This window comes from Glaciimonas sp. GG7 (assembly GCF_052976905.1).
In genome coordinates, this window is record NZ_JBRIIQ010000020.1 from 1 (window position 1) to 55,838 (window position 55,838).

General features: G+C 49.3%; 48 protein-coding genes. 14 read left to right on the forward strand and 34 right to left on the reverse strand.

The window, feature by feature from the left end; genetic code table 11:
- Positions 1–351: 351 nt before the first annotated feature.
- From ACVBEF_RS07140 to ACVBEF_RS07170, 7 genes are all read right to left on the reverse strand, one after another.
- Positions 352–915: a class I SAM-dependent methyltransferase gene (locus ACVBEF_RS07140; RefSeq protein WP_447123247.1), complete on the reverse strand. Its 564-nt coding sequence runs from the start codon at positions 913–915 to the stop codon at positions 352–354.
- A 30-nt stretch (positions 916–945) separates the two neighbouring features.
- Positions 946–2,148, reverse strand: coding sequence for a tryptophan--tRNA ligase (locus tag ACVBEF_RS07145; RefSeq protein WP_447123248.1), 1,203 nt, complete (start codon positions 2,146–2,148; stop codon positions 946–948).
- 36 nt (positions 2,149–2,184) lie between these two features.
- Entirely contained in the window at positions 2,185–2,874 is a 690-nt protein-coding gene (locus tag ACVBEF_RS07150; protein ID WP_447123249.1) for a site-2 protease family protein, read from the reverse strand.
- Positions 2,875–3,087: 213 nt separating this feature from the next.
- The gene (locus ACVBEF_RS07155) at positions 3,088–3,711 is read right to left on the reverse strand and encodes an L-threonylcarbamoyladenylate synthase (RefSeq protein WP_447123250.1); all 624 of its coding nucleotides are present in this window, start codon (positions 3,709–3,711) and stop codon (positions 3,088–3,090) included.
- 105 nt (positions 3,712–3,816) lie between these two features.
- Positions 3,817–4,701: a protease HtpX gene (gene htpX, locus ACVBEF_RS07160; protein ID WP_447123251.1), complete on the reverse strand. Its 885-nt coding sequence runs from the start codon at positions 4,699–4,701 to the stop codon at positions 3,817–3,819.
- A gap of 241 nt (positions 4,702–4,942) precedes the next feature.
- Positions 4,943–5,779, reverse strand: coding sequence for a 3',5'-nucleoside bisphosphate phosphatase (locus ACVBEF_RS07165; RefSeq protein WP_447123252.1), 837 nt, complete (start codon positions 5,777–5,779; stop codon positions 4,943–4,945).
- A 112-nt stretch (positions 5,780–5,891) separates the two neighbouring features.
- Positions 5,892–6,770, reverse strand: coding sequence for an alpha/beta fold hydrolase (locus tag ACVBEF_RS07170; protein WP_447123253.1), 879 nt, complete (start codon positions 6,768–6,770; stop codon positions 5,892–5,894).
- A 281-nt stretch (positions 6,771–7,051) separates the two neighbouring features.
- Here ACVBEF_RS07170 and ACVBEF_RS07175 point away from each other — a divergent pair, with 281 nt between their 5' ends.
- Both ACVBEF_RS07175 and ACVBEF_RS07180 read left to right on the forward strand, forming a co-directional pair.
- On the forward strand, positions 7,052–7,735 hold the full coding sequence (locus ACVBEF_RS07175; RefSeq protein ID WP_447123254.1) for a TetR/AcrR family transcriptional regulator: 684 nt from the start codon (positions 7,052–7,054) through the stop codon (positions 7,733–7,735).
- Between the two features lie 19 nt (positions 7,736–7,754).
- Entirely contained in the window at positions 7,755–8,336 is a 582-nt protein-coding gene (locus ACVBEF_RS07180) for an LOG family protein (RefSeq protein ID WP_447123292.1), read from the forward strand.
- 73 nt (positions 8,337–8,409) lie between these two features.
- Here the strand turns inward: ACVBEF_RS07180 and ACVBEF_RS07185 are convergent, their stop codons facing one another.
- The 16 genes from ACVBEF_RS07185 to leuC form a co-directional block, all read right to left on the reverse strand.
- Entirely contained in the window at positions 8,410–9,660 is a 1,251-nt protein-coding gene (locus tag ACVBEF_RS07185; RefSeq protein WP_447123255.1) for a cystathionine gamma-synthase family protein, read from the reverse strand.
- 95 nt (positions 9,661–9,755) lie between these two features.
- Positions 9,756–11,267 carry an amidophosphoribosyltransferase gene (purF, locus tag ACVBEF_RS07190; protein ID WP_447123256.1) on the reverse strand — a complete coding sequence of 504 codons (1,512 nt, stop codon included), beginning with the start codon at positions 11,265–11,267 and terminating at the stop codon, positions 9,756–9,758.
- Between the two features lie 111 nt (positions 11,268–11,378).
- Positions 11,379–11,867, reverse strand: coding sequence for a CvpA family protein (locus ACVBEF_RS07195; protein WP_447123257.1), 489 nt, complete (start codon positions 11,865–11,867; stop codon positions 11,379–11,381).
- Between the two features lie 107 nt (positions 11,868–11,974).
- The gene (locus tag ACVBEF_RS07200) at positions 11,975–12,955 is read right to left on the reverse strand and encodes an SPOR domain-containing protein (protein ID WP_447123258.1); all 981 of its coding nucleotides are present in this window, start codon (positions 12,953–12,955) and stop codon (positions 11,975–11,977) included.
- A gap of 71 nt (positions 12,956–13,026) precedes the next feature.
- Positions 13,027–14,355 carry a bifunctional tetrahydrofolate synthase/dihydrofolate synthase gene (folC, locus tag ACVBEF_RS07205; RefSeq protein WP_447123259.1) on the reverse strand — a complete coding sequence of 443 codons (1,329 nt, stop codon included), beginning with the start codon at positions 14,353–14,355 and terminating at the stop codon, positions 13,027–13,029.
- 90 nt (positions 14,356–14,445) lie between these two features.
- The gene (accD, locus tag ACVBEF_RS07210; RefSeq protein ID WP_447123260.1) at positions 14,446–15,318 is read right to left on the reverse strand and encodes an acetyl-CoA carboxylase, carboxyltransferase subunit beta; all 873 of its coding nucleotides are present in this window, start codon (positions 15,316–15,318) and stop codon (positions 14,446–14,448) included.
- A gap of 130 nt (positions 15,319–15,448) precedes the next feature.
- A complete protein-coding gene (gene trpA / locus ACVBEF_RS07215; RefSeq protein WP_447123261.1) occupies positions 15,449–16,246 on the reverse strand; it encodes a tryptophan synthase subunit alpha in 798 nt (265 codons plus the stop codon).
- Positions 16,247–16,394: 148 nt separating this feature from the next.
- The gene (trpB, locus tag ACVBEF_RS07220; RefSeq protein ID WP_447123262.1) at positions 16,395–17,645 is read right to left on the reverse strand and encodes a tryptophan synthase subunit beta; all 1,251 of its coding nucleotides are present in this window, start codon (positions 17,643–17,645) and stop codon (positions 16,395–16,397) included.
- A 68-nt stretch (positions 17,646–17,713) separates the two neighbouring features.
- On the reverse strand, positions 17,714–18,382 hold the full coding sequence (locus ACVBEF_RS07225; protein ID WP_447123293.1) for a phosphoribosylanthranilate isomerase: 669 nt from the start codon (positions 18,380–18,382) through the stop codon (positions 17,714–17,716).
- A gap of 109 nt (positions 18,383–18,491) precedes the next feature.
- Positions 18,492–19,310 carry a tRNA pseudouridine(38-40) synthase TruA gene (gene truA, locus ACVBEF_RS07230; RefSeq protein WP_447123263.1) on the reverse strand — a complete coding sequence of 273 codons (819 nt, stop codon included), beginning with the start codon at positions 19,308–19,310 and terminating at the stop codon, positions 18,492–18,494.
- 142 nt (positions 19,311–19,452) lie between these two features.
- Positions 19,453–22,035 (reverse strand): FimV/HubP family polar landmark protein, encoded by a 2,583-nt coding sequence (locus ACVBEF_RS07235; protein WP_447123264.1) that lies wholly within the window; start codon positions 22,033–22,035, stop codon positions 19,453–19,455.
- A 308-nt stretch (positions 22,036–22,343) separates the two neighbouring features.
- Positions 22,344–23,477, reverse strand: coding sequence for an aspartate-semialdehyde dehydrogenase (gene asd, locus ACVBEF_RS07240; protein WP_447123265.1), 1,134 nt, complete (start codon positions 23,475–23,477; stop codon positions 22,344–22,346).
- 52 nt (positions 23,478–23,529) lie between these two features.
- Positions 23,530–24,600, reverse strand: coding sequence for a 3-isopropylmalate dehydrogenase (leuB, locus tag ACVBEF_RS07245; protein ID WP_447123266.1), 1,071 nt, complete (start codon positions 24,598–24,600; stop codon positions 23,530–23,532).
- Between the two features lie 127 nt (positions 24,601–24,727).
- Positions 24,728–25,375, reverse strand: coding sequence for a 3-isopropylmalate dehydratase small subunit (gene leuD, locus ACVBEF_RS07250; RefSeq protein ID WP_447123267.1), 648 nt, complete (start codon positions 25,373–25,375; stop codon positions 24,728–24,730).
- A gap of 92 nt (positions 25,376–25,467) precedes the next feature.
- Positions 25,468–25,590 carry an entericidin A/B family lipoprotein gene (locus ACVBEF_RS07255; protein WP_447123268.1) on the reverse strand — a complete coding sequence of 41 codons (123 nt, stop codon included), beginning with the start codon at positions 25,588–25,590 and terminating at the stop codon, positions 25,468–25,470.
- Positions 25,591–25,608: 18 nt separating this feature from the next.
- Positions 25,609–27,009, reverse strand: coding sequence for a 3-isopropylmalate dehydratase large subunit (gene leuC / locus ACVBEF_RS07260; RefSeq protein WP_447123269.1), 1,401 nt, complete (start codon positions 27,007–27,009; stop codon positions 25,609–25,611).
- Positions 27,010–27,301: 292 nt separating this feature from the next.
- On the opposite strand from leuC, the gene ACVBEF_RS07265 reads away from it, so the two are divergent.
- Entirely contained in the window at positions 27,302–29,380 is a 2,079-nt protein-coding gene (locus tag ACVBEF_RS07265; RefSeq protein ID WP_447123270.1) for a reprolysin-like metallopeptidase, read from the forward strand.
- A gap of 92 nt (positions 29,381–29,472) precedes the next feature.
- Here ACVBEF_RS07265 and ACVBEF_RS07270 read toward each other — a convergent pair whose 3' ends face one another.
- Entirely contained in the window at positions 29,473–30,465 is a 993-nt protein-coding gene (locus ACVBEF_RS07270; protein ID WP_447123271.1) for a tyrosine-type recombinase/integrase, read from the reverse strand.
- Positions 30,466–30,693: 228 nt separating this feature from the next.
- On the opposite strand from ACVBEF_RS07270, the gene ACVBEF_RS07275 reads away from it, so the two are divergent.
- The 3 genes from ACVBEF_RS07275 to ACVBEF_RS07285 all read left to right on the forward strand — a co-directional run bounded on the left by ACVBEF_RS07275 (position 30,694) and on the right by ACVBEF_RS07285 (position 33,109).
- Complete coding sequence (locus tag ACVBEF_RS07275; RefSeq protein ID WP_447123272.1) at positions 30,694–31,767, forward strand: DNA-binding protein; 1,074 nt, start codon at positions 30,694–30,696, stop codon at positions 31,765–31,767.
- A gap of 188 nt (positions 31,768–31,955) precedes the next feature.
- Positions 31,956–32,189 (forward strand): hypothetical protein, encoded by a 234-nt coding sequence (locus ACVBEF_RS07280; protein WP_447123273.1) that lies wholly within the window; start codon positions 31,956–31,958, stop codon positions 32,187–32,189.
- Positions 32,190–32,467: 278 nt separating this feature from the next.
- A complete protein-coding gene (locus ACVBEF_RS07285; RefSeq protein ID WP_447123274.1) occupies positions 32,468–33,109 on the forward strand; it encodes a glutathione S-transferase family protein in 642 nt (213 codons plus the stop codon).
- Positions 33,110–33,128: 19 nt separating this feature from the next.
- Here the strand turns inward: ACVBEF_RS07285 and ACVBEF_RS07290 are convergent, their stop codons facing one another.
- Positions 33,129–33,830 carry an SDR family NAD(P)-dependent oxidoreductase gene (locus ACVBEF_RS07290; protein ID WP_447123275.1) on the reverse strand — a complete coding sequence of 234 codons (702 nt, stop codon included), beginning with the start codon at positions 33,828–33,830 and terminating at the stop codon, positions 33,129–33,131.
- A 290-nt stretch (positions 33,831–34,120) separates the two neighbouring features.
- On the opposite strand from ACVBEF_RS07290, the gene ACVBEF_RS07295 reads away from it, so the two are divergent.
- From ACVBEF_RS07295 to ACVBEF_RS07315, 5 genes are all read left to right on the forward strand, one after another.
- Positions 34,121–37,972: a beta-ketoacyl synthase N-terminal-like domain-containing protein gene (locus ACVBEF_RS07295; RefSeq protein WP_447123276.1), complete on the forward strand. Its 3,852-nt coding sequence runs from the start codon at positions 34,121–34,123 to the stop codon at positions 37,970–37,972.
- Positions 37,858–40,557 (forward strand): SAM-dependent methyltransferase, encoded by a 2,700-nt coding sequence (locus ACVBEF_RS07300; protein WP_447123277.1) that lies wholly within the window; start codon positions 37,858–37,860, stop codon positions 40,555–40,557. The genes ACVBEF_RS07295 and ACVBEF_RS07300 overlap by 115 nt, the downstream gene beginning before the upstream one ends.
- Positions 40,558–40,592: 35 nt before the next feature.
- Entirely contained in the window at positions 40,593–41,342 is a 750-nt protein-coding gene (locus ACVBEF_RS07305; protein ID WP_447123278.1) for a thioesterase II family protein, read from the forward strand.
- A 48-nt stretch (positions 41,343–41,390) separates the two neighbouring features.
- Positions 41,391–42,008, forward strand: a complete 618-nt coding sequence (locus ACVBEF_RS07310) for a hypothetical protein (protein WP_447123279.1) — start codon at positions 41,391–41,393, stop codon at positions 42,006–42,008.
- Between the two features lie 123 nt (positions 42,009–42,131).
- On the forward strand, positions 42,132–42,929 hold the full coding sequence (locus ACVBEF_RS07315) for a 4'-phosphopantetheinyl transferase family protein (RefSeq protein ID WP_447123280.1): 798 nt from the start codon (positions 42,132–42,134) through the stop codon (positions 42,927–42,929).
- Positions 42,930–43,001: 72 nt separating this feature from the next.
- On the opposite strand, the gene ACVBEF_RS07320 is transcribed toward ACVBEF_RS07315, so the two are convergent.
- Positions 43,002–43,388 carry an RcnB family protein gene (locus tag ACVBEF_RS07320; RefSeq protein WP_447123281.1) on the reverse strand — a complete coding sequence of 129 codons (387 nt, stop codon included), beginning with the start codon at positions 43,386–43,388 and terminating at the stop codon, positions 43,002–43,004.
- A 326-nt stretch (positions 43,389–43,714) separates the two neighbouring features.
- Between ACVBEF_RS07320 and ACVBEF_RS07325 the strand changes: the two genes are divergently transcribed.
- Positions 43,715–44,296 (forward strand): hypothetical protein, encoded by a 582-nt coding sequence (locus ACVBEF_RS07325; protein WP_447123282.1) that lies wholly within the window; start codon positions 43,715–43,717, stop codon positions 44,294–44,296.
- A 287-nt stretch (positions 44,297–44,583) separates the two neighbouring features.
- On the opposite strand, the gene ACVBEF_RS07330 is transcribed toward ACVBEF_RS07325, so the two are convergent.
- The 3 genes from ACVBEF_RS07330 to ACVBEF_RS07340 are packed head-to-tail and all read right to left on the reverse strand — an operon-like array spanning position 44,584 to position 47,832.
- The gene (locus ACVBEF_RS07330) at positions 44,584–45,609 is read right to left on the reverse strand and encodes a class I fructose-bisphosphate aldolase (protein WP_447123283.1); all 1,026 of its coding nucleotides are present in this window, start codon (positions 45,607–45,609) and stop codon (positions 44,584–44,586) included.
- A 52-nt stretch (positions 45,610–45,661) separates the two neighbouring features.
- Entirely contained in the window at positions 45,662–46,429 is a 768-nt protein-coding gene (locus ACVBEF_RS07335; protein WP_447123294.1) for a slipin family protein, read from the reverse strand.
- A 5-nt stretch (positions 46,430–46,434) separates the two neighbouring features.
- On the reverse strand, positions 46,435–47,832 hold the full coding sequence (locus tag ACVBEF_RS07340; protein WP_447123284.1) for an NfeD family protein: 1,398 nt from the start codon (positions 47,830–47,832) through the stop codon (positions 46,435–46,437).
- 208 nt (positions 47,833–48,040) lie between these two features.
- Between ACVBEF_RS07340 and ACVBEF_RS07345 the strand changes: the two genes are divergently transcribed.
- Positions 48,041–48,298: a type II toxin-antitoxin system Phd/YefM family antitoxin gene (locus ACVBEF_RS07345; RefSeq protein WP_447123285.1), complete on the forward strand. Its 258-nt coding sequence runs from the start codon at positions 48,041–48,043 to the stop codon at positions 48,296–48,298.
- A gap of 200 nt (positions 48,299–48,498) precedes the next feature.
- Here ACVBEF_RS07345 and lipA read toward each other — a convergent pair whose 3' ends face one another.
- From lipA to ACVBEF_RS07370, 5 genes are all read right to left on the reverse strand, one after another.
- Positions 48,499–49,470, reverse strand: a complete 972-nt coding sequence (lipA, locus tag ACVBEF_RS07350; protein WP_447123286.1) for a lipoyl synthase — start codon at positions 49,468–49,470, stop codon at positions 48,499–48,501.
- 18 nt (positions 49,471–49,488) lie between these two features.
- The gene (gene gcvT / locus ACVBEF_RS07355; protein WP_447123287.1) at positions 49,489–50,607 is read right to left on the reverse strand and encodes a glycine cleavage system aminomethyltransferase GcvT; all 1,119 of its coding nucleotides are present in this window, start codon (positions 50,605–50,607) and stop codon (positions 49,489–49,491) included.
- A 25-nt stretch (positions 50,608–50,632) separates the two neighbouring features.
- Positions 50,633–53,554, reverse strand: coding sequence for an aminomethyl-transferring glycine dehydrogenase (gcvP, locus tag ACVBEF_RS07360; RefSeq protein ID WP_447123288.1), 2,922 nt, complete (start codon positions 53,552–53,554; stop codon positions 50,633–50,635).
- Between the two features lie 71 nt (positions 53,555–53,625).
- Positions 53,626–54,006: a glycine cleavage system protein GcvH gene (gcvH, locus tag ACVBEF_RS07365; protein ID WP_447123289.1), complete on the reverse strand. Its 381-nt coding sequence runs from the start codon at positions 54,004–54,006 to the stop codon at positions 53,626–53,628.
- A 322-nt stretch (positions 54,007–54,328) separates the two neighbouring features.
- Complete coding sequence (locus tag ACVBEF_RS07370) at positions 54,329–55,117, reverse strand: hypothetical protein (protein WP_447123290.1); 789 nt, start codon at positions 55,115–55,117, stop codon at positions 54,329–54,331.
- Between the two features lie 312 nt (positions 55,118–55,429).
- On the opposite strand from ACVBEF_RS07370, the gene ACVBEF_RS07375 reads away from it, so the two are divergent.
- On the forward strand, positions 55,430–55,838 hold a 409-nt coding region (locus ACVBEF_RS07375), incomplete at its 3' end, for a hypothetical protein (RefSeq protein ID WP_447123291.1).

Here is a 55,838-nt window from a genome sequence, read left to right on the forward strand (position 1 = left end):
TCTCCGACTCAGTAGTTCTATGCCGAGTACCACGGACAAGCACGAATCGATCAGTGTGCGTAGACTCGGCAAATCAAGGCTGCCGTCTGAATGCATGGGAGTAATGATTGCAACGATGCTACCTTGGATCATGATAGTAAGTACGAAAGTGGGAAAAGTCTGATTGTAGCGGATCGCCGTGACTATGGGGAAATTCCACCCGCATTTCAACTTAAATTACAAAGAAACTATTGACGATAATACTGACCGGAGACTCCAGCATTGGAGACGTAACCTTAGCAGGCTATTCGGATGTTGCCTAAGTAATCAGATGCCCGGTTCTCATCTAAATCTGATTAACAAAAATGACATTTAGTCGAGCCGTAAATGTGCTGACGAAGGAGTATTGCCTTTTATCGCACACAGCCGCTGCACCATTGCCGGTTTAGGTAACTCGACATAGCCATCTTCAAATGCCAGGACGTGCCAGGTATTTTGGCGATCAGTTGCCAACCACTGTAATAACTCCCCCTGCATTAGCAGGAAATGAGGATTTGTGGGCTTGCCAAACTGTTGATTACCGGCAGAAAAAGTCTCGTACAGTAGCACTCCTTGACCTGCAATGCTATTGAGTATCCATGGGACTAATGGACGATGTAAGTAATTCGTGACCACGATTCCAGCAAAACGCTGCGGCGGGAATAGTTCAGCCAAGGCAGCCTTATTACCTACTTCTAAATCAATTTGAAGCGTCGCAATGCCTTTTGCTGCAATGCCGCTAAGTGCATCGGCATTGCGATCTACCGCCAGTACTTGCTTGCCTGCGGATGCCAGTAATGCACTATGCCGTCCATCACCACAAGCGAGATCGAGTACTTGCCCCTCGGGAATAACGGGCAAAAAACGACTAACCCAGTTTGAAGCAGGCGAATCCATAGTCATAGCTTTGCAATCACGGTAAATAACCTAGTTGTAACCTAAACCCATAGCCTCACGTACGTCGCGCATGGTGTCCTGCGCCAATTTGCGCGCATGATCTGCACCATCGGCAACAATTGCACGCACCAGTGATGGATCGTCAAGATACTGTTGCGCGCGCTCATGCATAGGCTCTTGCTCTTTGATAATGGCATCAATGATGGGTTGTTTGCATTCCAGGCAGCCAATACCGGCAGAGCGGCAGCCTTTTGCAGCCCATTCCTGCGTCTCTGGATCGGAGTACACCAAATGAAATTGCCAGACAGGGCATTTAGTCGGTTCGCCCGGATCGGTGCGACGCACGCGTGCCGGATCTGTTGGCATAGTGCGCACTTTTTTAGTAACGACATCTTTATCGTCACGCAAGGCAATCGCATTACCGTAACTCTTGGACATTTTTTGACCGTCAAGACCGGGCAAACGTGATGCATCCGTCAATAGCGCCTGTGGCTCCGAGAGAATGAGTTTGCGACTTCCTTCGAGAAATCCAAATAGACGCTCACGATCGATCATGGATAGATTCTGTGCGTCGTCAAGCATCGCTTTCGCTTGCTCAAGCGCTTCTTCACTACCCTTCTGTTGAAAATCGATGCGCAGTTCGTGATAGAGCTTAGCGCGCTTACTGCCCAATTTTTTAACGGCATCCTGTGCTTTTTCTTCAAAGCCCTTTTCTTTGCCGTAAAGATGATTAAAGCGTCGTGCAATCTCCCGCATCATTTCAATGTGTGGAACTTGATCGTCACCAACCGGCACTTGGGTAGCGCGGTAAATCAACACATCAGCAGCTTGCAGCAATGGATAGCCAAGAAAACCATAGGTTGACAAGTCTCTGTCAGTCAGTTTTTCTTGTTGGTCTTTGTATGTCGGGACCCGCTCCAGCCAACCCAGCGGCGTAGCCATCGAGAGCAGCAAATGTAACTCTGCGTGCTCAGGCACCTTCGATTGAATAAATAATGTCGATTGCGATGGATCAACACCGGCGGCAAGCCAATCGACCAACATATCCCAGGTGCTACTTTCGATCTGACTAGGATCATCGTAATGCGTAGTCAGTGCATGCCAGTCAGCGACAAAGAACAGGCAAGGCAATTCGGATTGCAAGCGAACCCAGTTTTTCAAAGCGCCGTGATAGTGGCCAAGATGCAAAGCGCCCGTGGGACGCATGCCAGATACAACGCGATCAGGATACATAGTGAGATGTCAGAGTAGCAATTTAAAGGGTGCGCGTCAGTGTAAAAGCATCAGGAGGGGTGTGACGATCCATTGCAAAACAGTTGATGCGATGTTGATCAATGGCGTAATCCAGACTGCATACAGAGTAGGCTGATCACCGAACTGGGGCAACTTAATCAAGAGCAACGCCAGCACAATAAAAAAACCATAGGGTTCAATTTTGGCAAGTTTGTAGGCATATTTATGCGGCAGAAGGCTAAACAAAATGCGGCCTCCGTCTAATGGAGGCAGTGGAAATAAATTTAGTGCAAACAACACCAGATTGATGCGTATCCCTGCTTGCGCCATCATGATGAAGAAATTTCCCCGGTCTGCGCCAGAGCTGGCCAATCCTATAAATAACAACATCCAGCCTAATGCCATGACCAAATTAGCAGCCGGTCCGGCCAGCGCCACCCATGCCATATCGCGCTTGGGCTTGCGTAACTGGCCAAAATTGACTGGTACTGGTTTTGCATAACCAAACAGGAATGCACCGCCGGTGGAGAAGAACATCAACAACGGAATCAGAATGGTGCCGAATGGGTCAATATGCTTAACTGGATTAAGGCTCATGCGGCCAAGCATATAGGCAGTAGGATCGCCAAAGTATTTCGCCGCATAAGCGTGGGCGGCTTCGTGCAAGGTAATGGCAAAAAGGAGAGGCAATGCTAATACTGCAATAGTTTGAATTAGATCGTTCATTCGCGGAATTCTAACAGAGAGGAGCGCGCATGCCCGGGCAGATTCGGAGCAATTGACAAAAAATCATATATTGAAAAAAAATAGCCTTCAATGTTCACTGAAATAGGACTTACGCAAAATTGCCCTAGCAAGACAGACTGACAAAGACAGTACCCCTTGTACGGCCAGGCGGGCGTAACGCCGCTGGGGCGATTTTGCGTAAGTCCTATGAAATTACAAACCAAATAACCTGATATCACCGCGTCCTTGTCGGATCAATATTGGCTCATCTGCGGTCAGGTCTATCACGGTCGTCGGCTCAAGACTGCACGCACCACTATCAATCACCAACTCCACCTGCTTCTGTAGTTGATCGCGTATTTCGTCAGCCTCGGTAAGCGGCAAGCCATTGCCTGGCAGAATTAATGTCGTACCGATCAACGGCTGCCCTAACTCCTCCAACAAAGCTTGTACTACAACGCTCTCCGGCACCCTCAGACCGATTGTTTTACGGGAGGGATGACTGAGGCGGCGAGGCACTTCTTTGGATGCGCCAAGAATAAATGTATAAGGCCCCGGCGTCCCACTTTTTAATAGCCGAAATTGACGGTTATCAATCTTGGCATATTCTGAAATTTCACTCAGATCGCTACACAGTAGCGTCAGATGGTGCTTATCATCCACGCCGCGAATCCTACGCAGGCGTTCGACAGCGTCTTTATTATCCAGTTGGCATACCAACGCATAACAGCAATCCGTTGGCAAAGCGACGATACCGCCTGCTTGAATAATCTGTGCCGCCTGCTTGATTAACCGCAGTTGCGGATTATCAGGGTGAATATGAAAAAACTGGCTCATGACTCGCTAACTCTTTGAATATAAAAAATAAAAAACGGCGATAGCCATCAGACTACCGCCGCCCTGCCAAACTATTTGACAGTGCTCGCCACTGTTTTCAAATGGTTACAACGCTGTAACGTGTGGATTACGTAACGCCGCAATCCGTTGTTCAATTGGCGGATGGCTTGAGAACAAAGCCATAAATCCGGGCTTGTCGTTAATACCCATGGCTGCCATAGACTCTGGCAAAGAGGCCGCTTCACCACCACCTAAACGCGCTAATGCACGCTGCATGGGTAAGCTACTGCCCATCAGTTTCGCAGAACCGGCATCGGCGCGAAATTCACGATGACGCGAGAACCAAGCCACGATGAGTGAGGCTCCAATACCTAATACGATCTGAGAAACAATCACCGTGGCCATATAACCAATACCAGGCCCATCATTATTACCACGCGACAGGGCACGATCAACGGCATAACCGATTACCCGTGACAAAAATACAACAAAAGTATTCACAACACCCTGAATCAGGGTCATGGTAACCATGTCACCATTGGCGATGTGAGCAATTTCATGGCCCAGCACTGCCTCAACCTCTTCTTTAGTCATACTTTCGAGCAGACCAGTTGATACGGCAACCAAAGCAGAATTCTTAAAAGCGCCAGTCGCAAATGCATTTGGCTCACCTTGAAATACAGCGACTTCAGGCATGCCAATACCTGCACGCTGGGCAAGCTTTCCAACTGTGTCGATCAGCCACAATTCAGTCGAATTCGAAGGCGACTCAATGACGCGCGCGCCAGTGGAGCGTTTCGCCATCCATTTACTAATTAAAAGCGAAAAAATCGATCCAGCGAAGCCAACTATGAGCGAAAACACCATCAATTTTGGGATGTCGAGTCCGCTACGCGTCAGAAAACGATCCACGCCCAACAGCGATAGGACGATGCTCAACACCAACATGACTGCGATATTTGTGGCGAGGAACAGGAAAATACGTTTCATGCGCAAAACTCCTTAACGAAATGGGAAGCTTTACAGATAAGTCCGGTATTTAAAATTTCAAGGGGGCAACAATTGCGGTTGATAGACGATTCTATTTTACCGATCCTACCTAAGATGATGAGGACTTGTAGCGTTAGTTGGGATAACTTGTCTAATTTACGGGGAAATGTGCGCACCACTTGTAAAAACCAACTGACATAAATCACCCTGATTGTAATTGCACAAGAGTCCTAAAAGTGTCTTACAAAGCCCAGTTGTGCCAAACAGGCACTACGCCATTATGTAAAGGCGGCAACGCACCAAGATCAACCCTGGACTCACCTGGACTATGAAAGTCGGAACCTCGCGATCCCATAAAGCCATATTCAATCGCGATTTTGGCATATTGATCATACTGATCAGGCGTGTGGCTACCGGTATTGACCTCAATAGCGCTACCGCCTAATTGTTTGAACTCATCAAAAAATGCACTAAAGGCAACATCGCTCAAATTGTAGCGTCCAGGATGTGCGACCACTGCAATCCCGCCCGCGCCCAGTATCCATTTCACCGCCTGCGCAAGGCTCGCCCAACGATGCGGGACATAACCAGGCTTACCCTCCGTTAAAAAGCGGCGAAATACTTCGTGGGTATCGACACAACGGCCAATCTCGACCAAATAGCGTGCAAAGTGCGTACGGGAAATCAAATCGGGATTGCCTACATGCCTGAGTGCACCTTCGAATGCATCGGGGATCCCTGCAATGGCCAATTGCGCTGCCATATCGCGGGCGCGCCGTTCACGGCCTCCCCTTGTTGCTGCCAATCCCTGTACCAATTCTTGATTGGTTTCATCAATTTTCAAACCGACAATGTGAATGGTGTGACCAGCCCATGTTATCGAGATTTCTACTCCAGTCACAAAATGCAAATTGAGCGCATGTGCGGCAGCCCGCGCTTCATCAATACCACTAATCTCGTCATGATCAGTTAATGCCCATACATCAACACCGTTTGCTTTAGCACGTGCAGCAACCTGCGCCGGTGTCAGGATACCGTCGGAAATATTCGAATGACAATGGAGGTCAACATTTAACATCAAGGAGCATATTAAGAAATGAGAGTGAAGAGAAGATTGTACGCCCCTTGCCATCGTTTTGTTGCGAGTGCACATCTGGGTGTCGATAGCACTTTTCAAACATGGAGCAACATTACTCGGCTAAAAATTGCTCAATCGTCAAAGCTAACAATTCCGGCTGATCGTGATGCAACATATGCCCTGCATCAGCGATCGTTACCAGCCGTGCGTCAGCCAGGCATGCGACGCGTCGATCTATTTCCGTGCGCATGGCATCCTTCCCTCCCATCCATCGCGACATGTCAGTGTCGGCGGCTTCAACGCATAACACTGGAGCACTAATCTGCCGCCAGCAGGCAAGCATCTCCTCAACTCTAGGCAAAACAGGGTTGATCAACTTATGCGCAGGATCACCTAAAATTTCCCACTTCCCCGGACTACTCTCATTTGCCCAATGTTGGGCCAGGAAATCAGCGCGTTCATTTGAGAGTCTGGGATTATTCTTTTTCAAACGATGAGCAACTGCCGCCTTGCTTGAGTAAACATACATCATCGGTACTGTCCGTAATTCATTGAGCCACTTGGCGTAACGCTCAGGAGCTTGATCAGGAGCTGTCATTGCTGGACCGAACCCTTCGAGGTTAATGAATTTTTTTACGCGTTGCGGTTGTACGCCTGCATACAAGCTCCCGACGTATCCACCCATGCTATGGCCAAGTAAATTGACGGATTCTTCACCCGCGTAGTGTCGCAAAATGACGTCCAGGTCTGCCAGATAATCGGGAAACCAATACACATCTGCCAAGCTATTCTGAGTTAAGCCAAAGCCACGCCAATCTGGCGCGATGACATGCCAATTTTGTGCAAGGTTATTAATCAAAAATTGAAATGATGCTGACACATCCATCCAGCCGTGCAGCATAAATAGCAGCGGCGCCTCAGAATGCCCCCAGCATCGAATGTGATAACGCAGTCCGCGCACTTGAATAAAGTCCGATTGAGATCGTTTCATATTTAATAGAATGTATTAATAAATAATGGGAGTGACAGTGAATATAAACAAAGGTGAATAAATCGTTTCAGATAATCCTACACAAGAAACATAAAAATGTATTTATTAATCATACTTTCCATACAGTAAGTTTATGCCGGGCATCATACATAAAAGCAACATACGATTTGTTTTGCATGATTTTCATTATTTGTTATAGAAGCAATATACAATCTTCAGCAAATTAATTTCTTGAACTAATATAACTACCGCAATATAAAGATTTTCGGAAAGAAAAAATCATGGAACAAAAGGTGCCACGCCGTACGCGAGAAAAAATTCTGGAATTATCATTGCGACTTTTCAATGAATTCGGCGAACCCAATATCACCACTACCATCATTGCTGACGAAATGAAAATTTCACCGGGAAATTTGTATTATCACTTTCGCAATAAAGATGACATCGTCAATTCGATTTTTGTAACGTTTGAAGAATCGATGAGTCGCATGCTAAGCATTCAACAGAGTGCACGACCAACAATGCAAGACCTATGGAGCTACTTGCGTTTGATGTTTGAACTGATCTGGCGCTATCGTTTCTTTTACCGAGATTTGAGCGACTTACTATCGCGTAACCGTACTTTAGAGTTGCATTTCAAAGAGATTTTCGGCCATAAAATTAAGGTAGTAAAACAATTATGCCAAGCCCTTCAGTCAGACAATGCACTCGCAGTCAACTCAATTCAAATCGATGCCCTCGCAACAAATATGGTTGTTACTGCAAGTTACTGGCTGTCTTATCAATATGTATTGAACCCACGGCAATATACTGAGCATAAAGCGGTAGAAAATGCGCTCGCCAGCGGCTGTTATCAAGTATTGTCGCTGATGCATCCTTATTTGCGCGGCGCAAGTCTCGAACATTTTGAAGAGCAAACGGCCAAATATTGGGGTGAAAATGGCCGGGCCGTTCCTACAAATTAATACACCTCTTATTAAAAAAATGAAATCACTTTGCATTTATTGCGGCTCCTCTGCTGGGTCATCTCCACTTTATGCCGAGGCAGCGCGTTCGCTTGCGCAACATATGGTGTCCGAAAATATTGCACTTGTTTACGGTGGCGGGAATGTCGGACTGATGGGAATTATCGCAGATGAAGTCATCCGACTTGGCGGTATTGCCACTGGTGTTATCCCGACTGCGCTACTAGAAAAAGAGCTCGGACATAAAGGTTTGAGCAAACTCCATATCGTTAAAGATATGCATGAACGTAAAGCGATGATGGCGGAGCTATCAGACGGCTTTATAGCTATGCCCGGCGGCATAGGAACTCTGGAGGAGTTATTTGAAGTATTTACTTGGGCGCAATTAGGTTTTCATCAAAAACCGATTGGGCTATTAAATGTTGCTCATTTTTATGATGGATTGATTCAATTTATTCAACATATGGTAACGCAACGGTTTCTTAAGGCTGAACAAGCTGAGTTACTCATTCATGCGCCAGATAGTACTATCTTACTAAAACGCTTCAAGACATTTATTCCAAAAAATGTTACGAAATGGTTGGATCGCACTACGATTTAATATCGTTGCACTGATATATTAAAAAAGCCATGCACTTTTACTGTGCATGAATTTTTTAATATATAAAATATGATTATTTATCCAATGCTTGTTTAAAGTCTGTCACTAAATCGACAGTATCTTCAATACCAATGGATACCCTGATCAGGGAATCAGAAATCCCCATACCTGCACGCGCATCAGGACCCATTTCATAAAAAATGGTATGAGCAACCGGCAATACCAAAGTACGATTATCACCCAGGTGGGTCGCTGAAATACCCAATTTCATATGGTTAAGATAATCGAAACAATCAATCTCAGGCTGCAGCTCAAAGCTCAGTAAATAGCCGAATGACCGAAACAATTCACTCGCCAGGGCATGCTGCGGATGGGATTTTAAGCCGGGATAATGGACTGCGGCGACACGAGGATCAGCTTCCAGCATTTCCGCCACGGCGAGAGCATTAGCGCTGCTACGATCGATACGTAGCGCCATTGTTTCGGCACCTACAGCAATATGATGCGCAGCTTCGGGGCCAAGCGCAGCACCAAAGTCACGCAGGCTTTTTGCGCGAATCTGCGCCATGCCCCATTGCACAGGCTGGAGTTTTTTATAGGCAGGCAATATATGTGGATATTGGCTCCAGTTAAACAAGCCAGTATCAGTCAATGCCCCGCCAAGCGCATTCCCATGACCACCTATCGACTTGGTCAACGAATTGATGACCAGACTCGCCCCAACGACCTTCGGTTGAAATAAATAGGGCGACGTCATCGTGTTATCGACAACAAACAAAATCCCACGGGCACGACACAAAGCCCCTATGCGCTTCAAATCTGCAATCTGGGTGCGAGGATTGGCAATCGTTTCAACGAAAACCACGCGCGTGGTAGGTGTCAACGCAGATTCGACTTGGGCGACATCTGTTACATCTACCATCGACACAGCGATGCCCTGCCCTTGGATGGTCTGCCAAACACTGGCGGTATTGCCAAATAAGAACGCTGACGATACAAGGTGGTCACCAGCCCGTAACAGCCCCTGCACTACTGCACCAATCGCTGCCATGCCAGTCGCAAAACACATCGTGGCGTAACCAGCCTCCATCAGATTGACTTTATCTTCCAATGCAGACACTGTTGGATTGCCCTGACGGCCATAACGATACCCTTGCGCACGCCCCTGAAAAACCTCAGCCAACTGCCGCGCATCCTGATAGCCATACGTCACCGAGGTATGTACCGGCTTATGCAAAGAACCGTGCTCTATGGTTTTTTGACGGTCCCCATGGACTACCGTAGTAGTGAATCCGTAGCGTTGTTTATGTTCTGTATTGTTCATGCTCCACACCATTTCTAGTTTGTTCTATGCGAATAGAAATTGAATATGCCCGTATTAACGGGCATATTTTTAATCTCAATACAATCTCATCACAATTACTCGAAATTCGCCAGATTCAACTGGGAACGTACGCCATCTTCGACTTCCGCTTTTGGATTGTTACGAACGTATTCGATACGATCCAAATAGTCACGCGAGATGTCGCCAGTGATGTAGTTGCCGTCAAAACAAGAAGCTTCGAAGTTTTTCAAGGCTGGATTGACATCCGAAATTGAACGTTTCAGTGCATCAATATCCTGATACACCAAGGCGTCAGCCGTAATCTCACGGCAGACCTCTTCGTCAGTACGACCGTAAGCGATCAGTTCGCCACGCGTCGGCATATCAATTCCGTAGACGTTAGGAAATTTCACTGGTGGCGCAGCAGAGGCAAAAATCACGCGTTTTGCGCCAGAGTCGCGCGCCATCTGCACGATTTCACGACTAGTCGTACCGCGCACGATCGAATCATCCACCAGTAGTACCGTCTTGCCCTTAAACTCAGAACCGATAGCATTGAGTTTTTGACGTACCGACTTTTTACGTATCGCTTGTCCTGGCATCAAAAAGGTACGGCCGATGTAACGATTCTTGATGAAGCCTTCGCGGTATTCAATATTGAGTTTGAGTGCCAACTGAATTGCTGCAGGACGCGACGAGTCAGGAATCGGCATGACCACATCGATGTCACCACTTGAGAATTCACGTTTGATCTTGTCGGCCAAATACTCGCCCATTTTCAGGCGTGTGGCGTACACCGACGCACCATCAATGATCGAGTCGGGACGGGCCAGATAGACGAACTCAAAAGCACAAGGATTTAAGGTTGGATTATCGGCACATTGCTGGTTGTACAGATTGCCTTCGATATCGATAAAAATCGCTTCGCCAGGGACCACATCGCGCAAGAAGCGGAACCCCAAACCTTCGAGGGCGACAGATTCGCTAGCAATCACATATTCCGTACCTTTGTCGGTTTCATTGACGCCGATACACAGCGGACGAATACCGTATGGATCGCGGAATGCCAACAGGCCATGACCGGCGATCTGCGCAACTACCGCATAGGAACCACGCACCCGCTGATGTACTACGGCTACGGCTTTGAACAACGCATCAGGGTCAAGCGAATACCCAATAGTGGCTTGCTGGATTTCATGCGCTAGTACGTTGAGCAAGACTTCCGTATCGGAGTCGGTATTGATATGTCGACGATCGTTTTTGAACATCTCAATCTTGAGTTGTTCAGCGTTGGTCAGATTACCGTTGTGCGCCAAAATAATACCAAACGGGGCGTTGACGTAAAACGGTTGCGCTTCTTCCGCACTAGCACTGCCGGCGGTTGGGTAGCGCACTTGACCGATGCCGAAATTACCCGGCAAAGAGCGCATGTTGCGGGTCCGAAAAACGTCGCGCACTAAGCCATTGGCTTTGTGCATAAAGAATCCGTTACCCTGGTTGGTTGCAATTCCCGCAGCATCCTGGCCGCGATGTTGCAAAAGCAACAGTGCGTCGTAGATTAATTGATTGGCGGGGTTGTGAGAAGCGATGCCGACTATGCCACACATGGTGGACTCCTAAATAAAACAAATCCGAAACAAATTCAAGGAAGTAATACAAACGATACAAGTAGTACAAACAAGATCAAATACTGCAAATTCGAGAGGTAAACATGCACATTAAAACTTCACGTGTTGTGTAAATGCACCGGGGAGAAATAGCAAAGCCGTATTCGCTGCAGTGACCGCAAGCGGACTAAACACCGCGTCGCGCCAAAATTGCTGCTTCGGAATAGCGGTTGTACCGCAGACCAATACTGCCGCCAACACAATCACCAGTCCACGCGCCAATCCAAACAAACCACCTAAACCACGATCAGCAATGCTCAGACCGCTAGCCTTAATAAGTCCGTCTACCGCCATAGTTAGTAGCATCATTAATAATCTGATGCCGATAAACAGCGCTATAAAGGCGACAATCAACCGTGTTACAGCACCAGGAATAACTTCAGGAAGCAATGCTGCCAGACTTTCACCGTATGCGTTCGCAACGAAGAGCGCAACAATCCAACTTGCCAGAGACAAAATTTCCTTGACCAATCCGCGCATGGTGCTAATCAATATTGAGCAAATCAGCACAAACAATACTAGGTAATCAAAAATCGTCACGCTACTCTTCAACCTATTAAAAAAACATCTATCTTGATATTCGATGGGGATATTTAGTTGTATATCCAAACCAATCTGAATCTATATGAGACTGGTCTCTATTCATTTTAAGTGGGAATCAACGCACCGCTTAACCCCAGCGGGGCCAACTTGGTCCGCGCCTTTTCAGCCTCTTCTTTGCTAGCGAAGGGGCCAATCCGAATCCGGATGCGTTCGCCTGAAGACGTCTTTATTTTTTGGGTATAAGAATGAATTCCGGCGCTACTTAACTTTCCTTGCAATTCATCAACTTTTTCCTGCGAAGCCAAGGCCGCCACCTGAATGATAAATTTGGCTGACTTTTTTTCAGCCGATGACGGGCTTGGCACATTGTTGTGACCATTCAAAATGGCAGCAGCACGCGCCGAATCATCGGCTACCGGACTCACGTCATTGTCGTCAAGCTTATTGGCTCTGATATTGGCTTTCGGTGGAGGAATGGATTTTCGATCATCCTTCACTTTTGGCTTGCTTTCTGGTTTTACTATTGAATTGGGTTCTGTCTTGTTATCAGCCATTATTTGCGGAGCTGGGGCTGGTATTGCAGACGCTGCTGACCTGGAACCCGCAAGGTTAGTCACGCTTGGCTGTTGCTTTGTGGGAACCGCTGCCGTGCTTGCCGGATCAATAATCTCCTCCTGCTGATCAAGGCTATCGCCGGCGCTGGCAACACCCGATGCAGATGACACGGTAGCAGAGGCTGCAGCAGGGACAGCGGCCAAAGCAGCTTCAGAAGTGGAAGCAGGTTTGTCCCGTGAAGGAATCTGGATCGCAATGTCATTCGACAGAGGTTTAGGCTCCGAATCCAACACCATCGGCAATATGATCACCACTGCAAGGACTAACGCAATAGCCCCAACTAAACGACGGCGCGCACGTTTTTTTTCAGGAAGAACCGGATCGATGGCATCGTTTGATTTCTTGCCGGAATTTTTATCCTTCCGACTAGCGCGTATGCGGCTGGTGTCCTCTGTTGAGCGCGATTGATAGGCGCTCTGCTCAGCGTTAGGCTGAGGCTTTTTTTTACTGAAGAGAGAAAGCAAACCCATGCGATATCGATTTAATGTGAAAGTGGAATATAAAAATATTGACTGATTTGCACTATTTTCAGATCACATTGTCAGTGAAATCCGGCATTCCTGGCTTCCATCACGCCTGCAACTGTCAGGAAGGAGCCAAAGACCACAATTCTATCATTCTCACCCGCTCTACTCAGCGCATTTGCATAGGCTTCGGCAGGAGTGTTGAAACATTGCACAGTAGATTCCGCTGCAACGCCTTCTTGCGCCTTGACACCAGCCTCTTGCAAATGTTGTCTCAATTGTTCAGCCGTAGCAGCACGCGGCAATGGGAGGTCGGTCAGACACCAATGGTCAACTCGCCCCTTTAGCTGGGTCACGATACCGTCGATATCTTTATCCAACATGGCACCAAATATTCCGAAGGTATAAGGGTGGAAACCCATATTGTCCAGATTTTGCGCCAGCGTGGCAGATGCATGCGGATTGTGGGCAACATCCAACACAACCAATGGTTGTCCAGGCAATACTTGAAAGCGCGCCGGTAATTCAACCGTTACCAAACCAGTACGCACCTCTTGCGCACTCACCGGCAATTGCATGCGTAAAGCCTCCAAGGCCGCCAAAGCAGCAGAAGCATTCAGCAGTTGATTAGCACCGCGCAGACTAGGATAGCCCAGCGAATTGCGACGTTGTGTACGTCCCCCATAATTCCACTGCTGCTTGTCGCCCGTATAGTTAAAATCGCGGCCCAACAACCACAAATCCGCGCCGATTGTGTTGGCATGATCGATCAATGATTGGGGAGGCATAGGATCGCTGCAAATAGCGGTTTTTCCTGAGCGGAAAATACCAGCTTTCTCAAAGCCGATTTTTTCACGGGTATCGCCTAAATAGTCTGTGTGGTCAATATCGATGCTGGTCACGATAGCGATATCCGCATCGATGACGTTGACAGCATCCAGACGTCCGCCAAGCCCGACTTCGAGAATCACAACTTCCAGATTTTCAGACGCCAGTAAATGCATGATCGCAAGCGTAGTGAATTCAAAATATGTCAGGGAGACATCACCGCGATGCGCTTCAACCGCCTCAAAACTGGCAATCAACGCTTGATCCGAAGCCGACTCCCCGTTCAATTGCGCACGCTCATTAAAGTGTAAGAAATGCGGCTTGATATACAGGCCAACCTTATAACCGGCGCGCAGCAGCATCGACTCCAGCATCGCGCAGGTCGAGCCCTTCCCATTGGTGCCAGCGACCATGATGACCGGGCAAGCGAACTGTAGGTTTAGTCGTTCTTTGACTAGTTTGACCCGATCCAGTCCCATATCGATGGTTTTAAAATGGCGCGACTCAAGCAACGTTAGCCATTCATCAAGAGTGGTCGGTTTGTTTGGGATGGTTGGGGCGGTCAACGATGTGGACATTTAATACTCACTCAACAAAAAACAATAGCCCGGACAGCAAGCATTCGGGCTATTCAATATTACGCAATATTAATGAACGGTCACACAATATCAAGCAAGCGTTTCAGCCGGTTGATTTTGCAGCAAAGCTAACAAACGCGCGATTTCTTCACGCATTTTGCGACGGTCAACAATCATATCGACTGCACCTTTAGTAACCAGGAACTCTGAGCGCTGAAAACCTTCCGGTAGTTTCTCACGCACGGTATTTTCGATCACGCGAGGCCCTGCGAAGCCAATTAGCGCCTTCGGCTCTGCGATCACTACATCACCCATAAATGCAAACGAAGCAGATACACCGCCCATCGTTGGATCGGTTAGCACGCTGATATATGGCAATTTTTTTTCCGACAATTTAGTCAGCATCGAGGTAGTTTTCGCCATTTGCATTAACGACAGCAAACCTTCTTGCATACGAGCACCGCCAGTCGCCGTAATGCAGATAAACGGAACTTTTTGCTCCAAAGCGACTTGCGCACCACGAACAAAGCGTTCACCGACGACGGAACCCATGGAGCCCCCCATAAATTCGAATTCAAAACAGGCCACAACGACTGGCAAAGTCATAATGGCACCACCAAGCACAATCAAGGCATCCGTTTCGCCGGTAGCTTCCATTGCTGCTTTGAGGCGATCAGGATATTTTTTACTATCTTTGAATTTGAGCGTATCAATCGGCAATATTTCCTGGCCGATTTCGTAACGACCACCGGCATCCAGCAATGCATCGAGACGATCACGGGCGCGAATACGCAGATGATGACTGCATTTTGGACAAACATGAATATTCGATTCCAGGTCGGTCCGGTACAAAACCGCTTCGCAAGATGGACATTTAACCCAAAGCCCTTCAGGGATAGATTTGCGTGTCGCTGAATCGCTGCGCTGGATACGTGGGGGGAGTAGTTTTTCAAGCCAACTCATAGAGCGACCTCCTTGATATTTTTTTCTTGCCGAATTGTACCTTCAACCAAAAAACAGCGATAGTAAATCGCTGTTTGTCTGGTCAGGTCGCTCATAAGATTATCTATCAGATCATTTTTCAGCAGGCTAATTATTCGTCTAACGCTTTACGTATTCCACTAATAAATGTTTGCACAGCAACAACTGCATGTTCACGCGGTGTATTTTCCAGCTCTTGAATAATCCGGCTACCGATCACAACCGCATCGGCTACCTGAGCAACTGCTTTAGCCGTCGTAGCGTCACGAATTCCGAAGCCGACACCAATTGGTAATTTAACATGTTTTCGGATGGCAGCAATGCGCTCTGTCACATCACCAATATCGATATTGGCAGCGCCAGTGACACCTTTGAGAGAAACGTAATAAGCAAAGCCGCCGCCGACATTCGCGACCTGCTTGATGCGCTCTTCAGTGGAGGTCGGGGCCAGCAAGAAAATTGGATCCATGCCGTTGGCTCGCATTTTATGCGCAAACTCTTCGCATTCTTCCGGTGGATAATCAACAATGATAGTGCCATCCACGCCCGCCTCTTTCGCAGCACTGATAAAAACATCCACGCCCATGCGTTCGAGCGGATTGGCGTATCCCATCAACACTACCGGAGTATGCATATTGGTCTGGCGAAACGTGTGCACATAACCTAATACATCACGTAAGCTGACATTGAACTTAAGCGCCCGTTCACATGCACGCTGGATTACGGGACCTTCGGCCATCGGATCAGAAAATGGAATGCCCAACTCCAAAATGTCAGCACCACCTGCTACCAGTGCGTGCATTAAAGGGATAGTCATTTCGGGATCAGGATCACCTGCGGTGATAAAAGGAATGAGGCCTTTTTTATTATTTGCGGCCAGTGCAGCCAATGTTGTCTGAATTCGTGACATGGTTTGTCTTATTTAAATATTATATTCATGGCCAATTGCGTCATGCGCCAATTGCGCCCTCAATGAACAGCAACGATGAACGCTATAAGAAAAATGCGACACACCATAAGCTGGCGTGTCGCTCATTCTAACTAGCACAACGACCCGTTCAGACTTTCAAACGCTCAGCGACAGTATGCATATCTTTATCACCACGACCAGATAGATTGGCGAGGATAATTTTGTCTTTCGGCAAAGTCGCTGCAAACTTGGCTGCGTAAGCGAGTGCATGCGCCGATTCCAGCGCCGGTATAATGCCTTCGATCTGACAGCAGGTATGAAATGCCGCTAGCGCCTCATCGTCAGTGATGGTCTCATAGTTAGCGCGGCCAGAGTCTTTCAACCATGCGTGCTCAGGACCAACACCGGGATAATCCATACCAGCAGACACAGAATGGGTATCAATGACTTGACCATTCTCGTCTTGCAATAAATATGTCCGGTTACCATGCAAAACGCCAGGTGAACCTGCAGTCAACGAAGCCGAATGCTTCCCACTATCCATACCCTCTCCTGCAGCTTCGATACCAATTAAGCGCACATCGCGATGATTGATATAAGGATAAAAAATACCCATTGCGTTAGAACCGCCACCGACGCAGGCAACGACGTAATCCGGTTGACGACCTGTCATTTCCGGCATTTGAACGAGACATTCTTCCCCAATGACAGATTGAAAGTCACGCACCATCATCGGATATGGATGCGGCCCTGCAACCGTCCCGATAATGTAGAAAGTATCCTCCACGTTGGTGACCCAATCCCGCATCGCTTCATTGAGTGCATCTTTCAGGGTCTTCGAACCAGATTCAACCGGGATCACTTTCGCACCCAGTAACTCCATCCGGTAGACATTTTGCTTTTGACGCTTGACGTCTTCACTGCCCATGTAGACAACGCACTCTAAACCGAAACGTGCGCAAATCGTGGCTGTTGCAACGCCATGTTGGCCCGCGCCAGTTTCCGCAATCACTCGCGGTTTTCCCATACGCTTAGCCAGCAATGCCTGACCAATTACATTGTTAATTTTGTGTGCGCCAGTGTGATTCAGATCTTCGCGCTTGAAGTAAATTTGCGCGCCGCCCATTTGTTCGGACCAGCGTTTAGCATGGTAAATAGGACTAGGACGACCAACAAAATGTTTTAGTTCGCTTTCAAACTCAGCTAAAAAATCAGGATCATGCTGATAGTGCGCGTAAGTCTCTTTCAGCTCCTTGAGAGCGAGGGTAAGCGTTTCCGATACAAAACTGCCTCCGTAGATACCAAAGTGGCCTCTGGCGTCGGGCAAGTTGTAGTGTGTAGCTTGAGTAGCTGACGCTTGAAGTTCAGCGTAATGCTCAAGCGGATTAAGTTCTTTCATTTGTTTCTCTCTTCAATGACGTATGAGGGTAACTTCTACCTGATGCGCGCAGAAAATATAGCGCGCTATCAATCAATAATGGCATCCGCCTGACGCACCGCATCGATAAAGGCACGTATTTTAGCGGGATCTTTAATGCCCTTTTCCTGCTCAACACCACTACTGATGTCGACTGCATAAGGGCGAACGCGAACCACCGCGTCAATCGCGTTTTGTACGTTCAAGCCACCACTTAAAACGACCTGAGGCGCGAGTTCTTTTGGGATGAGAGACCAATTAAACACCTTTCCACTACCACCATAACCATCAACTAAGGTATCGAGCAGCAAACCGGTACAGAGCCGACTTCCTGATCGATAATTCATATTGCATTCTATCAAATCGGCAGCAACAGTTGCGCTCCCTATGCGCATCGCGCGTAAAAAAGGACGATTTACCCGACTAGCTGCAGCATGGCATTGGGCGGGGCTTTCATCACCATGAAATTGCAGTAGCGACAATGGTGCTATTGCAAGCGTAGTAGTAATCTCATCGGTTGTTGCGTTGACAAATAAACCAACCGCAGTAACGAATGGTGGCAACACACTAATAAGCTCCAGTGCACGTTGCGGCGTGACATAGCGCGGACTTTTTTTATAAAAAACAAAGCCAATCGCGTCGGCTCCTGCAGCAACTGCCGTCTCCACATCCTGTTCACGCGTCAAGCCACAAATTTTAATTCGCGTACGTTGGTTCATATATATTGATAGATTAATTTTGTTAAATTGCCATGCAAAATAATTGGCAAAGATTCCGCTCACAAACGGCTCACTTTTAAGACGGATTACTCATTAAGCTTGGATTCCCTTACAACCAAGGCAATATTTGGCTTTCTGTTTGTGGCAAGTTCCACTTCCGATCATATTCAACTTTAGCCAAATATAATCCATCTGGCATAAAAGTTGGTGCGGCAAGACTACGATCACGTTGCAGAAGAAGATCAGCTATCCATTGAGGTGGCTGTTTTCCATTCCCAACAAAAATCAAAGCGCCAATCATGTTACGCACCATATGGTGTAAAAATGCATTGGCACGTAAAGTGAACACAATCAGATCGCCGCTAGTTTTGATACTGACTTCATGCATAGTGCGCACAGGGGAACGCGCCTGACACTCAATGGCTCGAAACGCCGAAAAATCATGCGTACCGACAAAATACTCTGCGGCTTGCTGCATCATCTCCAGATTCAAAGGGCGAAATGTCCATCCAACCTTGTTCACCAACAACGGCGAGCGTACCGGATGGTTGTACAGAAGATAGTGATAAGTACGCGCAGTAGCGCTAAAGCGCGCATGAAATTCCTGGTCGCCATCGACATGCGCGGTCGCCTCTGCATGTGGCACCTCACAAGCCCAACGCACTGCAACCGATGGTGGCAAAAAAGCATTTAAGCCACGCACCCAAGACGATGTTTCACGCATTAATGCTGTGTCAAAGTGCACTACCTGCTCCAGCGCATGAACACCTGCATCAGTGCGTCCGGCACAAATAGTCGATACTTTTCTCTGTGTAAATTTTTGCAAGGCATGTTCTAACCTATCCTGAACGGTTTTGCCGCCAGGCTGGGTTTGCCACCCCTGCCAGGGAGTACCGTCATATTGGACTCCGAGAACGATTCGCTTCAAACCAACTCCACTTTAAAATATCAAAAAACAAATAGCAGAACTTTGTAATTAAGTACTAAGTATTGTGCCGAAAAGGCAAACGGGCGCAAACATATTGCTGCGCCCGTCAAATACCAACTATTACTTAAAAATTAATACATTATTACGCTAGGTTTGTGAGCAACGATTTAGCCGTATCTATCTGATCCAGGTCGCCGCCCTTCAGCACTTCCTCTAACAATTCACGCGCGCCTTCGATATCACCAATTTCCTGGTAAGCGACCGCAAGATCAAGCTTAGTCGCCATTTCTGCATTAACAACATGGATAACAATCTGCTGAGAAATATTTTCATGAGAGTGCGCATGGGTATCTTCTACGACATCAAGATTAAGATCCATCCCAGACAAATCAAACTCTAACGGCTTAGCCATCGCCACTTTTTCCGTAACAACGGATGCTGGCGACGTAATCTCATCAGAAAGTGTTTCAACATCCAAATCTATTGGCGAATATTTATACGGCTGCGCGACCTGAGACTTATCCAGCTCCAGATCAACTGTCTCCATTGCAAGCCAGGAAGACGCTGGTAGTGAAGGTGCAATAACCAGATCAGGCTTGCTATCATCAACATTCAACGGCGCGAATAATTCAGCGACTTCCTTAGCTGACTCCAATGGGGTGTCTACAGCGTGAATAAAAGGTTCGGTAACTGCATTCAAACCATCATAATTAAGGTCATCCAGTAGTGGATTCGGTTCAGTCATAGAAACCGCGTTTGTCACCACTTGCTCTGATTTCAGACCCTTTCCATAAAGCGGATTAGTCGGGTCTATTGTAAAACCTAAAGCAATAGCTTCCTGCCACTCCTCGCCGGCACCATTAGTCAGACTATATAGTTCATTAGCAAGAACCCCAAATGCTCGCACATCTTTTCGTGCTGCATAAATTTCCAATAATTTGACACGAATTGCATGACGATTCGGCTGGCTGCGCAATGCTTCTTTCAGAATTTCTTCTGCCTGCACATCGCGACCGTACGCAATGTAGACATCTGCTTCTGCGACAGGATCAACGTTTGTATCAAGATTACTCACCGACGGCACAAAGCTAGAGTTAAATATACTATTTTTTGTATCGACACTCCGACCTCCGGTAGACCCGAATAGCGAATTTGTCCTTAATCCGGAATTGGTCAATGTCGCTTCGCCACTATCCAGAAACACTTGTTGCTTGTTACGACGGAATCGATGAATACCCAGACCGGCAAGCAGTAGCGCCAATACTCCGGCTATCGATAATGACAATGGACTATCTGCCAAACTTCCCAAAAAACTCGGCTCTGGTGGTTTTGCCGCAGCTACCTTCGGTGTAGCAGGTTTAATTACCGGCTTGGCGCTTGTGGTCTCCACCGACGTAGTAGTTGCCTGTTTACCAGACGCTGTCTCGGTTGCAGGTGTTGCGGCATTCTCACCACTAGCGCTGGTCTGCTTTTGTAGTTCGTCTAAACTCTTATTTTTTACATCCAGAATTTTTTGTAAATCACTAATATTTTTCTCTAACTCCTTGACGCGTGAGCTCGTTTCAATGGCTGCTTTTTCGCGAGAAATTTGTTCTTCAGTGGCCGCAACTAACTTTGTATCAGACTTTAAGTCATCACCTGGACGCGATAATTTAAGCTTGTCTTTCGCATCATTCGCTGGATTAGCCTGTTCCTCTACTTTTGTGGTGATTTTTCCACCAGCACTTTGATTTGCATCAACAGCATTATGAGGAGTCGCTTTTGCCGTTTGGTTAGCCAAAATATCGCGGTAACCGTTAAAATCTTTTGATAGTGACAAAATGATATTTGACGCCTCTGAGCGCGTCACTGCCCGTGCATTATTGGCACTAGGAATCGACAATATCTGGCCGCTGCGCAAGCGGTTAATATTATTAGCGATAAATGCATTTTCATTACTACGATACATCGCCACCAGCATTTGATCGAGGGATACGCCAGTCGGTAAATTATCGATAGCTATGTGAGAGAGCGTGTCGCCTTTCTTAACGAGATAATCAGACTCTGTTTTTGCACTCGTTGCAGCAATAGCTTCAGGTATCTTTGTCGTTTGCCGTACAGCCCGATCAGTTTGTAATAATTTTTTTTCTGTGGAGCGCGGCGGCGGGCTGTACACTAACCGATCATTTCTTGCACCGGAAAGGAGGGCTGTCGTATTTGTTGCGGATGCTAGCGGAGTCGCTGTAGAGGCCGACGAAGATGATCCCACGCGCTCAGGTGTCGTAATCTGTGCAGCTTGCGGTATCCGCGAATCAGCCGGATCAAGCAATACGTTGTATTCCCGTATTACGCGTGTCTTGGTACCCCCCAACTCCATCAATACAGCAACAAAAGGTTCATTAATCGGCTGCGTGGAAGTTACACGTACAAATTTACGTAAGCCACGTTGATCAATCGAAAATTGCAATGAAAGTAAAGCAGGATTGAAGTCAATATTGGCTTGCTTGTAAGCATCAACGGACGCTAACTTTGCAACTAATTGCGACTCTTCGTCCTTAGATACTGAAGTGAGCTCAATTTCCGCCTTAAGTGGCTGTCCCAACGAAGACAATATTGTTATTTTACCTAAACTCGCTGCATGCGCTCCGGCCATTAATACTGTTGCAGAAATGACTGCCGAACTAAGCGTTTTCAGGCCAGCGGAAATAAGCTTGCTCGATGGGTTTAACCTCTTATTATGTGGCATGAAAGATATTCCGTTGGCGTAAGTTGAAAGACAAATCTCGCGTTTTTATCGATGCTATTCCATAAGTTATAAAATAACAACATTTGCTATATATACTCAAACAAAGGTGATCTTTTATACAGAAGAAGCCCGCTATATTCACAATGATGAAAATAGCGGGCTACGTCGGAAAACAGCGACGAGACAATATCATTAAAAATATGTCAGTTTGTGACTAGTTTATTGGTCTTGCCTGAAAACATCATTTTTTGGATAAATATTAGTCGCAATACATGACGCATGACGAATATTTTCACAATTAAGTTAATTTACTTATCCAGAATAATACGCAACATGCGGCGCAACGGCTCTGCAGCACCCCATAGTAATTGGTCACCGACAGTAAATCCAGATAGATAATCGCCACCCATCTCTAACTTACGTAAACGACCAACCGGGATCGTCAAACTACCGGTCACCGCTGCGGGTGTGAGCTCGCGCATGGATGCTTCACGGTTATTAGGAACCAACTTTACCCATTGGTTGTTACTTGAGATGATGTCATTGATCTCATCAAGCGGGACGTCTTTTTTAAGCTTGATCGTGAGTGCTTGTGAGTGGCAGCGCATAGCACCGACGCGGATACAAAGACCATCCACCGGAATAGGTTTTTTATCACTGCTAAATCCTTCGCCGCGCCCAAGAATTTTGTTGGTTTCTGCGCCAGCTTTCCATTCTTCTTTGGACTGACCATTACCCAAGTCCTTATCGATCCAAGGAATCAGATTGCCTGCAAGAGGTACGCCAAATTGCTTGGTTTCATCCGCGGAAAAACTATGCTGCTTTGCCAATACTTTTCGATCGATTTCAAGGATTGCAGCTGCTGGATTATCAAGTAGCGACTTGACTTCAGCATTGATGGCGCCGAACTGGGTTAGTAATTCGCGCATATGCTGCGCACCGCCACCGGATGCTGCCTGATAGGTCATCGAGGTCATCCACTCAATCAAATCATGCTGAAATAATCCGCCCAGCCCCATCATCATGCAAGAAACCGTACAGTTGCCGCCTACGTAGTTTTTTACTCCACGCGTCAGACCATTCTTAATAACATCCAAATTAACGGGATCGAGCACAATGATTGCATCGTCCTCCATGCGCAAGGTCGATGCTGCATCAATCCAATAACCAGTCCAGCCAGCAGCACGCAATTTCGGGAAAATCTCGCCAGTATAATCGCCGCCCTGACAGGTAATAATGATGTCGCATTTTTTCAACGCTTCAATATCGTTGGCATCTTTTAACGTTGTTTCATTTTTTGCCAATCCTGGCGCAGTTCCACCAGCATTTGAAGTTGAAAAAAATACCGGTTCTATGTGGGCGAAATCGCCCTCTTCCTGCATACGCTGCATCAGAACTGAACCCACCATGCCACGCCAACCGACTAAACCAACTAATTTCATCATCATTTCCTAAACATGTTCACAACAATTTATTGTCTTAATTTGCACAAAATTAAGCCAGCGCCCTGACCACTGCCTGCCCCATTTCACTGGTACTTACCTTTGTAGTGCCAGCCTCATAAATATCACTGGTGCGCAAGCCTTGAGCAAGGACTTTCTTGACCGCAACCTCTATTCGATCTGCCTGCTCGGCCTTATTCAGAGAGAACCGCAACATCATCGCAGCTGACAGAATGGTTGCTAAAGGATTGGCAATGCCTTTGCCTGCGATATCTGGCGCTGAGCCATGCGAAGGCTCATACAAACCTTTGTTGTTAGCATCTAACGATGCGGATGGCAACATCCCAATTGAACCGGTCAACATTGCTGCGGCATCCGACAAAATGTCACCAAACATATTGCCAGTGACGATCACATCGAATTTTTTCGGCGCACGCACCAATTGCATCGCCGCGTTGTCGACATACATATGCTCCAACGCGACATCTGGATATTCCTTGTGAACATCAGTGACAATGTCGCGCCAAAATTGAAAAGTTTCGAGCACATTTGCTTTATCAACACTGGTCAAACGCTTGTCGCGCTTTTGCGCAGTCTGGAACGCTACGTGGGCGATGCGACGAATTTCAGTTTCGGCGTAACGCATCGTATCAAAGCCTTCGCGCTCCCCCTTAAACGCGCCATCAGGGGCAGTACGCACACCGCGCGGCTGTCCAAAATAGATATCACCGGTCAATTCCCGAATAATCAGAATATCCAGGCCGGATACAACTTCCGGCTTCAGTGTCGACGCGCCAGCCAACTCCGGGTACAGAATCGCCGGGCGTAAGTTAGCAAACAGTCCCAAATTTTTACGCAAGCCAAGTATCGCCTGCTCAGGACGTAACGACCGTTCTAATGAATCGTATTGATAATCGCCGACTGCGCCGAATAAAATCGCATCCGCTTCTTTTGCCAGCTTAAGTGTCGCGTCTGGCAGGGGATGGCCATGCGCGGCATAACCAGCTCCGCCTACAGCGGCCGTTTCCAATGTAAATTGCTCGTCAAGCGCATTGAGTACGTTGACTGCTTGCGCAATAATTTCTGGACCGATGCCATCGCCTGGCAGAATTGCAATTTTCATGTTTTATATGAGGTAAGTTCAAAAAGTCGTTGAAATGCTTGCTCACCACGAAGGAGTGTGGATTTTACAACGCAATCAATGCTTTGCAGGACGGCGGTACCGCACCGGCTACAAAGCATTAAAAATATTAAATCGTATTTGCCAACCAAGGTTGTTCAAATAGATGGCGATCTTCGAATTCGCGAATTTTGTCAGCCTGACGCAGCGTCAAACCAATATCATCAAGGCCATTGAGCAAGCAATATTTACGGAATTCACCTACTTCAAACGGATAGCTCACACTGCCACTGCCAGTCGTTACAATTTGTTTTTCCAAATCGATAGTCAGACGAAAGCCGGGAAAAGCCTTCACTTCGTCAAACAAACTATCCATCTGCGCTTCTGGCAAGACGATCGGTAGCAAGCCGTTCTTATAGCAGTTATTAAAGAAGATATCGGCAAAACTAGGCGCAATAACCACCCGAAAACCGTATTGATCCAGCGCCCACGGTGCATGCTCGCGGGATGAGCCGCATCCAAAATTCTTACGCGTCAATAGAATTGAGGCACCTTGATAGCGCGCCTGATTCAACACAAAATCGGGGTTGAGCGGACGTTTGGCGTTATCCATGCCTGGCTCACCGTGATTCAGATAGCGCCACTCATCAAACAGATTCGGCCCGAATCCGGTACGTAGAATAGATTTTAGAAATTGCTTCGGGATAATGGCGTCGGTATCGACATTGGCGCGATCCAGCGGCGCGACCAAACCATCTAATACGGTAAATTTATTCATGACATTTATTCCAAAAATAAGGACATTTGCACACTAGCAACCCGTCGGACTCAGGAGGAATCGGCTGCTAGCGCAATTGCTAACGAATACGTCTACTTTCCCTGAATTTTTTCACCCACATGCTCCACATCCTTGCCGAAGCCATGCATCGTATTGCATCCGGCGATCAAAGTAGCGGCCACAGCAAGAATGCAGAAAGTAATGATTTTTTTCATATTTAAAAATGTAAAAGATTAAAAAGTGCGCACATCCACGAAATGACCAGCGATACCTGCTGCCGCTGCCATGGCTGGACTGACCAGGTGGGTACGACCACCTGCGCCCTGACGACCTTCAAAATTACGATTCGAGGTAGAGGCACAACGTTCGCCAGGATCAAGACGATCGGCATTCATCGCTAAGCACATTGAGCAACCCGGCTCACGCCATTCAAAACCGGCATCTTTAAAAATCTTATCCAGACCTTCACGCTCAGCCTGCTCCTTCACCAGCCCGGAACCTGGCACGACCATCGCCAACTTCACATTTGAGGCGCGGAATTTGCCGCGAACGACTACCGCTGCTGCGCGCAAATCTTCTATGCGTGAGTTTGTGCATGAGCCTATAAATACTTTGTCGATACGGATATCTGCCATCGGCGTGTTTGGTTTCAAAGCCATGTAAGCCAACGCTTTTTCCATGCCATCCCGCTTAGTAGGATCTTTTTCCTTGTCAGGGTCTGGCACACGACCATCAATCGCGACGACCATTTCGGGTGAGGTACCCCAAGTAACTTGCGGTTTAACGTCAGCAGCATTTAGAGTAACCACCAGATCAAACCTGGCACCAGCGTCTGTATGCAAAGTACGCCAGTAACTGACAGCGCGCTCCCAATGCGGTCCGACGGGCGATAATGGACGGCCCTTAACGTAGTTGATCGTGGTGTCATCCACCGCGATCATGCCAGCACGCGCACCGGCCTCAATGGCCATGTTGCACACTGTCATCCGACCTTCCATCGACAGCGAACGAATGGCTGAACCACCGAATTCAATCGCATACCCAGTACCGCCGGCGGTCCCGATTTGACCGATAACTGCCAATACAAGGTCCTTTGCAGTCACGCCATTGGGAATCTGGCCGTCAACCTGGACCAGCATGGATTTGGATTTTTTGGTTAATAACGTCTGGGTTGCAAGTACGTGCTCGACCTCAGAAGTACCAATGCCATGGGCCAGACAACCGAAGGCACCGTGCGTTGACGTATGCGAATCGCCGCAAACTACCGTCATGCCGGGTAATGTCGCGCCTTGTTCTGGTCCAATCACATGCACGATCCCTTGACGTAAATCGTTCATGCCGAAATAAGTCAGGCCATATTCCTTGGCGTTCGCATCCAATGTTTCAACCTGCAGGCGTGAAACCGGGTCAACAATGCCATGCGCGCGATTGGTGGTAGGAACGTTGTGATCGGCCACGACCAGATTGGCCGGAACGCGCCAAGGCATGCGCCCTGCCAGCTTCAGGCCATCGAAAGCCTGTGGGCTAGTTACTTCGTGTAATAGATGTCGATCGATATAAAGAATCGCCGTGCCATCTTGTTCAGTGTGGACAACGTGGGATTCCCATAATTTGTCATAGAGCGTTTTTAGCATGATCAATCGCGCACAAGGACGCGCTAAGCAGTGAAATCAGCCTTAGATTATGCCATAGTTGTCAGGATCAAATTTCGATTGCGCCATCCAAAACAATATAAAAAATCTCACACATTTAGCCCTATTTGATATCGACTTAAACAATCTCAAGCCGACTTGCAAATAGCGCTCATCGCAGGATCGGTTACGAACTATTCAAACTACCTATGATCACCTTCATCGCGCGTTGCCTACAGGCATTGCTTTACTTGCGCACAATTTGATGAATGCAGACCAACCATAGGATTTAACCATGATTGAAATTGTTACCCCCCGAACTCTCCGCTACTCAGGATTGTTGCTAACAAGTCTATTTGCCTCATCGGCGTTTGCTGCCAATTCAGAAGCGTTTTGGCAAGATCTACCGTATCCGCCTAAGCATTCCGAAAAAACAGCGCTAAAACAACCAAGCCAGTTACGTACATTAACGCTTGATTTTGCTGACCTGAAAACAGAATTAGACACTATTGGCGTTGCGCGCTCAGACGCCAATAGCAGAGGACAAAAGGTAAAGAATCCGACCGCAACGTTAGCAATGCCACTACCAGAAGGAGGCTTCACTGAATTTCTCATTACCGATTCAGGCACTATACCGCCTCAGTTAGCCCAGAAATATCCGGATATCCGTAGCTTTAAAGGAAGTGACGGACAAGGACGTAATCTGCGACTGGACATCTCTGCGCAAGGAATGAAAGCAATGGTGTTCGATCCAAAAGGCGCATGGTTGGTACAACCAGCGGAAACATTGGGTGGCGGTGTGAATTACGCCAAGGCGAGCGGCGATCAATACTGGAGCTTTCGTCGCAATGCATTACCCGCCACAAAAGAACCATTCAAGGAAAAAATCTTAAATTCGACCCAAGCACCGCAACACTCACATCCACATTCAGATGCTGAAAAAAACAACATCAAAGCAAGAGCCATTACCGGCAATGTACGTCGCGATTATCGTATTGCCATCGCGGCGACCAGCGACTATACAGCGAGATTTGGCGGTACCGTTGCAGGGGGCCTGGCGGCAGTCAGCCATATGCTCAATCGCATCAATGAGATTTACGAAAGAGATTTCGGCGTCCATCTGACCCTGATTGCCGATAATGACAAAATCATCTATACCGATCTCGCAACTGACCCCTATCAGGACGGCGACATACTGGAACAAAATGTCGCCAATTTAAACAAGGTAATAGGACAGGCCAATTTCGATGTCGGCCATGTCGTCAGCATTGGTGACGGTGGCATCGTAGGGCGACTCGGCAGCACCTGCGTCAATACCTTGGACCTCAACAATAAAGCGGCCGGCACGACGGGCCGGGATAATCCTGTCGGCGATCCGTTTTATGTCGATTTTGTAGCGCATGAACTGGGACATCAGTTCGGTGCCTGGCATACCCATAATAGCTGCGGGGGTGGAATTGGTACTTTTCCGTATATGAGCACTCTGCCGGCATCAGCAATTGAACCCGGCAGCGGCTCCACCATCATGGCCTATGCAGGCTTATGCGACGACACTGAAAATCTGCAAAACCATTCAGATCCCTATTTTCATGCGTCCAGCATAGATCAAGTACATGCATGGATTTCCGGCAAAGGCGGATCATGCGCCGTCAAACGTATCAACACCAACGATGCGCCATGGATAGACCCTGAATCGATGCCTGGCGGAGGCTTCAGGACACTCACGATTCCAGCCAACACACCGTTCGTCTTAAATGGAGAGGCGAGCGGGAACGTTGACGCAGTCTTAACCTATAGCTGGGAACAGTTTGACGCCCATCCCGGAAGAACAGTATTAAGAGACGACGGCAAAGGACCGATTTTCCGTTCGTATTTACCCAACACCAGCGGTGAGCGGGTATTCCCAAGAATGGCGGCCGTACTCGGTGACGAACCGTTGGGCAATGGAGAAGTTTATCCCGTCACCAATCGCACCCTCACATTTCGCCTGACGGCACGCGACAATCTCGACACGCAAGCAACGACAGCCAGTGCCGATACAACCATCAATGTCCTCAATACGGGCCGTCCTTTTGCCGTCACCAGGCCCAACAAAATTGTGGGGTTCAAGGGTGGCTCAAAACAAGTCATCAGATGGGATGTCGCAAAAACCGATAAGGCACCCATTTCTTGCAATAAAGTGCGAATTGATTTGTCTGTTGATGGGGGATATACCTATTTAACGCGACCATTGGCAGAAGCGGTGCCTAACAATGGTGCCGCCCGGATCAGCATGCCGCGACTAAATGAAAGTACATCGAAAGCACGCCTCAAAATAAAGTGCCTGGACAATGTATTTTTTGCGGTTTCGCCAACCAACTTCGTCATTCGCTAGCCACAATCAAGTAGTTGGCAGAGGGAGGTAACACTGAGTAGCGCCTCCCTCACCAACTTTAGCCGACTCAATACATCGCAAACAGTCGTACCCTACTTCAATTTACGCAATAAATGCCCCGCTGCATTCTCATCAAAACGCCCCGCCTCTTCGATATAGCCCTGTACCGTTCCATCATGCCGCCAGCCGCCCTGGCGCTTAATATCCTGAAAGCGCGCACCCGCTCGATAGGCGCTGGTCGCCAATCCGCGCCGCAAGCTATGGCTACTGAGTTGGGACGAATACGGCAAACCCGCCAAAGTTGCAGCAGCGATCAAAATGCTATTCAGACTGGCCTCATGCATCGCATCATCTGAAATGTCACCCCATTTGGTGATGCCTTTAAATACCGCTCCGGACGTAATATCGCCAGCCCTCAACCACGCGCGCAACGCGCTCGGCGGACAGCAAGTTTGATCCCCGAAGGGAATCGCTTTAGTCATTCCCTCCCCTTTCTGATCTGTCTTGGAGCGCGGCAGCGTCAGCAACACCCCTTCCGGCTCCCAGGCAATATGCTCGACCTGCAGCCGCACTACCTCACTGCGCCGGTATGCCCCGAAATAAGCAATTTGCAGCAAGGCACTGTCGCGGATCGCTTTCAATGTCCCGACTTGCTGCAACGCCAACACAATGATCGCCATATCCTCTACCGGCAATGCCTTTGCTTTGACAGGCGGCTGGCCATTCTTGCGTTGAATCCCCAGCAATGTTTTGCGTACAGTCGGCGTCGTCGCCGGATCAGGAAAGTTTTGCTGAATATGCCATTGCGACATCGCCGTCAAACGTAACGCCAACGTACGGGGATTGAGCAATTCGGAATACGTCAGCAAGTAACGCAAAACGATCGTCTCGTCCGCAGGCAAAACACCACCCCATTCCAAATAGTGACGAATCGCCGAGCGATAGGTGCGACGCGTGTTGTCCGACGTTGCAGCCGCCAGAAACTCTCGGTGTTGCTGTTGCCACAACTCTACGGATGTAGCGCCAGAAGCCACTTCATCAGCGAGTGGATGATCCCTCTGATCACGGGGAACACGAATCTGCATATAGCCCATCTTTTATTAAATTGATTAGCATCGAGAGCGATCAAGAATGGCTCATTTCGCCTTGAATCGTCCCTGTAATGGACGTTACACAGCGATATCGAACTATCCGAAGCATAACATTCGATAACATACATTATCGCAGGTTATAAATAGAAATATTCAGTTATTAAAAATATCAAATATAAGGTAATATTACATATTACGTAATATGATATTTTAGGATTAAAAATGGGAAGAATTGGTATCTTGTACAGCGATGTTACAAATGCAGCCGCCAAATTGGTCGCTGAGGGCAAAAATCCGACTGTCGATAGCGTGCGCCAGGAGTTAGGCAGCACCGGTAGCAAAAGCACCATCGCGCCACTTCTAAAGCGATGGCGGGTGGAGTATCAGGAAAATATAGGGAGTGTGGATGTTGGGATTCCAACAACCCTGATCGATGCGATGAAAGTCGTGTATGAAAATCTGCAAGTCGATGTCGAGCAAAGAATCTTGCAAGCGCAAGAGGCGCATCAAAACGAACTCAACAGCATGGCCGAAACCTTACAACGTCATCACGAAGAAAACGTCATTGCTGCGCACACTAATGCGCAATTGACGGAAGAGGCCGAACGCGCGCAGCAGGTGTTCGAGCAATTACGCGCCGAGCAACGTGCACTGAACTTAACGATCGCTACGGCTCAGGCTGAAAATACCGGCTTGCAACATCGGCTAACGGATCGCGCATCGGAAATTGCAACCATCAACCAACAACTCGCCTACGCCCGTACGCAGTTCGAGCACTATCAAGAAGCCAGCACGACACAACGCGCTCAAGAGCGGAGAGAATTTGAGCAACGATTGATCCGCACAGAGCAAGAATTGGCAACCAGCCGACGCCAATGCAGCGATCAGCAATCCGTATTAATCCAGCAAAAAACGCAATTAGAAACGCAGCTAGCCCAACTCCCTGCACTACGCCAGGAAATACAACAGCTACAAGAAACCCGCCATCTTGAACGCCAGCAAGCCGCGCTTCTAAGCAATGAACATAGCCAACTGACCTATCAAGTGCAACAGTTGACAGCCGATCGCACCGAACTAAAACAAGCGCTAGACGCAACCCAACAAACGCTGCATGAAACACGCACACGGTATGCCGTGGAAGAAAAGGAAAAATCGATGCTGACAGAGCAGATCGCTGAAGCGGAAGTCAAATTAGATCGACTACGCGAAGAGAAAAGTAGTTTGCTGCAAGAAAGGGCTGCATTGCAAGCGCAGGGATTGACGGCAACACCATCGATTGCAGTCGCGCCGACGTGATGAATACGTTACATCAATGCATCCTCACGTTCATGCAACAACAGCTTGAAAATCAATTTATATCATCTAAGATTATCAAAAGACCATGACAAAATACGTGGGCTGCGAAGTCGGGATAGGCTTACTTTTATACGTAAATATATATAAGTAAACCGTTAAACATACCTTAACCATTTGATGGAGTTCATATGTTAATCAAACGTGTATTGATCACTGCGGCTATCGCCAGCACGATCCTGAGTGGGTGCAAGAAAGTTGAAGAATCCCCGCCGCCTGTGACACAAGAAGCACCGACACCAGCATCACCAACCGTCATAGTCACACCTCCGGCGGCTACACCACCAAATACGATGGCGCCTCCAACCTCAGCACCTTACACGACAGCCCCAGCTAGTAGTGCCAGCGGAAGTGCCTCACAATAAGGACTGTGATGTCTGCGCAATATTCCCCTTATGGCGGAATATTGCTGCAGTGCATAGGGTTTGAATGCGTCAATTTTAGTTTGACTTTCCGGGATTCCAGGCATTTTTCCAATCCGACATCTTGCCGATGTCCGCCGAGCAATGGCGTCAACAACAGCGCAACACGAACGTTACCAAAATATCCATATATTGCATAATGCAATTATCGCAATATGCGCAAATTCTTGTCAAATTCGAGAAGCTAGTACACTCAACGATTTCAACAAGGATCTAAAAAAATGCTAACCATTCACCATCTCGGCAAATCACAATCAGAACGGATCATCTGGCTCTGCGAAGAACTTGGCATCCCCTACGCCCTGAAACACTACGTTCGCGATCCTGTCACCATGCTTTCCCCGCCAGAACTCAAGGCGCTTCACCCATTGGGCGCAGCACCCGTGATCACTGACGGCGATCTCGTTCTCGCCGAGTCGGGCGCTATCATGGAATACATCATCGCAAAACACGGCGGCGGTCGTCTGGCGCTCAGCTCTACACATCCAGAATTTGCGCAATACCTCTACTGGCTCCACTTCGCAAACGCCAATCTACAACCGAATATGGGGCGCAACATGCTCATGCGTCGGCTCAATCTGGCGGCTGATAATCCGACTCTGGTGGGAACCAAAGGCCGCTTAGATCTGGTACTGAATTTAATCGAAGCCCGGCTCGGCGAGGCGCAATTTTTGGCCGGTCAGGAATTCACATCAGCCGATATCATGATGGTCTTTTCGCTCACGACCATGCGCTACTTCATGCCGCTCGATCTCGCACCGTATACGCATATCAAAGCCTACCTTGGTCGGATTAGCCAGCGCGAGCAATACCAAAGGGCGATGCACAAAGGCGACCCTGGCATGCCGCTGCTGTTGACTTGATACCCAGCAACCAATTCCGCTACCAGGGCAGCCTGTCACCGTTGTAGGAGACAAATTGCCCGGTATCGGCCGCAGTCAGTTGATCGATGACAGCCAGCATATCTCTGGCGGCAGCTTCCGGCGTGCGGCCAATCTGCGCGCCGCGAAAAGGCTCAGATAGTCGTGAATTGACAGTACCGGGATGCAACGCGATCAAGACCGCGTTTGGTTTGGTTCTTTTGATTTCGATAGCAGCGGTTTTGACGAACATGTTCAACGCCGCTTTGGAGGCGCGGTAGCTGTACCACCCTCCCAGACGGTTATCTTCAATACTTCCCACCTTGGCAGAGAGCATCACCATCACACCTCTCTCGCTGTCCAACAACTTCGAGAAATGCCGGATGATCATTGCAGGTCCAAAAGCATTGGCCTGAAACGTCGCCATCATTTGGCTGTATTGCACATCTGCGAGCTTTTTTTCCGGCATAAATTGCGCACTGTGCAGCACGCCTGATGCATTGATAATCAAATTGAATGGGCCTTTACTGGCAAGCTTTTCAGCAGCCTCGACAATGCTGCCCTCCTGATCAAAATCGATCGGCGGTTGCGAATGCCGATGAAGCGACGCTATCAGAGCGCAACGTCCACTCGACGCCAGCACCTCCACGAACGCCGAACCAATCGCTCCAGAGCCTCCAATGATCAAGACTTTACATTGCTGTGGGAAAGAAATTAATTCCATGCCAGTCCCAGACGTCCACACCGGGCGGAGGATGTAAATAAAAATTCAGCGATCAGAGAATATTTTTTATTCGTCATAACAATCTCAAGTGGGAATACAGAGGGGAGCGTGTGTTTACTTAATGGGAAAGATACTACGCTCTTTAAAAATAAAATTTCAGTCCATCGGAGACCGAATAGTTGCACTAATAAAGTTTCTTTATTGCAATTACCAACAGATTAAACTCGCATCAAAATGCAGAAATTTCTTATTCCAAAACTCTCTTTCAACTATCAACTATTCGATTGGACATGCTTATGCCATCTGAGCAGAACCCACATAGCTTCCAAAATCTCGCATCGCTATTGCAAAGTCGTACGTCTGTCACGCCGAAGAAGGTTATTTACTCTTTCTTACGCGATGCCGACAAGATTGACACCACGATCACTTATGCAGAATTACAAAAGCAAGTGTGTTCTGTCAGCGCGTATCTGACGACAAACACTGAACCGGCAGGCCGAGTCGCCTTATTGTTTCCGCAATGTCCTGAGTTTGTTTATGCATTTTGGGGATGCGTCTGTGCTGGCCGAATAGCTGTTCCGCTAACGCCCCCGCGCCTTTCACGGTTGCAGGAAACCCTGGAGAAAATCAAGGACATCATTGCATCGGCAACACCACACATCATCTTTACCACCCGCGCAATAAAACAAGCCGTGCAGTCTTTAACGCATGAGCAACAGATACTTTCACATCTCACATGGTGTGCGGTTGAGGACATCGCATCCGATACAACAGATTTTTCTGTCGTTGGTATCCGCGACGATATCGCCATGCTGCAATACACATCCGGCTCCACATCCGCCCCCAAAGGCGTGATGCTCACGCATGGCAACTTACTGTCGAACATGGATTACTTCGAGCAAGGGATGGTGCACGCTCCTGACGCAAAAATACTCACCTGGCTGCCACCGTTTCATGATCTTGGATTGATCTACGGGCTACTCACGCCGGTGTATGCAGACGTCAGTTGCTATGTGATGCCGGGGCCGGTTTTCGCACAGCAACCGGCACGTTGGATCGAGGCCATCAGCCATTTCCGCATCACCCACACTGCAGCACCTAATTTCGCCTATGACAGCGCCCGTAAAAGCGTCTCCGATAGCCAATTATCGCTGCTCGACCTCTCATGCTGGGTCAGTGCGCTCAACGGCGGCGAACCCGTACGAGCGAAAACGATGGCGGACTTTACCGAGCGCTTTACGCCCGTTGGCTTCGACAAATGTGTATTCAATCCGTGCTGGGGTCTTGCTGAGGCAAGCTGTATTGTGACGGCGACACATCACGGTAGTACGACACCCTCACGCAACGGACGGCAAAGCCCGCAAGTTGTCTATGTAGACAGTCCGGCATTATCCGATGGAAAAATTGTGTATTGCGATCCGCATACAGCACATGCCATCGCACTCTGTAGTTCGGGCTCTGCATTGGCCGATACGACGCTGGCCATCGTCGAGCCGCACAGTAATACCATCGCGACACCGGATACGGTCGGAGAAATTTGGGTTGCAAATCACGCAGTCGCGCTCGGGTACTGGCACCAGGCCGAAAAAACAGCCGAGATTTTTGGGTTCAATATTGCGCAAGAGGCCCCATCCCGCAGCTATATGCGCACCGGCGACCTCGGTTTTTTGCATGACGGACAGTTATTCGTCACCGGGCGCATCAAAGACATTCTCATCATCAGAGGCCAGTGCCATTACCCCCAGGATATTGAAAGCACTCTTGAAGCCGCGCATCCCGAAATACGTCAGGGTTCAGCTATCGTATTTGCAGTTCAGGCCAACGAACGAGAAGCCGTCGCAGCCATTATCGAGGTATCAAGACACTTTAAACGCAGCCAGAACAGCGATGAAATTTTTGCGGTTCTGCGTAAAGTCGTTGCCGAAAACTGCGGCCTGCAATTGGAAGCAATCATCCTGATTGCGCCCGGAACGTTACCAAGAACCACCAGCGGAAAGGTCCAACGCGCGCGCGCAAGACAGCAGTTTCTTACCGGGTCCCTCGCGGTCAAAGCCCAATGGATCGGGCCGGAGTTGGCACGAACGCTAGATGCTGCCGAATCCAAAACGCCGGTTGCAGCGAATGCTATCAATCCCGATGAGCCCACGGATGAAAAGCCTATTCGACTATGGTTGATATCCTGGATCGCCAACATTAGTGGACTAGACCCCTCCGCAATCCACGACCACCTGCCCTTAAGCGGCTATGGGCTTGATTCCATCACCGTGGTCATGCTCAGTGGCGAAATAGCCCATCGATTCAGCCTGCCCGATCTGCCACCAGGTACTGCCTATGACTATCCAACGGTCATGGCATTAGCTGAGCATATTGCTCTCCTTATCAGCACAATGCGCACATCGACTAACGACCGCCCAATGTCAACCCAACCGGAAGCAGACAACGAAAATATTGCGATCATCGGTATGGCCTGCCGCGTTCCTGGCGCAGCTGACCTTTCCAGTTATTGGACGCTCATCAAGTCCGGTGCATGCACGGTGGGGACAATGCCACCTGAGCGACAAGCACTGTTACAGCGTTTGGGATGCAATCCCGGCAATGATACTGACGGCCGCACGTATGGCGGCTACCTCGACGATATCGACAAGTTTGATCCCGCCTTCTTCAACATCTCTCCGCGTGAAGCTGAACAAATAGATCCGCAACAGCGTTTGCTATTACAAACCACCTGGCATGCCATCGAACACGCAGGACTCACGCGCGAGATGATTGACGGTTCCCGTACCGGTGTTTTTGTCGCGCTCTGCTCGACTGACTACGCAACCTTGTGCGCGCATCAAGGCATCCCTCTGGACGGTCATGCAGGCGCAGGACTGGCAACCAGTATTGCTGCGAGCCGAATATCGTATTGCTTCAATCTGCGCGGCCCAAGTCTGGTCATCGATACCGCTTGCTCGTCCTCTCTGGTGGCAATACACCAAGCGGTACAAAGTCTGGACCGCGGTGATTGCGACATGGCCGTTGTCGCTGGCGTCAATCTCATCCTCAGCCCGCTCTTTAGCAATCTGTTCAAAAAAGCGGGCATGTTATCGCCCACTGGGAAATGTCATAGCTTCGATACGGCAGCCGATGGCTATGTCCGCAGCGAAGGCGTGGCGGCGGTCATTCTCACCCGTGCTGAGATTGCCCGCCTGCGCCAAAGTCGGGTATTGGCCTCGATTACAGGAACGGCGATTAATCAGGATGGCCGCAGCTTCGGCTTGACTGCACCTAACGGCGAAGCACAGCGCGACGTCATGCGCGCAGCCTTAGCCCATGCAGGTATTTCTGCCGACGCAGTCAGTTATGTCGAGGCGCATGGTACCGGGACGGTGCTTGGTGACGCCATCGAATATAGTGCGCTTGCCGATGTATATGGCAGCCAACGCGACATCCCGTGCCGAGTCGGTGCGGTGAAAGCCAACATTGGCCATCTCGAAGCCACAGCAGGCCTTGCCAGCTTGATCAAAGTTGTGCTCTGTTTGCGTGAGCAATTGGCCCCGCCGATTGCCGGATTGCGAGCCCTCAATCCCATTTTCCCGGATGCCAAGGGACTCAAATTTACGTCCGGGTCGTCAGAATATGTTGCCATGGAGTATGGCGGCATGACCTCCATGGGCTTTGGCGGCACCAACGCCCACGTGATTTTGCAACGGGCCAGAACGCCTGATATATCCGACATGTCCTTCTTCACCAATGGCCCTCGCGTACTACCACTAGCCGCCGCATCAGCCGAGGCCCTTAACGCTTTGCGCAAGGCCTGCGCACAACGCCTGAAATCAAATCCTGATCAATGGCAGGCTTTTGCCGTGGCAGCGGCCCAATATCGCTCCGCCTTACCGTATCGGGCGGCGGTGGTTGGCAGGGATGCCAGCGACATGATTGCATCCCTGTTGACCCCAATTGGCAATATTACCCCCGTGCACAGACCACCACGATTGGCATTCGTTTTTAGTGGACAAGGCATACAGCAAGCAGAAATGGGGGCGAAATGGTATGCACGCCTACCTGTTTTCAGGAAAAAATTGAGGAATGCGATGATCTTCTTAATGCACGTTGCGGGATTTCCAAAGGTGCGATCTGCGCACTTTTCAATGGCGCATTAACAGCAGACCAGGTCAACGCCAGGATCATGCATACCGCGGACGCGCAATTGATGATTGCCGTCTGTGAAATAGCGTTAGCTGCATGGCTAGCCGAATGCGGGCTGACACCAGATTGCGTCTTCGGTCACAGCCTGGGCGAATATGTCGCCGCGCACGTCGCTGGCGCATTGAGTCTGGACGACACACTCTATCTGATCCATCAACGGGGCCAGGCGATGGATGCCGCACCAGATGGCGGCATGCTGGCCGTGCGCGCATCAGCCCAGACGGTGCATGCGCTGATCGCACAATACGCTCCGGAAGTCGAACTCGCCGCCGTCAACTCACCCGAAGATGTGACTGTCACCGGCGCGTTATTGGCGCTGGAGAAGTTCAGCGCGGCGTGTCGGGATAACAGTATTCTCGCTATCCCCTTATCGGTGGCTAAGGCATTTCATTCATCGCTAATGACAGAGGCCGCAGCGCAACTGGCACAAAACGCCATGACTATTGTCAGCCATCCACCGCGTGTCCCATTGCTCGGCAATGCAGACGGAGCAAGAGTCACGGTATGCGACGCCAACCATTGGGCGCAGCACATGCGTGCTCCAGTGCAATTCAAGGCCTGTGCCGATGAAGCACTGGCCGAAGGGTACACGGTGATGATAGAACTGGGCGGCAAAGTACTCAAACCCTTCCTCGACAAGATCGCCCAGGACCAAGGCGTCAGCGTCGCAATGGCAGCAGGAGGCGAGGAATGGCATACCGCGCAAATAGTCTTTGCAGCGCTCCACACACTCGGCTTTACACTCAAATGGTCGGCAATTTATGGCGCTGAACAATCGATGCCAGACCTATTGCCCGCCTATCCGTTTGCGCTGCAATCGTATTGGCTCGATCAGGAACCGGGATGGGTTGCGCCCGTTCCTACAGCAGCTAAGGCTGCCGTCTCCGGTGCGCGACAAGATATTGGAGCAAGCGGCAATACGGAAGACAGACTGAAAATGATTCTGGGCAAAATACTAAAACTTGCGCCAGATTCACTCGATACATCACGCAGCTTTCTTGATCTTGGTGCTGACTCGTTGGTGCTCATAGAAATGTCACGCGCAATCGAAGAACAGTTTGGCGTCAAGATCACGGTGCAGCAATTGTTCGGCGAACAAAATACACTAAAAGCATTGTCTGTTTTAATCGATCAAGCTGAAAAAAAGAGCGCCCCGGCAACTACTGTCATCTCCCCTGCACCGGTTGCTCCTGTAGCCACGGCAGGTCAAACCAGAATACACATACCGCCCTCGATACCGGCTGCAAAAATAGAACCATCAACAATACCGCATCATCACGCTCATCAGGCTCACCACGCTTGGCCAACACTGTTTTATCAGCAGTTAGACACCTTCAAATCTTTGATTGATTCTCAAATTTCTTATCTCCAGCATATCGGCAGTATGGATAGCCCATCTCAACCTATCGTCGACACTGAGCAAGAGAGTCGCCCGCGTCCGCACCAGCCAGTAAGCCCGTCGCACTCTGCACCATCTTCAAAAACAGCACTCAACGACTATGCCGTCGCCGCATTTACCTACGCCCTGGCGTCACTCTGTGAATATAACGCGCTTGCACTTCCCGCAAGTGTAGATGCACTTGCCAACAAAGTTGGCGTAGTCTCGGAGCGGCTCCGACTTTGGCAACGTCTCTGTACGCATCTTGCCAGTGCAGGCGTATTGAAGATCACCAACAATATGATTGAGAGCGCTTATTTGCCCAGCCGCAATACCGCCTTCGTCGCACTCGAAACAGCATTAGAAAGATATACGGCAACCTTACCGATTGGCCTCCCGGCAACAAACTGCGCAACATTATTTATGCGCTGTGCCAGAGAGCTATCGCGCGTATTAATCGGGGATAAAACCGGAACAGAAGTATTATTTTCGGGCAATGGGATGGAAGAGGTAGCGGCCATTTATGCCTGTGCACCCGGCACTGACGGTGTGCATGCTGCTTTGGAGTCGGCGTTTAAACAGACGCTCCAAACACTCAATTCGCTAAACAATCCCACCCCCTTGCATATCTTGGAAGTCGGCGCAGGAACCGGTACTACGACGCAAAAAATACTGCCCTATTTAGCGTCATCGTCCGACAACAATAGTTCGCCGACCTATTTATTTACCGATATTTCCCCTGCTTTTATCCACCGTGCCCGCCAGACCCTAGTCGACTGGCCGTGCATGGCATTTGCAACCTTCGACCTTGAACGCGACCCTGACCAACAAGCGTTCCCGCAACGACAATTCGATTTCATTATTGCCGCCAACGTCATCCACACAACCGACGATCTTCAGACCTCACTGGATCGACTGCACCGCATGCTCACGCCAAACGGCGTGCTTCTGCTGGTGGAATGTATTGCGCAACAACCATGGCTTGATCTGGTGTTTGGTCTCACTGATGGCTGGTGGCGTTACAACGACACAACGTTACGTCAGCATGGCCCATTACTCGACGAAAAAACATGGCGTAGCGTACTGACCAAACAAGCTTGGCAGGATGTGACGATTACGACCTTTGGCGAAACCCAGGCATTAATCTATGCACGTCGCTGAACCATGTTGAGCGCTTGATTGAGAAAGAAATAGCGATGCCCAGTGCTTCCGATTATTGGTTTACGTGCTTATCGAGCAATGATGGCCGAGCCAAACCGCGTTTATTTGTATTCCCGTTCGCCGGTGGGGGGACATCGACTTATCGGCAATGGCCGGAATTATTACCGTCTGTAGAAATAGTCGCCGCGTGTCTGCCGGGACGAGAAAAACGGATCGCCGAACCACGCTTAACCGCAATGGATGCGCTCATAGCAGAATTATTACCCGCCATTGCACCACTGCTGGATCGTGATTTTTTCTTTTACGGGCACAGCATGGGCGCACTGGTGGCGTTTGAATTGACACAGGCGCTGAGACGACAAGGTTTGCGTCAACCGAAATCGCTGTTGGTCGGCGCCTGTCAATCACCCGACATCACCCCCGGCAGCCATCGCCTCAATGCGCTGCCGGATGCACAATTTATTACGGCGCTATCCGCCTATGGCGGACTGCCGGCAGGGTTTGCCGAGTCCGTAGTATTGCAGCAACTGATCCTGCCAACCTTACGTGCCGACCTGGCGATTCCTGCAAGCTACCGATACGCTGACAATCAACCGTTGGCTTGCCCCATCGTGGCATTTTGCGGCACTCATGACTTGATGGTCAGCAAGCAGAATATGCAAGGCTGGCATGACAAGACATCGGCAAGCTTCACGCTGCATACGCTACCCGGCGACCATTTTTTCTTGCATCCGCAACGTACCCGCCTGCTGGAAATCATTACCACTGCGATCAGTCCTCTGTAACCGAAGTCCATCCCAACAGCTGTACCATTCTTAACTGAAAGTGACATCATGGCCTCAAACAATCATCCGGATTTACCTGACATATTGATGCAATCCTCCGCTTTTCGTGGAAACGATATCTATCACCCTGACATGGATGGCAAGCAGCTATTACTGGATTTTTACCCCGCCAATGTCACCGAGTTAATCCAGGTCCTTTCCAATATCACTTCCGGCTTTTACGGCAACATGCTCAAACAGATCGGCCTGCTATATGGAATGGATCACATTGATCAAGTCTCTACCAATACAGTGTATGAACTTGGTAAAGCCATTGCACAACGCTGTCTGGTACAGCAACCGGATATGGAGAAAAATGCACAGGGCATTACAAAAACCTCCCTCGTCGCCATCTTTACAGGCAACCCGGAATATCAATTTGAAATTTTGGAATACACGCCCGGCAAGGTCGTCATGCTAGTCAAGGGAGTCGATCGCTATCATCGAATAGCGTTGGCAATGGGCATCGAAAAACATATTACATGGCCCGTAGTCGCTGTCTTTATTCGAGCAATCAATGATGAAATGGGACTGAACTACACGGTTGATCTGAACGTGAAGCAACTCAACGCGTCCAGTCAATGCCTATATGAGGTAACGATTAAAGAGTCGGCACCTCGACATTGACGGAGATATATTTTTAATACCGCGATTGCGCATCGGGAGGGCGCTCAAACATTTCAGGACCGTTATACTCAACGTCATCCATGTTGCAGTTACACGAATTGACGAAGTCCTGCCCTCCCCCTTATGACGCAACGCAATCTCGAACCTGATCTTCACGCTCACCGACAACGCATCGATCTATGGTGTGCATTTCCCGCCGAGATTGTTGATGCGGCGCTCCTGGAAGAATATCGCTGCATGCTCTCAGAGCAGGAGCGGCAGCACCAGCAACGCTTCTACTTCCCCAAAGACAGGCAACGTTATCTGGTCACCCGTGCATTGGTGCGCACCGTGCTATCGCGGTATGCACCGATTTCGCCTCAGCAATGGATATTTAGCACCAATGCCTATGGCAAACCGTACATTGCTAATGGCGCAGGTTTGTATGACAACCTCTCGTTCAACATCAGCCACAGCGATAACCTCATCATCATTGGCATTACACGCGATGCTGCGCTCGGATTGGACACCGAAAATAGTTGCACAAGGGGGATGTCACTCAATGTGGTTGAATACAGCTTTGCCCCTGTCGAAGTCGCTGACCTGCAAGCGCAACCGCTCGGGCTCCAACAAGAACGGTTCTTTGCCTATTGGACGCTTAAGGAGTCTTACATCAAAGCCCGGGGTATGGGTTTATCGATACCGCTGGAGCAGTTCAGCTTTCATTTCCCAAGTGAACATGCGATCGACCTGACGATTGATCCGGTACAAAATGATGACCCGGCACGCTGGCGTTTCTGGCAGTTTCGAATCGCCAGCGATTATCTGGTGGCGGTATGCGCCGAGACAATCGAGACCGTGCCGCCATTGCTGGTATTAAAACAGTCGATTCCACTCAGGTCTGAGCAGGACATCGATTATGAATTGCTAAGAAAAAAATAAATTAATACATTATTCAATGAATAGGGGGCTGCATCAGCCGATGCAGCCCCCACTGCGGTATCTACATTTATATCAATTGTTATCAAGCAAAAGCTGCAGAATAATCCCCGTACCAATCGCTGCCAACACATAATCGCCGCCTACCTGCACCCAATGGTAACCACGCGGCGGAGCGTTCAAATGATGGCCACGCCAGTCGTCAACCACATATTGCCGGTTGCGATATTCAGGTGGAAGATGGTCGCCTCTATGGAAATCACGGTTAGGACCTGCACCACGCTCTTCTCCGCGTGCTGCATTGTTATGTGCACGATACTCAAACCCTTTACGATCTGATTGTCGCCCTTCATCCCGACGCTGCATATGATCACTGTGATCGCCAGAATTTTGGCCAAAAGCAAATCCTGCTGCAGATAAAGAAATCGCCATGATGCTGGAAAAAACTATTTTTCGGTTCATGCTGGACTCCATGTAGTTGTGAAACGATTGCCTCCTTGCACAGGCTATGCATTTACGACATCAAAATTCGCTCACGGTTCATTTAATCCGGAAGCTCAACATAACCTTACGTAGCAGCCATTGAATTACTGGCGGCAGCAAGAAATCCGGTTCAGGCAAAGCCCACTAAACATGAACATTGGCTGGCATCGTTAATACCTGAACAATCCACACAAAAACTGTAGCAGTCAACTATGAACACTGACAGGATGTATTTTATGAGCAGAGTGCTATCGTTCTGCGGTGAATTTTCACATCCGACTTACAACTTGTAGAGGTAATTAATCTTGAATATTCGCATGGCATCCGGACTTGATGATGGATCAACTTATCGCTACAGCTTGACCAAAAGTGACGATGACTTAGAAATGGCAGCAGCCCTACAACGCGAAGTCTGGAGCGAAAATGGGTACGACAATATCGAAAAAATCAGCTACATCAAACACATTAAACACAGTCGTACCTTCGCCGCATTTGATGAAAATAAGTGCATCAGTTTGTGTCGGATATTCGGCACAAGCGCCGGAGTCTTGCTCCCTTTTCTGGCGTTGGAATACTACGATCAGGAAGAAAAAAACAAGATAGTTGAGCGTGTCAGACAAGGTTTCGTTGAAGAACTAGCCTCTGGTGCCACAGCCATATCTGTCAGAAAACAAGGCGTCTCTATGCGCCTGTCGCAGATGGCCTTTCAGGACGCCCATGACCGTAAAATTGAGGCCTTCGGCGTGATCACTAAACCGGATTACGTCAAAAGCGTCAATGACAAGCATGGGTTCACTTTCAAACAATTAGGTCCTACGGTGCATGAAAACGGAAACGAATACGCCCCATTTATCATAGAGTTATCAAAAAAGTCCCCGCTGAACTAGTGACAAATCTAGTGAAAAATCTCGTTACAGATCAACCAACTTCTGGTTTTACCTGAGATCATTTTGTCGACGTTATTGGATGCCGCTGTCAACTGGCATCCACCCCTCACACTCCTGGCGGAAATACGAGCGTCTTCTCCTGCGTATATTCATTAAGCCAATGCCCGCCGTATTCGCGGCCCAGCCCTGAACGTTTATAGCCACCAAGGCGATGTCTGACACTGGCAGATCACCCGATGATGCTATAGGCAAACAGTACAGCATCAGGCATGGATGTTTGTGTAAGTTTATACGTCGTCCTCCATCGCCGCCGTGTACCGCCCTTCCGCCGCAGCGCTATTGCAGCGTGCGCGCAGATAAAGAGCCTGTTGCGCAGCTTCCTTATTGGCCAGCTCTCCTCGCCATGCCTTGATTGCCGACGCTTGAAGCGCGCGACCATACGAAAAACTCAATTTCCACGGCAATGCTGACATCCTGTTCATCGCATTTAAATGCGCCGTCGCAGTAATATCGGTTTGGCCGCCCGAAAGAAAATTGATCCCGGGAACCGCTGCGGGCACCGTACGCCGCAAACAGGTCAGCGTGGCCTGTGCGATTGACTCGGGCGAAGCTTGCTCGGTACAGGTTGAACCGGGCACAACCATATTCGGCTTCAACAGCATGTATTCCAGCAGGACGCGCTGCTGGTGTAAGGCATGAAATACCGCATGCAGCACCTCTTGCGTCACACGGGCGCAAGTCGCCAGCGTATGGGTGCCGTCCATCAAAACTTCTGGCTCGACTATGGGTACGACGCCCAGACTCTGACAAATCGCGGCGTAACGTGCCAGCGCATAAGCGTTGCTGGCCATCGCCTGCGGGGTCGGGATGCCGCCCCCGATCTCGATCACCGCCCGCCACTTTGCAAAGCGCGCCCCCATTTGCTTATAGTCATTGAGGCGCAGCGCTAAGCCGTCCAGACCTTGGGTGATTTTTTCACCGGAAAAACCTGACAGAGCGACCGTCCCGCTATCGACCTTGATACCAGTGAGCATGCCTTGCGCCTTCAATACCTCCGGCAGCGGCACACCTAAGGTATTTTTCTGGTGCAGTGTTTCTTCATAGAGAATGACGCCGCTAATAAATGCGCCCACACCCGGCGTCGAAAATAACAGTTCCCGATAATCGCGCCGGGTTTCCTGTGTGGAGGCGATGCCCACGGCGGTGAAACGCTTCGCTATCGTGCCGGTGCTTTCGTCAGCGGCAAGTATGCCCTTGCCGGATACCGTGAGTTCGGCAACTGTATGTGCCAATTCTTGTGCGAATAAGGTCATCATTTCTCCATTGCTAACGGGGTGTCAGAAATCAGGGGTCTCAGAAATCACTCTACTCCGACAATCGTCCTTTTGCACTCGCCAACACAGTAAAGATATCCATCGGCACCGGGAACACAATCGTCGAGTTCTTGTCACCTGCGATGTTGGTCAGCGTCTGCAAATAACGCAGTTGCATCGCTTGCGGTTGCTGCGCCAGCATTTGCGCTGCTTGCAGGAGTTTTTCCGAGGCTTGCAATTCGCCCTCGGCGTGAATAATTTTCGCCCGCCGCTCACGTTCAGCCTCGGCCTGACGCGCAATCGCGCGGATCATGGTTTCGTTGATATCGACGTGCTTGATCTCAACCGTCGAGACTTTGATACCCCAGGCGTCGGTTTGCGAATCAAGCACTTTTTGAATATCGAGATTAAGCCGTTCACGCTCAGATAACAGTTCATCGAGCTCATGCTTGCCCAGTACCGAGCGCAGCGTGGTCTGCGCCAATTGGCTGGTCGCGTCGAAAAACCTGACGACCTGAATCACCGATTTTTCCGGGTCTACGATGCGAAAATACACCACTGCGTTTACTTTTACAGAGACGTTGTCACGCGTAATGACATCCTGCGGCGGCACATCAAAAACGACCGTACGTAAATCGACCCTGACCATTTGCTGCACGCCAGGAATGAGCAGCACCAAGCCCGGTCCTTTGACTTTCCAGAAACGTCCTAGCATAAAAATCACGCCACGTTCGTACTCGCGCATAATCCGCACCGACGCAATCAACAGCACCGCAACGATCAAAAACAGCATGCCGGTGAATCCGATACCGAATGTCATGATCATCATTCATCTCCCGTTTTCGACATCGCCACCGGCTGCACCATCAATACCAAACCGGTCCGCCCAATCACCCGTATTTTCTGGCCGTTGTGCAACGGTCCCGTGCTATTGACGCGCCAATGCTCACTATGTACCCGCGCCCAGCCTTGATAGACTGCGCCGTCGTGGTCGGTATCGCCCAGCATCACCCCCGCACTATCGAGCAACTCTTCGCTACCGCTGACAACCGGTCTGCGTCGGGATTGCAGTACCGCACCAGAGACAAAAAAAACAAATAGTGCGGTCATCATCGCCAACGACACAATCAGCGACACCGGGATCCCATAGCCCGGCAAGTCGGTATCGATGAGCATCATCGCGCCGATCCCGAAAGCCACAATGCCGCCTATCCCCACGACGCCAAAAGTCGGCAAATACATCTCAGCGACCAAAAATCCTATGCCCAAAAAAATCAGCGCCAGCCCGGCGTAATTCACCGGCAACATTTGCAGCGCAAACAAACCCAGCAACAAACAAATTGCGCCAGTCACACCGGGCAGCACAAGGCCGGGATTGGCGAATTCGAAAATCAAACCGTAGACACCGATCAGCAGCAAAATCAGCGCCGTACTCGGGTCGGTAATGATCGCCAGAAACCGCGTTCTTTCATCAAGTTGTATGACCATCATCGGCGCGCTGGCGGTATGTAACACGTGCGCACCATCGGCAGTATTGAGCTGACGACCATCGAGCTTACGCAACAGTTCAGGCACATCTTGCGCTGTCAGGTCGATCACTTTCTGCGCCAGCGCCTCATCGGCCGAAAGGCTGACCGCCTCACGCACGGCACGCTCGGCCCATACAGCATTACGGCCCCGCATTTGCGCCAACCCACGGATATAGGCGGCGGCGTCATGCATTTGTTTTCTGCGCAATGTGCTTTGGGAGTCGGCGGCTAACCCTGGCGTGGAAGCGGCTTTATCTTTCCCCACTGGCGGTGGTGGCGCAGGCGCTTGCTCCGGCATACCTATCTGTACCGGGCTGGCAGCACCCAGATTGGTGCCGGGGGCCATTGCGGCGATATGGCTGGCGTAAAGAATATACGTCCCCGCGCTGGCGGCACGTGCGCCGCCGGGAGCCACAAAACTTGCCACTGGGATCTTTGAAGCGAGGATGGTCTGAATAATCTGCCGCATCGACAAATCAAGCCCGCCCGGCGTATCGATGCGCAGCACAATTAATTGCGCGCCCTGTTGTTGCGCACGCAGAATATTGCGATCGACAAAATCTGCGCTGGCCGGACCGATCGCACCGGTGAGCGGAATCACGATGACAGGGGCAATGGGGGAAATGGGGGCAGCGTTGCCCACGCTCAGGATGAGCGTCAATCCGATACACATTCCGAGGATGATTTTCAGCATGGTTGCTTGATGCAATAGATGAAAAATTAACCTGAAATACTGATTCAATATGTTATTTAAAAGACCATTAAATTATTGCATAAATTTTAACAAATGAAAGCGCTGTTTATCAGGAAACAGACAGATTATGTCCGTCTAATCCCATTTGAATTTGATGCATTTAAAATGCATCAATACGTATTGATACATAAAATACAGAGGTGAAGTGATGCAAACGATTAGTGCTACTGACTTAGCCAGAAATACCCGTGAAATTCTGGATAAGATTGTCAGCCGCGGGGAAACCATGATGATCGAACGTAACCATACGATAGTTGCCAAAATTTTGCCTCCTGAACACACCATGACAGCACACCAGGCGCTCGCTGGATTGGGGTTATCGATACTATCGCCCGAGCAAGCCGCTGCCTGGCGCATGGATAGCAAGCAAGATTTTGATGAATCGGTGCGTGATCCATGGGCATGATTTTCGATAGCTGTATTTGGGTCGGGCTCGCAGCTGGTCAGGTAGATCGTGAAGCCGTGATCGCAGCGGCTGGTGACCTCGATAGGACTTACGCAAAATTGTTCCAGCAAGGCAGACTGACGCAGACAGTACGACGTACGGCAAGGCGGGCGTAACGCTGCTGGGGCGATTTTGCGTAAGTCCTGGTTTAGATAAAGCGGTCAAAGACCGATCCCTTCCGCCTGCCCATCCGCATGGTAAGACGACCGCACCATCGGCCCCGAAGCCACCCGCGAAAACCCCATCTTCACCCCCGCCACCCGCAACGCCTCAAACTCCGCTGGCGTGACATAACGGGCAACCGGGAGATGATGCGCACTCGGTTGTAAATATTGGCCGAGGGTCAGCATCTCGACTTGATGCGCACGTAAATCCTGCATCACCATTTCAATCTCTTCCAAGCTCTCGCCCAGGCCCAGCATCAATCCGGATTTGGTCGCCACCTGCGGATGCTGTTGCTTGAAGCGCTGCAATAATTCCAGCGAATTGCGATAGTCCGCGCCGGGGCGAGCCTCACGATACAGACGGGGAATTGTTTCCAGATTATGGTTAAACACATCCGGCGCAGACTGCCCGAGGATCGCCAGCGCGACATCGATGCGCCCCCTGAAATCAGGCGTCAGAATTTCGACCTTGATTCCCGGATTCAATCTGCGAGTCTGTTCTATGCAGGCCACAAAATGTGCCGCACCGCCATCGCGCAAATCGTCCCGATCAACCGAGGTAATGACGACGTAGCGCAGGCCCATTGCTGCAATCGTGCGCGCCAAATTGTGCGGCTCATCCAGATCAAGCGGCAATGGGCGACCGTGACCGACGTCGCAAAATGGGCAGCGTCGGGTACAGATCGCGCCCATGATCATGAAGGTTGCCGTGCCGCTTTTGAAACACTCGCCGATGTTTGGGCAATTGGCCTCTTCACAGACGGTGTGCAAATGATTCTCGCGCAGGATTTCTTTGAGGCGTAAGACTTCCCGCGTGCCGGTGAACTGGGCGCGTATCCATGCCGGTTTGCGCAGATAGTTAGCCGGTTCGGTGGGGATGATTTTGATGGGGATACGCGCCATTTTTTCTGCACCGCGCAGTTTTTCGCCGGCTTCTACGGGACGCTGGACCTGCTTTAGTTCACTCATCGCTGCTCCAATCTGTATTTATCCGCGGTAATACCGTTGCGGCGTGAACGGTGTTTTAGTCACGACAACCGCGATCGGTTTACCGCGCACGATGGCGTGCAATTGCGTACCCGGTTGAGCATGGGCAGAGGCGACATAGCCCATCGCAACCGGCGCACCGATGGTGGGGCCGAATCCGCCGCTGGTAACCCGACCGACAACTTGGCCATTGGTATCAATCAACTCAGCCCCTTCGCGCACAGGAATCCGGTCTTGCGGCAGCAAGCCAACGCGTTTGCGGGCAACGCCCTCGACCAGTTGCTGCAAGATAATCGCCGCACCCGGATAGCCGCCTGCGCGGGCTTGATTGGCACGCCGCACTTTCGATAACGCCCACGCCAGACTTGCTTCGACTGGCGTGGTGGTCGCGTCCATATCATGGCCATACAGGCAAAGCCCGGCCTCCAGCCGTAAAGAGTCCCGTGCTGCAAGGCCGATGGGTGCGACTTCCGGTTGCGCCAATAAGAGGCGTGCCAGTTTGTCTACTTGATCGTTGGGGACCGATATCTCGAAACCATCTTCACCGGTATAGCCGGAACGACTGACCGAACAATCAATACCAGCCAACGTGACGGCGGCGGTGTGCATGAAAAGCATCTGCGCGGTCTGCGGCGCAAAGCGTGCCAACACTTTGGCGGCTTGCGGTCCTTGTAGAGCTAGCAAAGCCCGCTCGCTCAACTCCTCAACTGTGCAACGGTCGGATAAGTGCTCACGCAAATGCGCCAGATCTTGCTGTTTGCAAGCGGCGTTGACGACCAACAATAAATGATCCCCGGCATTGGCAACCATCAAATCGTCGCGTATTCCACCGTCGTCATTGGTCAACACCGCGTAACGCTGGGTATGTACGGCTAAATCGAGAATATCCACGGGGACCAGACTCTCCAGCGCCGCTGCGGCATCAGCCCCGCTTAGTCGCACTTGCCCCATGTGCGAGACATCAAACAAACCAGCTTGCGAGCGGGTGTGAGCGTGCTCCTTCAATACGCCGCTCGGATATTGCAGCGGCATGTGGTAACCGGCAAACGGCACCATTTTTGCGCCCAATTCCACATGCAGGTCATAGAGCGCAGTCCGTGCGAGGGGTTGCTGATCCATAGTATTTCCTTTCGGTTCAAGATGATTATTCTGCATCCTCGTAGTCCGACATCGGCGGACAAGAACACACCAGATTACGGTCGCCATACACGTTATCGACGCGCCCCACCGGCGGCCAGTATTTGCTGGATTTTCTCAGCGCCGCCACCGGGAACACCGCTTGCTCACGCGTGTAGCCGCGATCCCATTCGCCCGTCAAATCCATCGCCGTATGCGGCGCGTGCCGCAGCGGACTGTTTTCAATCGACATACGGCCATCTTCAATGTCTTGCATTTCATGCCGAATCGCGATCATGGCAGTGCAGAAACGGTCCAACTCTTCTTTAGATTCGCTCTCGGTAGGTTCGATCATGAGCGTCCCGGCCACCGGAAACGACATCGTCGGCGCATGAAAACCGAAATCAATAAGACGTTTGGCAACGTCATCCACGGTGACGCCGGTTTTATCTTTGAGCGGACGCAAATCGATGATGCATTCATGTGCCACGATCCCACCCTTACCCGCATACAAAATCGGATAATGCGCCGCCAGACGGTGCGCAATATAGTTAGCGTTGAGGATGGCGACCTGACTGGCTTGCTTGAGACCGCGACTTCCCATCAAGGTGATATACGCCCAGCTAATCGGCAAGATATTCGCGCTGCCCCACGGTGCAGCAGACACCGGCGCGATGCCCGTCTCCAGCATGGCGTGACCGGGCAAAAACGGTGCCAAATGCGCTTTCACGCCAATCGGCCCGACACCCGGACCGCCACCACCGTGCGGAATACAAAACGTTTTGTGCAAATTCAGATGCGACACATCGCCGCCGAAATGGCCCGGTGCGCACAGGCCGACCATCGCATTCATATTCGCGCCATCGATATATACCTGCCCACCGTGCGCGTGAATGATGTCGCAGATTGCACCAATGGCCTGCTCAAACACGCCGTGCGTGGACGGATACGTAATCATCAGCGCCGCCAGATCGGCCGCATGCTGATCGGCCTTGGCTTGCAGATCGGCGACATCGACATTGCCGTTATCATCGCAACGCACGACAACGACTTTCATCCCGGCCATATGCGCCGTGGCCGGATTAGTGCCATGCGCCGAACTCGGAATCAGACACACATCGCGCTGGCCCTCGCCCCGACTCTGATGCCAGGCTCGGATTGCCAGCAGACCGGCGTATTCCCCTTGCGATCCGGCATTCGGCTGTAAGGACACCGCGTCATAGCCGGTACATACGCACAGCATTTGCTCCAACTCGCTGACCAACTGCTGATAACCCTGTGCTTGTTCTAGTGGCGCAAACGGATGCATGGCGCTGAACTCGCGCCAGGTGATCGGGATCATTTCGGTGGTGGCGTTGAGCTTCATGGTGCAAGAGCCGAGCGGAATCATGCTGCGGTCCAGCGCCAGATCCTTATCCGACAAGCTGCGCAGATAACGCAGCATTTGCGTTTCAGAATGGTGGCTGTTGAAGACGGGATGTGTCAGAAAGCGACTGGCACGCCGCAAGGTTGCGGGGATGTGATCGGTGACAGTCGCCTCAATGGCGGCGAATGCCAGTTCAATCTGGCCTGGACTGGAAAATATCCGCCACAACGCGGCGACATCGTCAGCCGTCGTGGTTTCGTCGAATGAAATGCCTACCTTGTCGGCGGCGACTATCCGCAAATTAATAGACTGCGCCCGTGCTGCCGCGTGGATCGCCTGTGTATGACCGACCGTGCGCAGCGTAATCGTGTCGAAAAAATATGGCGTCAAAACCGCAATATCGTGCTTGCCCGATACTGCTAGTTTTTTCAATCCGTACACAAACGTCGCCATCAAGCGGTGCACCCTTTGCGCAATAGTTTGCAGTCCTTGCGGCCCGTGATACACCGCGTACATGCTGGCAATATTGGCCAGCAGCACCTGCGCGGTGCAAATGTTGCTAGTGGCTTTTTCACGCCGGATATGTTGCTCGCGCGTTTGCATCGCCAGCCGATACGCAGGCTCACCGCGACTATCAATAGAGACGCCGACCACGCGCCCCGGCATCAAACGCTTATGCACATCTTTGGTCGCAAAATACGCCGCATGCGGACCGCCGTAACCGAGCGGCACGCCAAAGCGCTGGGATGATCCGATCGCCACGTCGGCACCAAACTCACCCGGCGGCGTCAGTAAAGTCAGCGCCAGCAAATCGGCCGCCACGACTACCAACGCATCCTTGCTGTGCGCGCTGGCAACCGTCTCTGCATAGTCAGCAATGTCACCGTTGAGAGTCGGGTACTGCAACAACACGCCGAAATAATCGTCGTTATTCAGTTCTGTCAGGTGATCACCCACAACGACCGTTATGCCAATCGGGACCGCCCGAGTGCGTACCACTGCGATGGTTTGGGGATAACAATCCTCCGATACAAAGAACATCTTGCTCTTGCTTTTCGACACGCGCTGGCAAAACGTCATTGCCTCTGCCGCCGCTGTTGCCTCATCCAATAATGACGCGTTAGCGATCTCCATCCCGGTCAAGTCCGACACCATCGTCTGAAAGTTAAGCAACGCCTCCAGACGGCCTTGCGATATCTCCGGCTGATACGGCGTATAGGCGGTGTACCAGGCGGGATTTTCCAGCAGATTGCGCAGAATCACGGTCGGCGTATGGCAGTCGTAATAACCCATTCCGATATACGATTTGAAGACCTGATTCTTAGTCGCAATCCTGCGTAACGCCGCCAGCGTTTCGACTTCATTGAGGGCCTCACCCAACTTCAACGGCGCGTCCGACAAAATCGCCGCCGGAATCACGTTGGTGATCAACGCATCCATCGACGCATAGCCCAGCGCGGCCAGCATGCGCTGTTGATCTGTCGCATTTGGCCCGATGTGGCGACCAACAAAGTCAGTGTGCTGTAATAAATCATCAAACGTTGGCCGTGATTGCGGCGCGATTTCAAACGGGGTATCAGCCATGATGTCCTCTCGCTGTGGGTGATTCTTCTATTCATGATAAAACCGATGTAGCCCAATGAAGGAGTTCAGCCTTAGCTCAACCCTTCAAGAAAAGCCTTGTAATCAGCCTCGTCCATCAGCCCATCGAGCTCAGCCAGATCGCTGGCCTTAAACTTAAAAAACCATCCTTCGTCTAACGGATCTTCATTAATCTTGCCCGGCTCATCAACCAATACCGGATTGATTTCTGTGATGACGCCAGCAACCGGCATCATGATTTCGCTGGCGGTCTTGACGGACTCAATGACCACCACTTCCTCTCCTTTCGACACCTGCTGTCCGACCTCCGGCAATTGCACAAACACCAGATCACCGAGGTGATCTTGCGCAAAATCGGTAATCCCGACCGTCACTACACCATCGCCCTCCATTCTTAACCATTCGTGTTCATAGGTAAATTTCGTCGTGTTCATTGCTGGCCTCCAGGGTGAAGTTGTTGTGAGCTTACTTTTACATCAGACATCAAATTGTATAAGTTTAAAGTTTTGTTTTGCAATCATTTACATAGCTTAACAGCTTGCAAATACATGTTTTTATGGCAACATATGCATAAATCAAACTATTTAAAACACTTTTATCAAAAAGCAATTCAAACCTAAAATTATAAATATTTAATTTTCACAATGAAATTGTATTTTTTATACATCCACCTATATTCAACCAAAAATAAAAAAAAGGCTGATTGCTAACAGCAACCAGCCTTTCTTTATTCAGCAATATTTTCAAACTAAAAAATTAGTTCATCATATCATTCAAAATTCTTTCTGTTTTCGCCACATCTTCAAAAGGATCGATACCACCAATTAAGGTACGTATCTTAGTCACATCTTTATCGAATTTTAACAAATCCACCTTGCAATCATCACGTTCTTTTAATATTTTTTTATATTCATTAAAATTTTCTTCCTCGGGATGTTTAAAATAATGCGTCTCATAACCCTTACCCTCAACTTTTATTACTCCCCTGGTGCATGGAAATACCTCATACGAAGGCTTAGTGATATGTCTACAGTTAGGACTCGTCATTTCTTTTACATATACTTTAATATCATCATTAGAAAAATTATCAAAAATTTCATTTAAATTTGATTGTAATTGTTCTATTTTTTCATTAATTTTTAATTTGCCATTATCTTTATTTTTTAAAATAAATTCTTTAGCAGAAATTGCAGACTGAGATCTTTCATTTAATTTAATCCTGTCAACTTGAGATTTAATTTTTATTAATTGATCACCTTTTGACGTAAACAATATATCTTTAAATGCACATTTGAATAGAGTCTTAAAAAAATTATATTTCCGCGTAGAAACAATCCCGCTCAAAGTTTCAATATCAGCGATAATTTTACTTTTGGCTCCAGAAGATAAACTAATGCAATTATTCGTTACACTTTTAACATTTCTTTTCAAATCCGTTATAACTGAAGATTTTACTTTGTTCACTTTTTGAGCCTGCATAGCAGCCGCATTGAAATCGCCAGGCAATGATATATTAATATCTACTCTTGTAACACTTCCAGTCATTTTATAACATCCTTTTATCTATTAATTAACGAACCTCATTATGATAAATAATAGAAAATTACTCCATCAAAAATTATTCATTTTTACTATTAAGCATATTAACCAGCTAAAAATGAACGCTTCTACGATCGATCCGATAGCGTAGCGAATGAGTATTTATTGAATGCTACAAATTAGCACATCAGCTATATTCGCAAATTTTTAAAACTATCAATATTAAATTTCACCATACCAAAAAACTAATATTTCATTACGCATCAACGCATAATATAAAGTCATTTTATTAATTTTTATATTCATATTAAAAACATTATGATCCCTACTAGTACATCAACAATAATTCAAACAACGTCAACAAATAGAATAGCTTCAAACACCCTACCAGGACAAATACTTCATTTTACAAGGAGGCTATTAGGAAGTATCAAAAGAGTAGGAAATGGCACGCCTCCAGAAACACGGAATTCAAAAAATAAATATGACGACTGTGTATACATTCCTCCCCATGGCCCTCATAAAAACAATAGTCAATATTACAAAAAAAATATTATTAGTGTATCTCATCCAAAAACTCAGCCAAAAAAACATTCTGACAATATTAATCCCACTACCTCAAATAATATAGTGTCAAAAATATCAACTCCTGATGATGCAATCACTCTGACGATTGAAAACAATGTATTTTTTTCACGAGATAATGACAATCAGAATACTCTGCAAC

Bases quoted from the DNA above. Each gene is read 5' to 3' on its own strand.
- ACVBEF_RS07140 (WP_447123247.1), bottom strand. From the start codon at position 915: ATGGATTCGCCTGCTTCAAACTGGGTTAGTCGTTTTTTGCCCGTTATT.
- ACVBEF_RS07145 (WP_447123248.1), bottom strand. From the start codon at position 2,148: ATGTATCCTGATCGCGTTGTATCTGGCATGCGTCCCACGGGCGCTTTG.
- ACVBEF_RS07150 (WP_447123249.1), bottom strand. From the start codon at position 2,874: ATGAACGATCTAATTCAAACTATTGCAGTATTAGCATTGCCTCTCCTT.
- ACVBEF_RS07155 (WP_447123250.1), bottom strand. From the start codon at position 3,711: ATGAGCCAGTTTTTTCATATTCACCCTGATAATCCGCAACTGCGGTTA.
- htpX (WP_447123251.1), bottom strand. From the start codon at position 4,701: ATGAAACGTATTTTCCTGTTCCTCGCCACAAATATCGCAGTCATGTTG.
- ACVBEF_RS07165 (WP_447123252.1), bottom strand. From the start codon at position 5,779: ATGTTAAATGTTGACCTCCATTGTCATTCGAATATTTCCGACGGTATC.
- ACVBEF_RS07170 (WP_447123253.1), bottom strand. From the start codon at position 6,770: ATGAAACGATCTCAATCGGACTTTATTCAAGTGCGCGGACTGCGTTAT.
- ACVBEF_RS07175 (WP_447123254.1), top strand. From the start codon at position 7,052: ATGGAACAAAAGGTGCCACGCCGTACGCGAGAAAAAATTCTGGAATTA.
- ACVBEF_RS07180 (WP_447123292.1), top strand. From the start codon at position 7,755: ATGAAATCACTTTGCATTTATTGCGGCTCCTCTGCTGGGTCATCTCCA.
- ACVBEF_RS07185 (WP_447123255.1), bottom strand. From the start codon at position 9,660: ATGAACAATACAGAACATAAACAACGCTACGGATTCACTACTACGGTA.
- purF (WP_447123256.1), bottom strand. From the start codon at position 11,267: ATGTGTGGCATAGTCGGCATCGCTTCTCACAACCCCGCCAATCAATTA.
- ACVBEF_RS07200 (WP_447123258.1), bottom strand. From the start codon at position 12,955: ATGGGTTTGCTTTCTCTCTTCAGTAAAAAAAAGCCTCAGCCTAACGCT.
- folC (WP_447123259.1), bottom strand. From the start codon at position 14,355: ATGTCCACATCGTTGACCGCCCCAACCATCCCAAACAAACCGACCACT.
- accD (WP_447123260.1), bottom strand. From the start codon at position 15,318: ATGAGTTGGCTTGAAAAACTACTCCCCCCACGTATCCAGCGCAGCGAT.
- trpA (WP_447123261.1), bottom strand. From the start codon at position 16,246: ATGTCACGAATTCAGACAACATTGGCTGCACTGGCCGCAAATAATAAA.
- trpB (WP_447123262.1), bottom strand. From the start codon at position 17,645: ATGAAAGAACTTAATCCGCTTGAGCATTACGCTGAACTTCAAGCGTCA.
- ACVBEF_RS07225 (WP_447123293.1), bottom strand. From the start codon at position 18,382: ATGAACCAACGTACGCGAATTAAAATTTGTGGCTTGACGCGTGAACAG.
- ACVBEF_RS07235 (WP_447123264.1), bottom strand. From the start codon at position 22,035: ATGCCACATAATAAGAGGTTAAACCCATCGAGCAAGCTTATTTCCGCT.
- asd (WP_447123265.1), bottom strand. From the start codon at position 23,477: ATGAAATTAGTTGGTTTAGTCGGTTGGCGTGGCATGGTGGGTTCAGTT.
- leuB (WP_447123266.1), bottom strand. From the start codon at position 24,600: ATGAAAATTGCAATTCTGCCAGGCGATGGCATCGGTCCAGAAATTATT.
- leuD (WP_447123267.1), bottom strand. From the start codon at position 25,375: ATGAATAAATTTACCGTATTAGATGGTTTGGTCGCGCCGCTGGATCGC.
- ACVBEF_RS07255 (WP_447123268.1), bottom strand. From the start codon at position 25,590: ATGAAAAAAATCATTACTTTCTGCATTCTTGCTGTGGCCGCTACTTTG.
- leuC (WP_447123269.1), bottom strand. From the start codon at position 27,009: ATGCTAAAAACGCTCTATGACAAATTATGGGAATCCCACGTTGTCCAC.
- ACVBEF_RS07265 (WP_447123270.1), top strand. From the start codon at position 27,302: ATGATTGAAATTGTTACCCCCCGAACTCTCCGCTACTCAGGATTGTTG.
- ACVBEF_RS07270 (WP_447123271.1), bottom strand. From the start codon at position 30,465: ATGCAGATTCGTGTTCCCCGTGATCAGAGGGATCATCCACTCGCTGAT.
- ACVBEF_RS07275 (WP_447123272.1), top strand. From the start codon at position 30,694: ATGGGAAGAATTGGTATCTTGTACAGCGATGTTACAAATGCAGCCGCC.
- ACVBEF_RS07280 (WP_447123273.1), top strand. From the start codon at position 31,956: ATGTTAATCAAACGTGTATTGATCACTGCGGCTATCGCCAGCACGATC.
- ACVBEF_RS07285 (WP_447123274.1), top strand. From the start codon at position 32,468: ATGCTAACCATTCACCATCTCGGCAAATCACAATCAGAACGGATCATC.
- ACVBEF_RS07290 (WP_447123275.1), bottom strand. From the start codon at position 33,830: ATGGAATTAATTTCTTTCCCACAGCAATGTAAAGTCTTGATCATTGGA.
- ACVBEF_RS07295 (WP_447123276.1), top strand. From the start codon at position 34,121: ATGCTTATGCCATCTGAGCAGAACCCACATAGCTTCCAAAATCTCGCA.
- ACVBEF_RS07300 (WP_447123277.1), top strand. From the start codon at position 37,858: ATGGTATGCACGCCTACCTGTTTTCAGGAAAAAATTGAGGAATGCGAT.
- ACVBEF_RS07305 (WP_447123278.1), top strand. From the start codon at position 40,593: ATGCCCAGTGCTTCCGATTATTGGTTTACGTGCTTATCGAGCAATGAT.
- ACVBEF_RS07310 (WP_447123279.1), top strand. From the start codon at position 41,391: ATGGCCTCAAACAATCATCCGGATTTACCTGACATATTGATGCAATCC.
- ACVBEF_RS07315 (WP_447123280.1), top strand. From the start codon at position 42,132: ATGACGCAACGCAATCTCGAACCTGATCTTCACGCTCACCGACAACGC.
- ACVBEF_RS07320 (WP_447123281.1), bottom strand. From the start codon at position 43,388: ATGAACCGAAAAATAGTTTTTTCCAGCATCATGGCGATTTCTTTATCT.
- ACVBEF_RS07330 (WP_447123283.1), bottom strand. From the start codon at position 45,609: ATGACCTTATTCGCACAAGAATTGGCACATACAGTTGCCGAACTCACG.
- ACVBEF_RS07335 (WP_447123294.1), bottom strand. From the start codon at position 46,429: ATGACATTCGGTATCGGATTCACCGGCATGCTGTTTTTGATCGTTGCG.
- ACVBEF_RS07340 (WP_447123284.1), bottom strand. From the start codon at position 47,832: ATGCTGAAAATCATCCTCGGAATGTGTATCGGATTGACGCTCATCCTG.
- ACVBEF_RS07345 (WP_447123285.1), top strand. From the start codon at position 48,041: ATGCAAACGATTAGTGCTACTGACTTAGCCAGAAATACCCGTGAAATT.
- lipA (WP_447123286.1), bottom strand. From the start codon at position 49,470: ATGAGTGAACTAAAGCAGGTCCAGCGTCCCGTAGAAGCCGGCGAAAAA.
- gcvT (WP_447123287.1), bottom strand. From the start codon at position 50,607: ATGGATCAGCAACCCCTCGCACGGACTGCGCTCTATGACCTGCATGTG.
- gcvP (WP_447123288.1), bottom strand. From the start codon at position 53,554: ATGGCTGATACCCCGTTTGAAATCGCGCCGCAATCACGGCCAACGTTT.
- gcvH (WP_447123289.1), bottom strand. From the start codon at position 54,006: ATGAACACGACGAAATTTACCTATGAACACGAATGGTTAAGAATGGAG.
- ACVBEF_RS07370 (WP_447123290.1), bottom strand. From the start codon at position 55,117: ATGACTGGAAGTGTTACAAGAGTAGATATTAATATATCATTGCCTGGC.